Annotated in this window: 60 protein-coding genes (2 of these 60 cut by a window edge); 59 read left to right on the top strand and 1 reads right to left on the bottom strand. The window is 40.8% G+C overall.

Going from position 1 to position 57,671, the window contains the following annotated elements; genetic code table 11:
• The 30 genes from argC to G601_RS0106310 form a co-directional block, all read left to right on the top strand.
• On the top strand, positions 1-775 hold the 3' portion of the coding sequence (argC, locus tag G601_RS0106455) for an N-acetyl-gamma-glutamyl-phosphate reductase (RefSeq protein ID WP_026664877.1). 281 nt of this gene lie to the left of the window's left edge; 775 of the gene's 1,056 nt are visible here — the last part of the coding sequence; the start codon falls outside the window, past its left edge; it ends in the stop codon at positions 773-775.
• Between the two features lie 26 nt (positions 776-801).
• Positions 802-1,251 carry a GNAT family N-acetyltransferase gene (locus G601_RS0106450; protein ID WP_026493340.1) on the top strand — a complete coding sequence of 150 codons (450 nt, stop codon included), beginning with the start codon at positions 802-804 and terminating at the stop codon, positions 1,249-1,251.
• A 38-nt stretch (positions 1,252-1,289) separates the two neighbouring features.
• Complete coding sequence (gene argJ, locus G601_RS0106445) at positions 1,290-2,513, top strand: bifunctional ornithine acetyltransferase/N-acetylglutamate synthase (RefSeq protein WP_035790416.1); 1,224 nt, start codon at positions 1,290-1,292, stop codon at positions 2,511-2,513.
• A 102-nt stretch (positions 2,514-2,615) separates the two neighbouring features.
• Positions 2,616-3,506: an acetylglutamate kinase gene (argB, locus tag G601_RS0106440; protein ID WP_026493342.1), complete on the top strand. Its 891-nt coding sequence runs from the start codon at positions 2,616-2,618 to the stop codon at positions 3,504-3,506.
• 58 nt (positions 3,507-3,564) lie between these two features.
• A complete protein-coding gene (locus G601_RS0106435; RefSeq protein ID WP_155834482.1) occupies positions 3,565-4,749 on the top strand; it encodes an aspartate aminotransferase family protein in 1,185 nt (394 codons plus the stop codon).
• 17 nt (positions 4,750-4,766) lie between these two features.
• Positions 4,767-6,296: a sugar ABC transporter substrate-binding protein gene (locus G601_RS22225; RefSeq protein WP_051201137.1), complete on the top strand. Its 1,530-nt coding sequence runs from the start codon at positions 4,767-4,769 to the stop codon at positions 6,294-6,296.
• Positions 6,297-6,453: 157 nt separating this feature from the next.
• Positions 6,454-7,200 (top strand): helix-hairpin-helix domain-containing protein, encoded by a 747-nt coding sequence (locus G601_RS22220; RefSeq protein ID WP_051205647.1) that lies wholly within the window; start codon positions 6,454-6,456, stop codon positions 7,198-7,200.
• Between the two features lie 21 nt (positions 7,201-7,221).
• Positions 7,222-7,902: a response regulator transcription factor gene (locus tag G601_RS0106420; protein WP_026493344.1), complete on the top strand. Its 681-nt coding sequence runs from the start codon at positions 7,222-7,224 to the stop codon at positions 7,900-7,902.
• A 15-nt stretch (positions 7,903-7,917) separates the two neighbouring features.
• Positions 7,918-9,390, top strand: coding sequence for a sensor histidine kinase (locus G601_RS0106415; RefSeq protein ID WP_026493345.1), 1,473 nt, complete (start codon positions 7,918-7,920; stop codon positions 9,388-9,390).
• Between the two features lie 31 nt (positions 9,391-9,421).
• Positions 9,422-10,360: a GerMN domain-containing protein gene (locus G601_RS0106410; protein WP_051205646.1), complete on the top strand. Its 939-nt coding sequence runs from the start codon at positions 9,422-9,424 to the stop codon at positions 10,358-10,360.
• Between the two features lie 34 nt (positions 10,361-10,394).
• Positions 10,395-11,861, top strand: a complete 1,467-nt coding sequence (locus G601_RS0106405) for a ComEC/Rec2 family competence protein (protein ID WP_026664873.1) — start codon at positions 10,395-10,397, stop codon at positions 11,859-11,861.
• Between the two features lie 272 nt (positions 11,862-12,133).
• A complete protein-coding gene (locus G601_RS24810) occupies positions 12,134-16,546 on the top strand; it encodes a BspA family leucine-rich repeat surface protein (RefSeq protein WP_026664872.1) in 4,413 nt (1,470 codons plus the stop codon).
• A gap of 220 nt (positions 16,547-16,766) precedes the next feature.
• Entirely contained in the window at positions 16,767-18,227 is a 1,461-nt protein-coding gene (locus G601_RS0106395) for a hypothetical protein (RefSeq protein WP_026664871.1), read from the top strand.
• Positions 18,228-18,564: 337 nt separating this feature from the next.
• Entirely contained in the window at positions 18,565-19,038 is a 474-nt protein-coding gene (locus G601_RS0106390) for a LuxR C-terminal-related transcriptional regulator (protein ID WP_081673411.1), read from the top strand.
• Between the two features lie 30 nt (positions 19,039-19,068).
• Positions 19,069-20,079, top strand: a complete 1,011-nt coding sequence (locus G601_RS24805) for a DUF3427 domain-containing protein (RefSeq protein WP_026664869.1) — start codon at positions 19,069-19,071, stop codon at positions 20,077-20,079.
• 180 nt (positions 20,080-20,259) lie between these two features.
• Entirely contained in the window at positions 20,260-21,126 is an 867-nt protein-coding gene (locus tag G601_RS0106380) for a hypothetical protein (protein WP_026664868.1), read from the top strand.
• 36 nt (positions 21,127-21,162) lie between these two features.
• Positions 21,163-22,875, top strand: coding sequence for a hypothetical protein (locus tag G601_RS0106375; protein ID WP_026664867.1), 1,713 nt, complete (start codon positions 21,163-21,165; stop codon positions 22,873-22,875).
• Positions 22,876-22,999: 124 nt separating this feature from the next.
• Positions 23,000-23,911 carry a helix-turn-helix domain-containing protein gene (locus G601_RS0106370; protein ID WP_207638026.1) on the top strand — a complete coding sequence of 304 codons (912 nt, stop codon included), beginning with the start codon at positions 23,000-23,002 and terminating at the stop codon, positions 23,909-23,911.
• Between the two features lie 19 nt (positions 23,912-23,930).
• A complete protein-coding gene (locus tag G601_RS26045) occupies positions 23,931-24,068 on the top strand; it encodes a hypothetical protein (RefSeq protein ID WP_155834476.1) in 138 nt (45 codons plus the stop codon).
• Between the two features lie 235 nt (positions 24,069-24,303).
• The gene (locus tag G601_RS26040) at positions 24,304-24,465 is read left to right on the top strand and encodes a hypothetical protein (protein ID WP_155834475.1); all 162 of its coding nucleotides are present in this window, start codon (positions 24,304-24,306) and stop codon (positions 24,463-24,465) included.
• A gap of 310 nt (positions 24,466-24,775) precedes the next feature.
• Positions 24,776-25,102 (top strand): HTH domain-containing protein, encoded by a 327-nt coding sequence (locus G601_RS0106355; protein ID WP_026664865.1) that lies wholly within the window; start codon positions 24,776-24,778, stop codon positions 25,100-25,102.
• A 35-nt stretch (positions 25,103-25,137) separates the two neighbouring features.
• Positions 25,138-25,470, top strand: a complete 333-nt coding sequence (locus tag G601_RS0106350; protein ID WP_026664864.1) for a hypothetical protein — start codon at positions 25,138-25,140, stop codon at positions 25,468-25,470.
• A gap of 11 nt (positions 25,471-25,481) precedes the next feature.
• Positions 25,482-26,615 carry a DUF2800 domain-containing protein gene (locus G601_RS0106345; RefSeq protein WP_026664863.1) on the top strand — a complete coding sequence of 378 codons (1,134 nt, stop codon included), beginning with the start codon at positions 25,482-25,484 and terminating at the stop codon, positions 26,613-26,615.
• Positions 26,616-26,628: 13 nt separating this feature from the next.
• The gene (locus tag G601_RS0106340; RefSeq protein WP_026664862.1) at positions 26,629-27,177 is read left to right on the top strand and encodes a DUF2815 family protein; all 549 of its coding nucleotides are present in this window, start codon (positions 26,629-26,631) and stop codon (positions 27,175-27,177) included.
• 65 nt (positions 27,178-27,242) lie between these two features.
• Positions 27,243-29,150, top strand: coding sequence for a DNA polymerase (locus tag G601_RS0106335; protein WP_026664861.1), 1,908 nt, complete (start codon positions 27,243-27,245; stop codon positions 29,148-29,150).
• A gap of 15 nt (positions 29,151-29,165) precedes the next feature.
• Complete coding sequence (locus G601_RS0106330) at positions 29,166-31,553, top strand: virulence-associated E family protein (protein ID WP_026664860.1); 2,388 nt, start codon at positions 29,166-29,168, stop codon at positions 31,551-31,553.
• A gap of 227 nt (positions 31,554-31,780) precedes the next feature.
• Entirely contained in the window at positions 31,781-32,062 is a 282-nt protein-coding gene (locus G601_RS0106325; protein ID WP_026664859.1) for a VRR-NUC domain-containing protein, read from the top strand.
• Positions 32,043-33,377: an SNF2-related protein gene (locus G601_RS0106320; RefSeq protein ID WP_026664858.1), complete on the top strand. Its 1,335-nt coding sequence runs from the start codon at positions 32,043-32,045 to the stop codon at positions 33,375-33,377. The genes G601_RS0106325 and G601_RS0106320 overlap by 20 nt, the downstream gene beginning before the upstream one ends.
• Positions 33,378-33,398: 21 nt before the next feature.
• The gene (locus G601_RS0106315; protein ID WP_026664857.1) at positions 33,399-33,890 is read left to right on the top strand and encodes a hypothetical protein; all 492 of its coding nucleotides are present in this window, start codon (positions 33,399-33,401) and stop codon (positions 33,888-33,890) included.
• Between the two features lie 58 nt (positions 33,891-33,948).
• Complete coding sequence (locus G601_RS0106310; protein WP_155834474.1) at positions 33,949-35,118, top strand: hypothetical protein; 1,170 nt, start codon at positions 33,949-33,951, stop codon at positions 35,116-35,118.
• A gap of 46 nt (positions 35,119-35,164) precedes the next feature.
• On the opposite strand, the gene G601_RS0106305 is transcribed toward G601_RS0106310, so the two are convergent.
• Complete coding sequence (locus G601_RS0106305) at positions 35,165-35,383, bottom strand: hypothetical protein (RefSeq protein WP_026664855.1); 219 nt, start codon at positions 35,381-35,383, stop codon at positions 35,165-35,167.
• Positions 35,384-35,505: 122 nt separating this feature from the next.
• Here G601_RS0106305 and G601_RS0106300 point away from each other — a divergent pair, with 122 nt between their 5' ends.
• The 29 genes from G601_RS0106300 to G601_RS22195 form a co-directional block, all read left to right on the top strand.
• Positions 35,506-36,138, top strand: coding sequence for a helix-turn-helix domain-containing protein (locus tag G601_RS0106300; protein ID WP_026664854.1), 633 nt, complete (start codon positions 35,506-35,508; stop codon positions 36,136-36,138).
• Between the two features lie 227 nt (positions 36,139-36,365).
• A complete protein-coding gene (locus G601_RS0106295) occupies positions 36,366-36,719 on the top strand; it encodes an HNH endonuclease signature motif containing protein (RefSeq protein WP_026664853.1) in 354 nt (117 codons plus the stop codon).
• 208 nt (positions 36,720-36,927) lie between these two features.
• Positions 36,928-37,401 carry a helix-turn-helix domain-containing protein gene (locus G601_RS0106290; RefSeq protein WP_026664852.1) on the top strand — a complete coding sequence of 158 codons (474 nt, stop codon included), beginning with the start codon at positions 36,928-36,930 and terminating at the stop codon, positions 37,399-37,401.
• The gene (locus G601_RS0106285; RefSeq protein WP_026664851.1) at positions 37,385-38,641 is read left to right on the top strand and encodes a site-specific DNA-methyltransferase; all 1,257 of its coding nucleotides are present in this window, start codon (positions 37,385-37,387) and stop codon (positions 38,639-38,641) included. Before G601_RS0106290 ends, G601_RS0106285 begins: the two co-directional genes overlap by 17 nt.
• A 68-nt stretch (positions 38,642-38,709) precedes the next feature.
• On the top strand, positions 38,710-39,507 hold the full coding sequence (locus G601_RS0106280) for a hypothetical protein (protein ID WP_026664850.1): 798 nt from the start codon (positions 38,710-38,712) through the stop codon (positions 39,505-39,507).
• Positions 39,483-39,704: a DUF4314 domain-containing protein gene (locus tag G601_RS0106275; protein WP_026664849.1), complete on the top strand. Its 222-nt coding sequence runs from the start codon at positions 39,483-39,485 to the stop codon at positions 39,702-39,704. Before G601_RS0106280 ends, G601_RS0106275 begins: the two co-directional genes overlap by 25 nt.
• A gap of 106 nt (positions 39,705-39,810) precedes the next feature.
• Positions 39,811-40,089, top strand: coding sequence for a DUF7678 domain-containing protein (locus tag G601_RS0106270; RefSeq protein WP_035790413.1), 279 nt, complete (start codon positions 39,811-39,813; stop codon positions 40,087-40,089).
• Positions 40,090-40,177: 88 nt separating this feature from the next.
• A complete protein-coding gene (locus G601_RS0106265; protein WP_026664847.1) occupies positions 40,178-40,657 on the top strand; it encodes a phage terminase small subunit P27 family in 480 nt (159 codons plus the stop codon).
• A gap of 29 nt (positions 40,658-40,686) precedes the next feature.
• Positions 40,687-42,249: a terminase large subunit gene (locus tag G601_RS0106260; protein ID WP_026664846.1), complete on the top strand. Its 1,563-nt coding sequence runs from the start codon at positions 40,687-40,689 to the stop codon at positions 42,247-42,249.
• A 291-nt stretch (positions 42,250-42,540) separates the two neighbouring features.
• A complete protein-coding gene (locus G601_RS0106255) occupies positions 42,541-42,771 on the top strand; it encodes a hypothetical protein (protein ID WP_026664845.1) in 231 nt (76 codons plus the stop codon).
• A 58-nt stretch (positions 42,772-42,829) separates the two neighbouring features.
• Positions 42,830-44,092, top strand: a complete 1,263-nt coding sequence (locus G601_RS0106250) for a phage portal protein (protein ID WP_026664844.1) — start codon at positions 42,830-42,832, stop codon at positions 44,090-44,092.
• A complete protein-coding gene (locus G601_RS0106245) occupies positions 44,089-44,790 on the top strand; it encodes a head maturation protease, ClpP-related (RefSeq protein WP_026664843.1) in 702 nt (233 codons plus the stop codon). Before G601_RS0106250 ends, G601_RS0106245 begins: the two co-directional genes overlap by 4 nt.
• 18 nt (positions 44,791-44,808) lie before the next feature.
• Entirely contained in the window at positions 44,809-46,011 is a 1,203-nt protein-coding gene (locus G601_RS0106240) for a phage major capsid protein (protein WP_026664842.1), read from the top strand.
• An 11-nt stretch (positions 46,012-46,022) separates the two neighbouring features.
• The gene (locus tag G601_RS0106235; protein WP_026664841.1) at positions 46,023-46,295 is read left to right on the top strand and encodes a head-tail connector protein; all 273 of its coding nucleotides are present in this window, start codon (positions 46,023-46,025) and stop codon (positions 46,293-46,295) included.
• Positions 46,295-46,651: a phage head closure protein gene (locus G601_RS0106230; RefSeq protein ID WP_026664840.1), complete on the top strand. Its 357-nt coding sequence runs from the start codon at positions 46,295-46,297 to the stop codon at positions 46,649-46,651. Before G601_RS0106235 ends, G601_RS0106230 begins: the two co-directional genes overlap by 1 nt.
• On the top strand, positions 46,632-47,027 hold the full coding sequence (locus G601_RS0106225) for an HK97 gp10 family phage protein (protein ID WP_026664839.1): 396 nt from the start codon (positions 46,632-46,634) through the stop codon (positions 47,025-47,027). Before G601_RS0106230 ends, G601_RS0106225 begins: the two co-directional genes overlap by 20 nt.
• On the top strand, positions 47,024-47,350 hold the full coding sequence (locus G601_RS0106220; RefSeq protein WP_026664838.1) for a hypothetical protein: 327 nt from the start codon (positions 47,024-47,026) through the stop codon (positions 47,348-47,350). The genes G601_RS0106225 and G601_RS0106220 overlap by 4 nt, the downstream gene beginning before the upstream one ends.
• A 10-nt stretch (positions 47,351-47,360) precedes the next feature.
• Positions 47,361-47,957, top strand: a complete 597-nt coding sequence (locus G601_RS0106215; protein ID WP_026664837.1) for a major tail protein — start codon at positions 47,361-47,363, stop codon at positions 47,955-47,957.
• Positions 47,954-48,316 carry a hypothetical protein gene (locus tag G601_RS0106210; protein WP_026664836.1) on the top strand — a complete coding sequence of 121 codons (363 nt, stop codon included), beginning with the start codon at positions 47,954-47,956 and terminating at the stop codon, positions 48,314-48,316. The genes G601_RS0106215 and G601_RS0106210 overlap by 4 nt, the downstream gene beginning before the upstream one ends.
• The gene (locus G601_RS26410) at positions 48,313-48,477 is read left to right on the top strand and encodes a hypothetical protein (RefSeq protein ID WP_022761881.1); all 165 of its coding nucleotides are present in this window, start codon (positions 48,313-48,315) and stop codon (positions 48,475-48,477) included. Before G601_RS0106210 ends, G601_RS26410 begins: the two co-directional genes overlap by 4 nt.
• 155 nt (positions 48,478-48,632) lie before the next feature.
• Positions 48,633-49,691 carry a fibronectin type III domain-containing protein gene (locus tag G601_RS0106200; RefSeq protein ID WP_026664835.1) on the top strand — a complete coding sequence of 353 codons (1,059 nt, stop codon included), beginning with the start codon at positions 48,633-48,635 and terminating at the stop codon, positions 49,689-49,691.
• 72 nt (positions 49,692-49,763) lie between these two features.
• Positions 49,764-52,448, top strand: coding sequence for a phage tail tape measure protein (locus G601_RS24800; protein WP_051205645.1), 2,685 nt, complete (start codon positions 49,764-49,766; stop codon positions 52,446-52,448).
• A complete protein-coding gene (locus G601_RS24795) occupies positions 52,445-53,299 on the top strand; it encodes a hypothetical protein (protein WP_051205644.1) in 855 nt (284 codons plus the stop codon). The genes G601_RS24800 and G601_RS24795 overlap by 4 nt, the downstream gene beginning before the upstream one ends.
• A complete protein-coding gene (locus tag G601_RS0106185; RefSeq protein ID WP_026664834.1) occupies positions 53,290-55,401 on the top strand; it encodes a hypothetical protein in 2,112 nt (703 codons plus the stop codon). The genes G601_RS24795 and G601_RS0106185 overlap by 10 nt, the downstream gene beginning before the upstream one ends.
• Positions 55,402-55,412: 11 nt before the next feature.
• Positions 55,413-56,384 carry a hypothetical protein gene (locus tag G601_RS0106180; protein ID WP_155834473.1) on the top strand — a complete coding sequence of 324 codons (972 nt, stop codon included), beginning with the start codon at positions 55,413-55,415 and terminating at the stop codon, positions 56,382-56,384.
• 12 nt (positions 56,385-56,396) lie between these two features.
• A complete protein-coding gene (locus G601_RS0106175) occupies positions 56,397-56,777 on the top strand; it encodes a hypothetical protein (RefSeq protein ID WP_026664832.1) in 381 nt (126 codons plus the stop codon).
• Positions 56,758-57,006 carry a hypothetical protein gene (locus G601_RS0106170; RefSeq protein WP_026664831.1) on the top strand — a complete coding sequence of 83 codons (249 nt, stop codon included), beginning with the start codon at positions 56,758-56,760 and terminating at the stop codon, positions 57,004-57,006. Before G601_RS0106175 ends, G601_RS0106170 begins: the two co-directional genes overlap by 20 nt.
• Positions 57,003-57,209 carry a hypothetical protein gene (locus G601_RS0106165; protein ID WP_026664830.1) on the top strand — a complete coding sequence of 69 codons (207 nt, stop codon included), beginning with the start codon at positions 57,003-57,005 and terminating at the stop codon, positions 57,207-57,209. The genes G601_RS0106170 and G601_RS0106165 overlap by 4 nt, the downstream gene beginning before the upstream one ends.
• On the top strand, positions 57,206-57,671 hold the 5' portion of the coding sequence (locus G601_RS22195) for a glucosaminidase domain-containing protein (RefSeq protein ID WP_051205643.1). The gene runs 224 nt beyond the window's last position; the window shows 466 of its 690 coding nt (coding positions 1-466); it begins with the start codon at positions 57,206-57,208; its stop codon lies beyond the right edge, outside the window. Before G601_RS0106165 ends, G601_RS22195 begins: the two co-directional genes overlap by 4 nt.

Below are 57,671 nucleotides of genomic sequence, written 5' to 3'. Positions count from 1 at the left end.
GATAATTGATCTTTCCGCAGATTTCAGATTAAAGGATGTTGGAATTTACGAGAAATGGTACGGCATTGAGCATAAAGCTCCCCAGTACATTGATGAAGCGGTGTACGGACTTTGCGAGATCAACAGGCATAAGATAAAGGGTGCGAGAATTATTGCCAATCCCGGATGCTATACAACCTGCTCGATCCTTACAGCATATCCTCTTGTTAAGGAAAAGCTGATAGATCCAAACACACTTATTGTAGATGCTCTTAGCGGAACATCAGGTGCAGGAAGAGGTGCTAAAACAGCCAATCTTTTCTGCGAGGTTAATGAGAGTGTTAAGCCCTACGGCGTTACAAATCACAGACACACACCGGAGATCGAGGAACAGCTTGGATACGCAGCCGGTGAGGATATCACCATAAACTTCACACCTCACCTCATTCCGATGAACAGAGGCATTCTGGCTACAGAGTATGCATCTCTTGTGAAAAAAGCAGACGGAACGCTTCCTACAGCGGCAGACATTAGAGCAGCCTACGAGAAATATTATAAGGATGAGAAGTTCATAAGACTTCTTCCTGACGGAGCTTATCCCGAGACGAGATGGGTTGAGACCAGCAATTATGTGGATATCGGATTTAAGATTGATGAGAGAACAGGCCGCATAATCATGATGGGCGCCATAGATAATCTTGTGAAAGGCGCAGCAGGACAGGCTGTACAGAATATGAATATTTTATTTGGACTTGATGAGGATATGGGACTTGATTTTGTTCCTGCATTCCCGTGATGTCGTGATACGAGGAGGAATGAGTCATGGTACGTGCGATGACTATTGACGATTATGAAGAGGTTTATGCACTTTGGAACTCAATCGAGGGCTTTGGCATAAGAACAATGGATGATTCCTTTGAAGGGATCGAGATGTTTTTAAAACGTAATCCCACTACCAGCGCAGTGGATGTGGAGGATGGAAAAATAGTTGGAGCTATTCTTTGCGGACACGACGGAAGACGCGGATGCCTTTACCATGTTTGTGTTAACAAGAACTACAGACGACATGGAATAGGAAAAAAGATGGTTGAGTTTTGCTTAGAGCGTCTTAAGGAAGAGAAGATAAACAAGGTTTCACTTAACGCATTTGTTACTAATAAAATCGGAAACGCATTCTGGCAGAGAATGAACTGGACACTTCGTTCGGATATGAATTATTACGATTACACATTAAATGAAAACAATCTGACAGAGTTTGTAAAGTTCGATTAAGACTTGGAATTTTTATCTATCTTAAAAGGAGAAAGACTATGAAAAAAATATCAGGTGGCGTTACAGCAGCTAAGGGCTTTAAGGCTGCAAGTACAGAAGCAAATATAAAATATAAAAACCGCAAGGACATGATGCTTATCTACAGTGAATCAGCATGTACGGCAGCAGGTGTTTTCACAAGCAATGTGGTAAAGGCAGCACCTGTTATGTGGGACAAGGAGATATGCAGCAGTATTCATCCGGTTCACGCGATCGTTGCTAATTCCGGAATCGCAAATGCATGCACAGGCGAGGAAGGAAAGCGACTTTGTGCAGAGACTGCCGGCGAGGTTGAATCACTTCTTTCACTTCCCAAGAACTCAGTTCTCGTAGCTTCCACCGGTGTTATCGGAATGCAGATGAACATGGAGGCTGTAAAAAGGGGAATAGCCCAGATGGTACCTGAGCTTTCAGATTCTGAGGAGGCCGCTACAGGCGCAGCTGAAGCCATCATGACAACTGATACACATTCCAAGCAGATGGCTATGGAGTTCGAGATCAGCGGAACCACCTGTAAGATGGGAGCACTTGCCAAGGGCTCAGGAATGATCCACCCCAACATGTGCACAATGCTTTCCTTTGTTACAACAGACGTTTCAATATCTCACGACCTTCTTCAGAAGGCGCTTAAGACCGTTGTTGTAGACACCTTTAACATGATCTCTGTAGACGGAGACATGTCAACCAACGACTCCCTTATGGTTCTTGCAAACGGCGAAGCCGGAAACAAGGAGATCACCGAGGAGGGCGATGATTACAACACCTTTGTGGAGGCTCTTAATTCTATATGTAAAGAGATGGCTAGGATGCTGGCCGGTGACGGCGAGGGTGCAACCGCACTTTTCACAGCACATGTAATAAATGCAGACACCAAGGAGAATGCAAGGACTCTTGCAAAATCAGTAATCTGCTCATCACTTACAAAGGCAATGATCTATGGACATGATGCCAACTTTGGCCGCGTGCTCTGCGCACTTGGATATTCGGGAGTCCTCTTTGATCCTGAAAAGGTGACACTTTCAATAGAAAGTGAAGCAGGAAGTGTTCTCATGTTTAAAGAGGGTGAGCCTCAGACCTTTGATGAAGAATACGCAACCAAGGTTCTCTCTGCTGAGGAGGTCATCGCTGTTATAGATATGCACATCGGAACTGAAGAGGCTACTGCGTGGGGATGTGACCTCACCTATGATTACGTTAAGATTAATGCAGACTATCGTAGCTAAGCTGAGAGGACTTGGCGAGGTTTTAGCGAACCTGGTTCGAACGTGTTCTGACGAGCGTAGGCGAGAGCAGAACTTCATTGTGAATTTGGAAGGAGAGGAAAAATGGACAAGGATATGCAGGAAGTTTTAAAGAAGGCTGAAGTGCTCATCGAGGCACTTCCTTACATTCAGAAATACAATCGCAAGATCATCGTTGTTAAGTACGGCGGAAGTGCCATGGAAAGTGAAGAGTTCCAGAAAAACGTCATCAAGGACGTTACACTTCTTAAGCTTGTCGGCTTTAAGCCTATCATAGTTCATGGCGGCGGAAAGGCTATCAGCAAATGGGTCGGCAAGGTCGGAAAAGAAGCCGAATTTGTAAACGGTCTTCGTGTTACTGATGCTGAGACCATGGAGATCGCTGAGATGGTTCTCAACAAGGTGAATAAGTGTCTTGTCAGAATGGTTCAGGAGCTGGGCGTTAAGGCAATCGGTATCAGCGGCAAGGATTCAGGTCTTTTAAGAGCAAAGAAGAAGCTCTCCGGCGGCCAGGATATCGGCTATGTTGGCGACGTTGATGTGGTTGATCCCAAGATCCTTTATGACCTTATGGATAACGACTACCTGCCTATCGTTGCACCTGTCGGAATGAATGAGAATTTCGAAACCTTCAATATAAATGCTGATGATGCTGCATGCGCAATTGCAAAGGCGGTTGGCGCTGAAAAACTCGCTTTCCTTACAGATATCGAAGGTGTTTACAAGGATATCAACGATCCTTCCACCTTTATCTCAAGACTTACAGTATCTCAGGCAGACGAGCTCATCGCTAGCGGTAACATCGGAGGCGGAATGCTTCCCAAGCTTGAAAACTGCACAAGCGCAGTAAAAGAGGGTGTTAAGAGAGTCCATATCCTTGACGGAAGAATTCCTCACTGCCTGCTGCTTGAGTTCTTCACCAACAAGGGTGTCGGAACCATGTTTACTCCGGACGCTGACGAGAATCAGGAGTGATTTTTCATAAAAAGACTTAAAGACTATGCATACTCGGGAGGGTAAAACCATGAGCACAATGAAAGAATATATAGATGAGGCGGAGCGCGACCTTTTACATACCTATAACAGATATCAGGTAGTTCTCGATAAGGGCGAGGGTGTGCACCTCTATGACCTGGACGGCAAAAGCTATCTCGATTTTGTCTCCGGAATAGGCGTGTTTGCGCTTGGCTACGGCAATAAGGAGTACAACGATGCTCTGAAAAATCAGATCGATAAGGTAATCCATACCTCCAATTATTACTACAATGTACCGGCTATCGAAGCAGCCCGTAAGCTCAAGGAAGTATCCGGAATGGACAGGGTATTTTTCACAAACAGCGGAGCTGAGGCTGTTGAGGGTGCCCTTAAGGCTGCAAGAAAATATGGATTTTTGAAGGATGGAAGAACAGATCATGAGATTATCGCCATGAATCACTCCTTCCACGGAAGAACCTTCGGAGCCCTTTCTGTTACCGGCAATGCCCACTACAGAGACGCTTTCCAGCCTATGATCGGCAACATCCGCTTTGCGACCTTCAATGATTTTGAAAGTGTTAAGAAGCAGGTTACTGACAAGACTGTTGCGATCATCATGGAGACAGTTCAGGGAGAGGGCGGAATTTATCCCGCTTCCGAGGAATTCCTTAAGAGTGTGAGAGCACTTTGCGATGAAAAGGATATCCTTCTTATTCTTGATGAAATTCAGTGTGGCATGGGAAGAACCGGCTACATGTATGCATGGCAGAAATACAGTGTTAAGCCTGACATCATGACAACGGCCAAGGCTCTTGGCTGCGGAGTGCCGGTTGGAGCATTCCTTATGACTGAAAAAGTAGGCCAGAATTCACTCGTTGCAGGTGACCACGGAACAACCTACGGAGGCAACCCTCTTGCAGGCGCAACCATTAACAAAGTCCTTGATTTATTCGAGACTCAACATATAATAGATAACGTGAGAGAGGTTTCGGCTTATCTGGAGGAGAAGCTCGAAGGATTGAAATCCCGTTATGACTGCATTGTAGACCGCAGAGGTAGTGGACTGCTTCAGGGACTGGAGTTTGACCGCCCTGTCGGTGATATTATAAATAAAGCTCTTGAAAACGGACTTATCCTGATAAATGCAGGAGCAAATGTAATTCGTTTTATACCTCCGCTTGTCATCACCAGGAAGGATGTTGATGACATGATCAGCATTTTGGAGCCTCTTCTTCCGAACTAATTATTAGCGAGGTTATTATGAAGATAAGATTCAGGCTGCTGGGAGCAGTTCTTATTATAGCGCTGCTTTCAGCAGCTTTCTATTATTCAAAATCAGGTATGGGGCTTCACGAGGAGCGCACGATTTTCGGATCTAATGACAAGACCACCATCAGATTATGGTACACGGATGATGCTCTGACGGATTATCTTACTGCCAAGGTTGTTGAGTACAACAAAAAGAGTAAGAAGGCCAGAGTGGAGATAGAGTGCGTGTCAGGTCTTGAATATCTTGAGGAGATCAGCAAGGCTTCCGTTGCCGGAGACAACTATCCCGATGTTTTCATAATGACTCATGACGGACTTGAAAAGGCTTATCTTGCAGGGCTTGCAAGGGAAATTAAGAATCCGGAGTTTCTTGACGATGAAGCTCTTGGATTTAGTGACTCTGCAAAAAATGCTGTAACCTATAACGGCAAGATAATTGCATATCCCTACTATTTCGAGACAAGCTCACTTTTATATAACAGAACATATCTTGAGGATGAGGTGAGAGCCCGCAAGCAGGCTGAGATTGATGCCGCTGAGGGCGAGGCTGCCCAGGCGGCTGCGGATGCAGGCGAGATCGAGGGTGAGGATATTACCCAGAGCGATGGCACTGAGCAGGTTCCCGCAGAGGGAGATGTTGAGGGTGAAGCAGTGGAAGAGGTTACTGTCAGTCCTGAGGAGGTTCAGCAGGGAGTGCAGGAGATGCTTCCTTCAACTATCGAGGATATCCTTCTTTTTGCTGATAACTATAACGCTCCGGAGTCGGTAGAATCTGTATTCCAGTGGGATGTTACGGATATTTTTTACAATTATTTCTTTGTTGGTAATTATATGAATCTTGGCGGTGAGTCAGGTGATGATATAAGTGCAATAAATGTTTATAACGAAGACACCATCAACTGCATGAGCTTTTATCAGCAGCTGAACCAGTTTTTCGCTATTGATGAGAGCGCTGTTAATTATGACAAGGTGCTTCAGGATTTCATAGATGGAAAAACTGTTTTCACAGTGGCTACCTCTGATGCTGTGGCTAAGATAGAGGCAGCAAAGGCTGAGGGTAACTGCAGCTTTGAATATGGCGTTGCTACAATGCCTGCCCTTAACGAGAATTACAAGACCAGAACAATGTCTGTAACAAACTGTCTTGCGATCAACGGATATTCCGAGCATCAGGACATGGCTAATGAATTCGCAGAGTTTTTATGCAGTGAGAATACTGATGCCTGCTATACAATGAGCGGTAAGCTTATCGCCCATGAGGGAATTCCTTACAGTAACGCATCTCTTGTGTCATTTGTAAGTGTTTACGGCAACTCTGTTCCTATGCCGAAGCTCATGGCTACAAGCAATTTCTGGGTTCAGCTTGAGATTGCTTTTGCTGATATCTGGGATGGGGCAGATGTTAATGATACGTTAAAGACTCTGTCTGAAAATGTAAAGCTGCAGATAAACGGCACAGCAGTAGAGGAAGAGCGACTTCCTGATGCAACGGTTGTTATTACCGAAGGACAGGAAGAATAAAAAATATACAAAAGAATAGTCCTAAAGCGCCATTTTTTTGTAATTGTTACGAAAATGTTACAGACATCTTGTGTTTGTATTATATTTCCGATATTATGATTGTTGGACTATCTTAAGTCGATGCGTGGTGGGGCCTCCTGATTTTTTTGGAGGATACATGCATAAACATATTACGAAAAATTTTATAACGTTATTACTTGTAGGCGTATTACTGACTGGATGTGACAGGAAGGACGCCGATATTGTGCTGACTGAGCCTGAAACGGCGGTTGCAGATTCAGGTGCTCCGGCTCTTGAGGATAATACCGAGGAGATGAAGAACAGCTCAGATACAGGTTCTTCGGAAGCGGATAAATCAGATGAAAAATCTGATAACAAGTCAGAAGAAGCTTCCAAGGCTCCCGAGTCCAAGGCTCCCGAGACCATTATGGTTCATGTTTGCGGAGCAGTGCTCTGTGAGGGAGTGTATGAGCTTCCCACAGGCAGCAGAGTTGTGGATGCCATCAAGGCAGCAGGCGGATTTTTACAGGATGCCGACAGCGACTTTGTGAACCAGGCGACTATCCTTGAGGATGGAGTTAAGATCAAGATTCCGACTGTAGAGGAGAGTATGGCAGCAGGAGATGGCGCAGATGACACAGCTTCAGCAGGAAGTGATGATGCAGGTATTACCGGAGCTGTTACAGCAGAGGCAGAGAGTTCTTCAGAGGGCGGTAAAGTCAATATCAATACTGCTTCGGAGTCAGAGCTTTGCGATATACCCGGGATTGGACCCAGCAGAGCAAAGAACATCATTGCTTACAGAGAAGAGAATGGGAAATTCGGAACTATCGAAGATATCATGAAGGTAACAGGTATCAAGGATAAGTTCTTTTCAAAAATAAAGGATCATATAAAAGTTTAAATTTTTAATGGAGTAGGAAAGATGGCAAAAAAGGTATTAGTCGTTGATGATGAAAAGACAATTGTAAAAGGTATTCGTTACAGCCTCGAACAGGATGGAATGCATGTTGATACCGCATACGACGGTGAGCAGGCACTTGAGATGGCTCGTACCTATAATTATGACATCATACTACTCGATGTTATGCTTCCTAAGATGGATGGATTTGAGGTTTGTCAGCAGATCAGAGAGTTCTCAAATGTCCCCGTTGTAATGCTTACAGCTAAGGGCGATGACATGGACAAGATTCTTGGACTTGAGTACGGTGCTGACGATTATATTACAAAGCCGTTTAATATTCTTGAGGTTAAGGCCAGAATCAAGGCCATCATCAGAAGAACAAGCAAGCCTGAGGAGCCTGCAAGAGTTCTTACCTTCGGAGATCTTACAGTTAATGAGGAGTACAGAAGAGTGTATGTTGGTGACAAAGAGATCAACATCACCAGCAGGGAATTCGACGTTCTTGAGTTCCTTGTGGCTGCACCCGGTAAGATTTACAGCAGAAGTGAGCTTCTTCATGCTATTTGGGGAGAGGACTTCCCGGGAGATGAGAGAACAGTTGATGTTCATGTGAGGAGACTCAGAGAGAAGCTCGAGGTTAACCCTAGCGAGCCAAGGTATGTTAGAACAAAGTGGGGTTCAGGTTATTACTTCCAGGCATAATTAAACGGAGCTGAGATGATTTACAACCCATTTAAAAGTCTTAGATTCAGAATATTTTCAATCGTATTTTTCACGGGGCTTATTTCATGCCTCGTGATTCATTCTGCGATTCTTGAAAGCTACGAAGACCGTGCTGTCAACGTGAGAGAGTCAGAGGTCTCGACACAGCTGAAGATTCTCGCAAATCACCTGATAAATTACAGCTATTTTTCAGATACCACCTCGGAGGTTATTAACGCCGAGCTGGATCTTTTGGCCAATCTTTACGACGGACGAGTTATGGTTATCGATGATAACCTGACTATTCGTAAGGATACCTATGGCATTAGTGAGGGCAAGACCATTATTTCAGAGGAAGTTGTGGGCTGTCTTAAAAATGGTGCCACCGGTTCTACAGCTGTATATGACAGGAACAACAGATATATCGAGATGACAGCGCCCATCATAGAGACAAAGACCTATGAGAGCGGCGACGTGGCAGCTGAGACCAAGCAGGAGGATGTTGTTACCGGAGTTCTTCTTATCAGTGTTTCCACGGATTATATAACTACGACCATGGACATCCTCACAAGAAGAGCTGTTACCATTGAGGTTATCGCGGTAATTCTTATTCTTGTTCTTGCTGTCTTTATGTCAGGAAGACTCCTTAAGCCCTTCGACAGGATTACAACAGCCATCAATGATGTTAAGCTGGGCTTTACAAACGAGCCAATCGCAGGATCTGATTATTACGAGACAGAGCATATCATCAATGCATTTAACCAGCTTCTTGGCCGAATGAATGCACTTGATGCCTCAAGACAGGAATTCGTATCCAACGTGTCCCATGAGCTTAAGACACCTATTACATCCATGAAGGTTCTTGCTGATTCACTTATCATGCAGGAGGATGTTCCCAATGAGGTGTACAGAGACTTTATGGAGGATATCGCTGCTGAGGTTGACAGAGAGAACAAGATAATCAATGACCTCTTAGAGCTCGTCAGAATGGATAAAAAGGCAACACCTTTAAATATCACTTCTGTTGATGTGGTTCAGATGATGGAAGTCATCATGAAGAGAATGAAACCCATCGCGGACAAGCGTAACATAGAACTGACACTGGAAACCACAAGAGAAATTACAGCTGAGATAGATGAAGTCAAGCTTTCACTTGCACTTATGAATCTTGTTGAGAACGCTGTGAAATACAATAAGGACGATGGATTCGTAAAGGTTAAGCTTGATGCGGATCATCAGTATTTCACCTGTGAAGTAAGTGACTCAGGAATTGGTATTCCTGAAGAGAGCATAGACAGAATCTATGAGAGGTTCTACAGAGTTGATAAATCCAGGTCCAGAGAGATTGGCGGAACAGGCCTTGGACTTGCGATAACACACAATGCAATACTTATGCACAGAGGAACTATAGAAGTTAAGAGTGAAGAGAATGTTGGAACCACATTTACGGTTCGCATACCTCTTATTTACATGCAGTCTCTGGAATAACTTATTAACAGTTTCAGGAATAACACAGGATATGAACAACACTTTGAAAAAACTGATCAACTTAATATTGTGTCTGATGCTTATTCCCTGCTGTATGGTGGGCTGCTCAGGTGATAAAAGTGCCGATAACGAGAAGCTTGTTAAGGTTTATTATCTGAACTCCGCAGAGACAGGCCTGATCTTCCAGGATTATGAGATCAAGGCAGATATGAGCGAAACAGATTCGGTTATATCCGAGCTTCTTGAACAGATGAAGACACAGCCGCCCAAGCTTGAGTATGAAGCTCCTATTTACGGACCGGTTAATCTTCTTTCTTATTCACTTAATGGTGGTGTGCTCACCCTTGATTTTGCCAGCACTTACCTTGGTACAGAGAAGACCACGGAGATTCTCGACAGGGCTGCTATGGTAAGAACACTTACCCAGATACCTGAGATCGAGTACGTGACCTTTACAGTGGATAAAGCTCCACTTCTTGATGATGATGGGAATATTATCGGTAATATGTCAGCCGATGATTTTGTATATAACGCAGGTAACGAGATCAATGCCTATGAAAAGGCTGAGCTTATCCTCTATTTTGCTTCAGAGGACGGCCAGGAGCTCATTCCTGTGTACAGAAGCGTTGTCTACAACAGTAATATTCTCATGCAGAGACTGGTAGTTGAGCAGCTTCTTGCAGGTCCTAACACAGATCTTGCATGTGCATCCTTGAACCCTCAGGCTAAGATCAATTCCGTATCAGTAAGAGACGGTGTTTGCTACGTCGATTTTGATGGTGGGATTCTTACCAGAATGGGTGACATAGATCCTAAAATAGCGCTGTATTCTCTTGTTAACACTATCTGTGAAACTGCTGATGTTAACAAGGTACAAATATCAGTCAACGGTTCTTCAGAGGGATATTTTATGGAGAAAATAGCTCTCAGTACAGTTTTTGAGAGGAACCTTGATGTAGTTAGACAGTAAGTATTTTCACAGTTATAACGACTGGAAAATAATAATGAAAAGACCGTTATGTGTAGCTTCTGGACTTTTCGCAGCAGCTGTCTTCTTTCTTCTGCAATTTCTACCAGCAGAAGAGTTTTCTACTCCCACGGATCGGGAAAGCATTACAGTAAATGGAATTATTAGTGGTAAAGAGGAGAGGATAAGCCCTCTATCGGGAGATAAGCAGCTTATTCTTTATCTCAAAACGGCAAATGACAGGAAAATCCTTTTATACCTGGATGACATGCGGTACAGGCTGCCTATGGACTGTTACCTTAAGGTCAGGGGAAAGGTACGGAATTTCACGGAGAGCCGCAATCCCGGCGAGTTTGACAGCCGGAATTACTACCGAATTTTGAAAACTGAATATAGTCTTACAGATGTGGAAATACTGGGAATCGGAGGCCGTGAGGATTATTTTTCCGAAGGCCTGTATCAGGCAAAGATATATTTTGAGCATGTCCTTGACGGGATACTGTCAGATGAGGATGCAGGAGTTATGAAGGCTATCCTCCTTGGTGATAAGTCGGGACTTTCAGATGATATAAAGGAAGATTTCAAGAGGAATGGGATTATACATATAATGGCTGTTTCCGGCCTGCACATTTCGATCATCGGAATGACCTTGTATAAGCTCATGAGGAAGCTTGGCGCGCGGATCATAGTAGCAGCTGCTGTTTCGACTGCTATCATGTATTCCTATGGTGTGATGTGCGGGATGAGCACATCGGCATTTAGAGCAATTGTCATGTTTGCTGTAAACCTCGGCGCAGATATTATTGGCCGGAGCTATGATATGCTATCTGCACTTTCATTATCGGGAGTGCTGATCCTTGTTTCTGAGCCGCTTTATATTAAACATAGCGGTTTTCTGATGTCCTTTGGGGCAGTCCTTGCAATTGGCTACGTTCTCCCTGCTATGCCTGTGGTAGTAAGAGAAGGAAGGCTTAAGCTTATCTCGGTAAGCCTGTCCATAATGCTTGTTACATTACCCGTGAGCATGAGCTTTTACTACACATATCCTGTATATTCCATAGTGCTTAATATCTTTATTTTGCCGCTGATGTCCATGCTTATGCTCCTTGGAATCATGAGCATAGCGCTGGGATCGCTGTTTTTATCTGCGGGCGCAGTTACAGGCCTGGGATGCCATTTTATTATCAGGTGGTTTCTTATCTGCTGCAATGTGGGAAAAGCGCTTCCGTCAAATACCTGGTATGCAGGCCATGCTGACGTATGGCAGGTTGTTATATACCTGATGCTTCTTGGCTTTTTTGTATTTCTCGGAGGAAGAACAGTAAGAATCAGGCTTTGCACAGGGAAGGATAAAGAGCACAGGAAAAGAATTCTTGATTATATCAGATACTTTCTGCTTTTGACGGGGCTTATCGTACTCTGCATAAGAATAAGACCGGAGCTTAGGATAACCGCCCTTGATGTAGGGCAGGGTGTCATATTGCTCACAGGAACAATTCAATAATGGCTTAAACACGTGGGTTACAAGACTATATTCACATAAAGTTCATTCCAAATTCTGGAAAAATTCAAATTAAAAAGTTGTGCGAAAATGTTAATATTGAACAATTAGAACTTCATTATATAACCTCTGCGCGATATACCCTGTGTATGATATGCGATCTTTTTGGCTATAGAAGCGGCTTCTATAGCTTTGGTTATTATGTCAATTTAAAAGTGTAACTCTGTGTGATACTCTATTAACGTACGTTTTAATTTTTATGGGAGGTTGGAATAATGAAGAAAAGGTTTTTGGCTGTGCTGATGGCTCTGTCATTGGTTTCTACGAGTGCGCTCGGAAACACTGGCAGTATCACGGTACATGCAGAAGAGGTGACAGAACCTCTTACCAGTGAAGATCCTGCCGAAGGGGTATCTGATGAGACACCTGCCGAAGGGGTATCTGATGAGACACCATCAGAAGGGCAGGAGCAGTCTACTCCGGAAAGTGGGGCTTCCGGGCAGACACAGGAGAGTGAAGAAAGTGATAGTGGGGCTTCATCATCTGCCGCATCAACGGCATCTTCCGAGGATTCTACTGAGGAAGAAAAATCAAATGAAGAAACAAACGAAGAGAGTTCTGACGATAGCGGTAACGGGGAAAGTGCGCCCGAGGATACTGTATCGCAGGAACAGACAGAGGTTCCTTCTGATGACAGTCAGAATACGGACGATCTCTTTAATTTCGATGTTCCTGATGACGGGGGCGATGATGCAGAGCCTTCAGCTGAGGATATGCTGAGGGAATCTAAGTCAGATGACGTGCAGAAACGCGAGTCTGATGGCATGGTGTACTGGCTTGAGGATGGTACTCTTTATATTACCGGAACTAATATTCGGCAGTTGAATTTTGCAAATGTTTATGGCGTGGAGAACATCAAGTCTGTAAATATAGATGGTAAGATGGCAAGTGATGCGAAGCAATTATTTCGTGATTTATCTTATGTAGAGAGCATTGTTTTTGGTGAACATACGGATACATCAAGTGTAAAAAATATGTCCTGTATGTTTGTGGGCTGTAAGGCGCTTAAAGAAATAGATTTGAGTAGGTTTGATACTTCCAGGGTAACTAGCATGTATGGTATGTTTTCCGGATGTAACAAGCTTAAGAAAGTAGATTTAAGAGGACTTGATATATCAAGCGTAACTAGTATGCGTCAAATGTTTGTGGGGTGTTCGCTTGAAGAAATAGATTTAAGTGGGCTTGATATGTCAGGTGTAACTGACATGTATCAAATGTTTGTGGGGTGTACAGCACTTAAGAAAATAGATTTAAGAGAACTTGATATATCAAGCGTGGCTTACATGACACAAATGTTTATGGGCTGTAAGGCTCTTGAGGAAGTTGATTTAAATGGACTCAAAATGTCAAATGCAATTTCTACGGCAAGAATGTTTGAGGGGTGTACAGCACTTAAGAAAATAGATTTGAGTGGGGTTGATATGTCAGGTGTAAAAAGATCAAAAACCATGGAATACATGTTTTATGGTTGTAGTGCACTTGAAGAGATAAATTTAAATGGGCTCAATTTGACAAATGTTACTAAGGTGGACTGTATGTTTTTTGACTGCAGCTCTCTTAAGAAAGTAGGTTTAAAAGAAACCAATATGTCAAGTGTGCTAAACATGGATGATATGTTTCTTGATTGTAGTTCACTTGAAGAAATAGATTTAAGCAAGGTTGAAGCACAGAGTGTACGAAGCATGGAACATATGTTTTATCGTTGTAGTGCGCTTAAGAAAGTAGATTTGAGTGGAGTTGATGCGTCAGATGCAATATCACGAAGTATGGAGAATGTGTTTGGCGAATGTACATCATTGAAGGAGATAAAGACGCCTAAAAACTTAAAGGTGAAAATGGTTTTTCCGGAACAATATGGTATTGATGACGACTATGATTATGAGTGTGACAATCAAGTCGGTGGGATAGTCGTTGCGGATAATTATGCTGAGCCTAGCAGTGAGTCTCATCATTATATAAAACCTGGGTATACTATTGTATATCCTAGTTCCACCTATAGAGCAACGCTTTATCATAAGCCTGATGAGGGAGGTACGGGTACTGTCGAGCTTAATCTTAAGAGAAATTGGTTTTATAAATCTTCAACCAAGTATAATCATGAACTTGCTAGGCTTGCCTGCGGTCTTTCTTTGATGGCGTATTCAGAGGAGGAAGTAGATTATGGTACGGCTATAAAGAAGTGTTTAAACGGCTTGAACTTTCATGATTTTGATGAAGATGTTGTGACAGGCCCTTTGTATCAAACTTCGGATTATGAATGGTATACTCCTCATGCGCGTGGTGGATTTTTCTATAAGGACAAGCGTGATAAGGAAAACGGTACAGGCGGTGACAAGAATACTTTTTGGATTGGTTATACTGATATAGATCCGAATACTGTGCTTGTTGCTGTGGTACTCCGCGGAACTGATGGATGGGAATGGTATGATGATTTCTTGTCAGGTGATGGGCAGGACCCGGAGACGGGCGCGCCGGTGGATGAGCATATCGGCTTCAGGAGAGGTGCTGATACTGTTGAAGGTAAATCCCCGGAGGGAATTTACGGTTTGAAGCAGTATATGAAGGCGTATGAGAATATTTTCGAGGGTAAGGAAGTAAAGATCCTTGTCACAGGCCATAGCAGAGGTGCTGCTGTTGCGAACCTTATAGGGCATGACATAAATAGTGACCCTTCTACATATGGTGTAAAGGGTAAGGATGATGTTTATGTGTATGCATTTGCATGTCCGAATGTATCAAAAGATGGGCATGAATCTGGTCATGAGAATATATTCAATTTTGTAAATCCAGAAGATTTTGTTACTAAAGTTATGCCTGCTCTCTGGGGCTATCATAGATATGGGAAGACCTATATCTTACCGTCTCAGCATGCGACGAACCCTCGGTGGAAGTATAATGAGATTTTGGAAAAGGCCCGTGGATTATGGCAGGGGTATGTAGGCAGTACAAAGAAGACATATGAACCGTATGGAATGGGTATGGGGCCTGTTACGGAGTATGTATTGTATATAAATTCAGAGGTAACTAGTGCGTTCGAATATTATCATAAGAATTTGCTTTCCTTGACAGGCCATGAAACAGATAAGGTGTTAAGGGACGTCTTCTATGATTTTCTGGCTTCTAATGCTATCAAGGAAAAGAGTCTGCGTGAGATGGAGCCTCCTAATGGAGACCTATTATCATTTAAATATGGGTTCTTGGGATTTATTACTGCTGGTTATTTTGGTTATAATGAAGGGCGTAAAATACCTTTTTTGGGATGGGCTTTTAACTTGAAAGAATATTTTTCTAATGCTCATATGTGTGAAACATATTTAGCATGGATGAACACGCTTGAAGGTGAGGAGGATTTCCCTAAAGAAACGTATTATACTTGTTTTGCTAATTGTCCTGTTGATGTTAGAATTACAAATGAATCCGGTGAAGTTGTCGGTAAGATAATAAATGATGTACCGGATGATACTGATGGTGTTTCAACTGACGGCGTTGTAACTGGTGTTAATGGAGAGTCCAAGGTGTTTGTGATCCCTGGAACAGGCAACTATCATATTGAGCTTATTGGCAATGATACAGGCTTTATGGACTATTCGGTTAATCAGTACAACTGCGACACACTTGCGGGTCCAAGAATTTACTATCATCAGCTTCCTCTTGAAAAGGGTAAGACCTATGAGATGGATATTGTTGATGGTGCGACCATAAATAATTTAGACCTTTTGGATGAGAAGGGTGCTGTTATTGAAAAGACTCTGATCTCTGAGGAGGACACCGGAAAGCTTACCGTCGAGGTTTCTGTTGATGGTAATGGTGCTGCCGGAAAGGATTATTATAACCTTACGCAGGGTGATTATGTTTCACTTGCGGCTGCACCTGACGAAGGCGCAGGATTCATCGGATGGTATGACGAAAATCATAAGCTCCTTTCTATAGATGCTGAGTATGGTTTCTCAATCGCAAAGAGTGAGAAGTTAACCGCACGGTTTAGCGGATCTACTGGCGAGTATTCACAGGTGGATGAGCCTCAAAATGGTGAAGAGCCTCAGAATAATGAGGAGCCGGGCGGTAATGGGCAGCAGGGCGGAGACAATGGAAACGGTAATGCTGATAATGGCAATGCCCAGAACGTTCAGTCCGATGATAACCAGCCCGCTCAGAACAATGGTGCTGCCAATAATCAGAACACAGCAGGTACTGAGAAGAAAGTTCTTCCTGTAGGTACTGAGTTTACAAGCGCAGGTAAGGTATACCGCGTAACGGGTGACGATACCCTTGCGGTAGTAAAGCTTGAGAATAAGAAGGCTAAGACCTGTTCTATTCCTTCATCCATTGTCCATGAGGGTCTTACCTATTCCGTAACGGAAGTCGGCTCAAAGGCATTCAAGGGGATGAAGAAACTTAAGTCTGCTACGATACCTTCTACAGTTACAAAGATAGGTGGTAAGGCATTTTATAACTGTCCTAATCTTAAGAAGGTAACAGTAAAGGCAAATTCTGATCTGACTGTTGGAAAGTCCGCGTTTAAGAAAGTAAATAAGGGCTGTACCATCAAGGTAAAGGGCTTAAAGAAAAATGAAAAGAAAGCCATGGTCGATAAGATAAAGAAACAGACCAATGGAAAAGTTAAATAAGTGATTGTTAAGAAATTCCCTGGGTGGTTTATGACTGCTCAGGGGATTTCTAATGTAAAAAATCGTAGAAGAAAATATATGAATTTGATGCAGAAAGAGAAATTTATATAATTGTATATTGTTCAAGGTATGCTGGAAACTCATAAGAATAAAACATCTCAAATAATAGGAGTATAAATGAATTATAGGATTACAACTGAAGAGTTCAAAAAACGCTTATATGATAAGTGGGGGGGATGAATACATACTTGTAGGTGATTATTTGGGGAGCAAAGAAAAATTAAAAATACTGCATACTAAATGTGGTAAAGAAATTGATATTCTTCCGGATAATGCTTTGCGACAGAGAGTTCCATGTAAGTATTGTAATCCGGCTTCATATAAGGACTCTGAAGTGTTTATGTATCATCTTGAAAAAAAATACCCAGGAGAATATAGATTAATAGGTGAGTACAAAGGGGCTAACAAGCCAATAACACTTATACATACGAAGTGTGGACGGGAGAATACATATAAGCTAGCGGAAGGGGTTTTAAGAGGGATTGTAAATTGCCCTTTTTGCCATAAAGGTAGTCATCAAAACACGGAAAGTTTTATAGAAAGAATTACAAATTTATATGCAGGTGAATATACAGTAATTGGAGAATATACAGCATCTCGAGAAAGAGTTGAGATGAGGCATAATACTTGCGGATTTGTATATTCACCTCGTGCGAATGAAATTCTTCGTGGAAGAGAAAAGTGTCCTGTTTGTAATAAAAATACCAGAATAAATACTACTGAATCAGTTAGAGAAAAGCTAAAAAGAGCAGGGAGTAATTTTTTACTAGCAGAGGAATATGTGGTAGGTAAGGAATCGCATAAAGTTAAGTGCAAGGAATGCGGGGGGATATCTGAATTAAGGATATCTGATATTTTATCCGGGAATATAAAATGCCCAATTTGTGGTGATGGAACTTCATATCCAGAAAAATTTTTTGAAGCATTTTTGGATTTTTTAGGCGAAAAATATATAAGACAATATTCATCAAAATATGCTAAGTGGTGTTGCGGTTATAAATATGATTTTTATTTGCCTAATAGAAATTGGATAATTGAGGTTAATGGTGCCCAGCATTATGAGGATGCCTGGAATTCATATGAAGATACGCATTCAAATGATTTAAAAAAACAAAAGACTGCTATGAAAAATGGAATTGATAAATACATAGTCATTGATTGTAGATATTCAGTAATGGAATATATACGCGATAAGATAGAAAAATCAGAGTTATCCGTATTAGGATTAGATAGCGTATCTTGGAAAAAGTGTGACTTGGAAGCAAAAAAGTCCAGGCATATGAAAATTATCAAGGCATTTAATGATGGGGCAGATTATTATGAAATATTAGAGCGTTTTGGCATTTCAAGTGCGTGCTACTATAAAATTATGATACCTGCAAGCAAAAGCGGGCTTTTAAATCGAGACTATAAAAGAGGAAAAAGCAAAGTAAGTGCTTCTATCACAAAAAGAAATTGTAAGAAAGTAATGTGTATTGAGACTAAGGAGGTATTCTCTTCAATAATGGAGGCAGAGGAGTCCATACATCATGATGGGGTAAGACATAAAGCTATATCGCATTGCGCTAATGGAGATAGGAAGACAGCTTATGGCTATCACTGGCAATTTATTGATCGATGATTGGAGGCGGTGAATAGAATCATAGTTTAGTCAATAGAGAAGAGCATCTAAATACATGTGGGAATATGCTAAGCAGCTTAGTGATAATGTAGTTGAGTAAAAGGGGAAACTATAATGGGATTGTACGATTGGATTTATTCATCAGATGGGATATTTTATTCATTCAGTGTGTTTATGGAAAACTTATTTGCTTTGGCGAGCATGAGTTGGACCTTTTTTTGACATTAACAGAAACGTTTGTAATAGGATCCTTTTTGGTCCATATTATTGAGTTCAGACTTGAATTGAGAAAGGCAAAGCCCCAAATACCATTTATACAGACAAATATATAACTGTTATGAATAATAAAGAGGAATATTATTTAATAATAAATGGTACAAATGTCCCATGTTCACATGAAGTGTACCTTGCGTATAAGCGTCCAGTAAGAAAGGAGGCTATGCGAGAATACCGTGGGCAAAGGCCCTTTATAAACGGTAGACGCTGCCATGAAGATTGTAGTATTTGTATTAATTACTCTGGAGGGAAATGCAAACTTGCAAGTGAAATAAGTCTTGATAAAGAATTTGAAAATTCAGCTTTTGAACCCAGTAATTCTGCAAATACAGAAGCTGAAGCAGAACTCAAGATATTAATAGCAAGCATGTTTCACGAATTTGATGATGAAAATAAAAGATATAGGGATATTCTTGCCCTCATGATTCAAGAACTCACGCAGCGTGAAATAGCTGAAAAACTTAATATATCTAATGGCACAGTTACCCATTACATAAAAAAAATACGAACAAAACTTGAAAAATATCACTTTTGAAATTTAATACTCAAATCACGGAGAAAAATAATGAAATTAGATAAATATAATAGATATTCAAGAGAAGAAGTGCATGACATATTTGAGCCTGGGACAGTGTTTACACCTCAAGCTGGAACATGGGGGCTTAGAGGTATAGTTGAAATAAAAAACTCACCGGGAGATTATGTTTTATTTGTAACTATAGGTAAAAAAGTATCGGGGCATGAATTTGTTGAAGAGGTATTCGAAGATGGGAGCTTTACATGGCAATCACAACCAAGTAATGGCTTTGATCATAAGTATATTAAAGCTCTCACAAGGCATAATCCTGATGTGAACGATGTTTATCTTTTCTTAAGGACATCAGGCTCTGACCCATATACATATTTAGGTACGTTGGAATATGTTACTCATGATAAGGATAAGGAAAAACCAGTTTACTTTATGTGGCATATTTTGGATTTTGGGTTAGAGGATACTATGAAAGTATTGCCAGATTTGATAATTAAATCCAGAAACGGCAGTATTGTTAAAGGAAACGCTACTCATAACAAATCTAAAATAAAACCGCAAGGAGAGCTGAGGCTCGATATAAAGCCAGTACAAAGAAGTGCACCTAAGCCAGTGAGCACAAAAGATTTCAGTGGAAAGGATGTTGATTTTCAAGGAGAAGCTAAGAAGAATTCAGCTATTGGAAAGTCTGGTGAGGATGCTGTTGTAGAATACGAAAAGAGACGCCTTACGGATGCTGGAAGGCAGGATTTAGCAGATAGAGTTATAGCTACGAGAGAAACGATTGGTAACTCAGCTAAATATGATGTACAGTCATTTGAGGTGGACGGTAAAGAAAGATATATCGAAGTAAAGACCACTACAGGGGCCAAGAGCAACAGATTCCATATATCTGAAAGAGAAGTGTTTTTTTCAGAATGCCATCCGGATGAATACTATTTATATAGGGTTTATAATTTTGATAAGGACACGCATAGCGGGGATGTATATATTGAGAAAGGTAAGATTGATAGAGCACTATTATCACCAACTGCATACCTGATGTAAAGGTCTGTGAATGATTATTGATTGCACTGAATTAATATGTTTTTGGCTAGAGGGAGATAAGCTGTAGCAAAAAAACAAAAATGCTCTATTAGTTAATGATATGCTAGTAGAGCATTTTCTATTTCAACTGCATTTTATGCTATCATTATTATATCGGCGTATTCATGAGGGGGATACCATATGAATTTTGTATTTGTGCAGTATAAGAATTATACTTATCCATCTGGTCTTAAACCTGAACTAACTGAAATAGCAGGCCATTTTGACATTACAGGGATACGTGATGTTGAGAAGTATTCATTGCATACTGAGTACAGTTTTGCCAGTAGAAAGCTCAATTCTGATCTTTTGCGGAGGCTTCCAACTATAATGGAGTCCCACCGCAATAAGGTTCCACAGCTATGGAAATCTGAGAAGTGGGCTAACGAATTTGCGCAATTCGTTATAGCAATTACTGATGGTCATGCAGCGCCTACAGTTATTGAAGTACATCCGCCTTTTTCGGATTATTGCACATTACAGGAATTTGTTGATCGTTACCAAGTATTTGAAGATGCGATTCATGACAGATATCCTGATACCAAAATCGTAATTGAGAACCGTTCTGGTTCCAGATATTCCGGTGGAAAATTTATAGTAAGTAAATCGGAGGATATCATTGCATTATGCGATGCAATTAGGCAGCAGAATACTAATCTTGGGGTGGTGCTGGACTTTCCTCAGTTGCTTACAGCAGAGCATATTAATACTGAGCCATTTGAAAAGGTTAAGTACCATACGGCGCTTAATCCATTGATGGAATATAGGAATGAGATTAAGGGGGTTCATATCTGGGGGAAGAAAAAGAATGAGAGTGGTAGACTCATTGCTCATACCGGTGATCTGAATACTTACTTCCCTAACCCTGGCGATAAGAGGTATTTTCTTGAGGGAATTGCTGCGTTATGCAAGGATAATGAGCCGAGATTCTTTGTGCCAGAGATCAACTCGTGCCAGGCTGACTTTGAGTCTGTTGTTATGGATGTTGTTGAATATATGGAGAAATGATGCACTGTACGTATGAATTAAGGGAAGGATAGGAAAATGTTTAATTCTGAAGTGTTTTTATATTCTTATAAGCAGGTAGAAAGAACAGTAATAGACGCATGGAAGGAACAATTAAAATCAGTTGAAGAAAAGAAAATTACAGAAATAGAAGCTGATAAGAGAAAAAAGCTGGAAGAAGCTGTTGCTCAAGGTGCTTTGAGTGAGGCCCAGGAAGCGGATATTCTACGTGAATATGATTTGATGAAACGAAAAGTATTCGAAAAAGAATGCTTAAAACCTACAGGCTATAAATATTCAGAAAAGGAAGTATTTGCGTATATATATGAAGATAGACAATATGCTACATACAATGACCGAAATAGGGAATATCATATATCTTTGCTTACACCAGGAATGGCATATGTTCTATACGAGTATTTCAAATCTGATAAAAATGAAAAAACTATGCCGTGGTGGGATGCTCTTTACAAACCGTTTTCATATGAATTTAGTGCCACTTTACTAAATGATGATCCAGTATCTAATTTATTAGATAGGAGAGGGGTGAACCGCTGGCTTTTAGCTTCAATATCAAAACCAAATGAATCAATAGATGTTCCGGAAAACACAATAGCAGTTAGAGGAATTCTAAGTTATAATGGCGCTTCATCTTTTTATGACGAAGTAATTTTGAATATCTATGAAGAAACTGAGAAGGAATCTGTTTTAGATAGGTCAGAAGAGAGTTATGTAGAAAGTGGACTTGAGTCCATTTTTACAGATGTTGAGGGCGGACCTATTGAGGACATGAGAAATTTTATAAATACTTCTATAGATGGAGCAAGCGAGTATAATGTGAAAGTCTTTAATGTGGGGCAAGCTAATGCCGTGTATATTTCAATGAATAATGGAAAGGCATTCTTCTTTGATATGGGCGCTCCAAATAAAACATATTCGGTTTATAATCGTAGCAAAAAGAAGAGAATATATTATTCTAATAGAGATTACAATTTACTAAATGGTTCTACAAAATATAGTTATATAAGTGAAAAAAATGGACAGCTTAACAATACAATAAATCCTGATTTTGTTATTATATCGCATTGGCATACAGACCATTTTGACGGATATGAAAATTATATATCGGATGCGAGTGATTGTGTATGGATTGCACCAGAGCTTACGAACCATTGTAGTAAATCATGTTTTCAATTGGCAAAGAAATTAGCTTTAAAAAAACGCTTATATTTATTTCCAGATCATTATAATAAATTGTTATATAACAACCTATTTGGAGATATAGAAATATGGGGTGGGAAAGATTTTTTGGTTAATGGACAAAGAGAGGATAATATAAATAATCATGGTATTTCAATACGAATAAAGAATGCGTTGTTTTCAGGAGATAGCCAATATCGTTGTTGGAATGATAATCTTAAACTCGATTTGGATGATTTGGCAATTATTGTTGCTCCACATCACGGCTCTTATGTCTACCAATCTGATCGGACTGTTTTACCGCTTATAAAAGGAAAATACACTGGGAGTCTAATTATTAATGGAAAAGTGATACAAATTACATCTAAGAAAATTGCTATAATAAGCTTTGGGGCTAATGGATGGAAGCATCCTGATCAAGAGCATATCAATGAATTAAAAAAGAATGATTTTGTTGTATATGGAACGGGAGGAAGTAAACAAAATAGTAGTTGGTTTAGGAAACTTAAAAATATAGAGATTACATACAACTCTATCGAATTTAATATTTAAAAATAATATGTAAGCGCTAAGATGCAGGTATGTATTTTGGCGCTTTTTGATATGCAGAGGCTAGGTACATGTACTAATTATAGTTGAACCATTGACATGAATGGTACATGGTGATAATATAATTATGACCGATGGAGGTGATTATATATCTATGGTACAACAGAATGATATTGAGATTCATGACACAAAGAGTCTTGTGGATGCTTTAAATATTCTTAGTGCATTAGAAAAAGAGCAGGAAGCATTTTTTTTTAATGACAAAGATGCTAAACCAGATAAAGATTGGGAGGTATCTTATAATAAGACTAAAGATGTAATAAATAAGTATATTGATGAAAAGACTAATTATAATCAGACTTTACTTGGCAAGAATATAGATTATATTTTGAACAAATATAATTTGAAAATATCGCAGCTAGAATATATGCTGGGTCTGAGTGCTGGATACATATCAAGAGCTGTTGGCGAGAATTCGAAAAAGCGGCTATCAATAAATATAGTCGTAAAACTTTCAAGATTGTTTAATATAGATATTGATGATTTGGTATGTAAAGACTTATCTATCCCCAGTGAGAATATTATGGCGCTTGAAAGATTTTTGGATAAATTGATGGCTGATACAAAGCATAAAAGCATTAAGTGGGAGATACTTAAAACCAGGACTTCTGATAAAGCCGAATTGATAGCTATTCAAGATACATATAAAGATCCAGTGCTGCTGGGAAAGACAATAGATGATTCTTTGGAAAATGCACTAATTGCTGAAAAATTTTGCTGTGCTAATACTAGTATAGGTGAACTTTATATTTTGCCAGTATGTGACGACTTTTTGGCTGGGTATATTATTATTTCCAGAAAAAACCAAGGAAAAGAAAGTAAATGCACACTTATATGTGATACTCGTAATATAAATGATTTTCATGTGCTCCAAGGAGCTCAGGATTTATTTGAGTACATCATAGAGCATAGTGATGATTACTGTTTATCTCAAGAGGCTGAGGATTTAATTAATGAATTTTTGGGTGAGCAAGCCTAGATAAAGAAGGATAGTTTATATGACAAGAGCAGATGAAAAACTAGTTGAAAAATTGAAGTTTATTACGAGTAAAGGCTGTAATGCTGAAGTGAAAAAAGAGAAAAATGGTAATTGGGTAGTATATGAAGTGAATAAAAAGAAAAGTATAGTCAGCTAAATTGGTAGCTGATAATGATCAATAGGGATCAGGAAGTGATGATAGTTATTACTTCCTGATTTTTTTGTCTTTGGTGGACCTCTGTGTCAAGAATTTTGATGCAGCTCAATACTCTGTATTGGAGAAGGCTGTGGAATTTTATAGCTTGTTATTGAGTTCTCCGAATTTGGTTAATTTTCTGACTAAAAGTTACAATATCCATATAAATAATATTCAAAGAAAGGAGATATGAGACATGCAAACAATTTTATCAGACAAGGGCCACAAACGTGGTGTATGGGATGCCCAAAAGAAGGAGCTGACCATAAAAGATGGTGCCAGAGTAACGGTGTTCCATTTTAATGATGATGGTTCAGTAATAGCAATGGACTCCTGGGTGTCAAAGAAAACTGCATAGTTGATATGAAATAACCATCGAGCTGCAAGACGGCCGGTTATATCCATAGGACTTATAGGTCCGAGGGTATGCCGGCCGTTTTTTAATACTCAAAAAACTTACCAGAGTGTCATCGGTATCGTACATGCTTTGTGCTAAAACTACTGATACTCAGAAATTTTACTTTTGAGACCGCGCCAAGTTCATAGAGCTTTTCAGTGGATTTGGCGGAGTTCCATAAGGATTTCAAAAAAGTTTTTTAAACCGGAAACCTAATTTCCGGTTTAGGAAATAAACTTCAAACATCGAAACGGGAAGGAGGTGAGAGCACATGACAGCCAGTGAACGGCGTAGAGAAATATATGACGCGCTGCTTGTTAGACGCAAAGACACTGCGGCTAACCTGGCTGCCGAGTTCGGAGTATCGGAACGTACTATTCGTAGCGATATCACTGAACTAAGTCGCTCTTATCCCTTTACTACAAAGCAGGGTAGATATGGTGGTGGGATTGAGGTAGAGAATTGGTTCCGCCCAGAAAGAAAGACCTTGGCACCGGAGCAATTAGCTTTCCTGAAAAAGCTGGCGCCGACTTTAGAAGGAGAGGACCTAAAAATCCTTAATAGCATAATTGCTCAGTTTGCCCTGCAGCCGTTTTGATATCTATCACACCATTTTAAAGAAAGGATAAGTCTATGAATAATTCCATGTTAGTCAAAAAGACCACTCTTGGTGAGCTGGCCAAAGCACTTTCAAAAGCTGCTGAAATGCTCTTGGAAATTGAGAAGCAGATCAGTGAAGCTCCTGTAGAAGAGATAAAGCCTTCAAAGGAAAAGAAGGAGTTTAAGGAACCTGAGCTTCAGGAAGTAACGATTGAGCAGGTAAGAACACTTCTTGCTGAGAAGTCTCAGGCAGGTCTTACATCAAAAGTTAAGGAGCTCCTTGGAAGATTTGGAGCTGAGAAATTATCAGCAGTAAAGCCTGAGGATTACGGTTCATTGTATCGTGCTGCTCAGGAACTTAAGTAAGGAGGTACAGTATGCCACCTACATTACACAGTATTCTGGGCGGCAGCAGTGCTGAGAGGTGGATACAGTGTCCGCCTTCAGCAATGCTCACAGCTCAGATGGAAGACGTGGAAAGTGAGTTTGCAGCAGAAGGAACAGCAGCCCATGCCCTTGCTGAGTGGAAGGTAAGGAAAGCTTCTAAGCAGTGTGCAGGGAGAAGACCTTCATCAGATTATTGGACAGATGAGATGGAAGAGACTACAGATGATTACCGTGATTACATCATGGATAAGGTATCTGATCTCAAAGAAAGCTGCAAAGATGTGCAGATCCTTGTTGAGCAGCACTTGGATTTTTCAAGATATGTTCCGCAGGGATATGGCACAGCAGATTGCATCCTTATATCTGATAAGCACCTGTTTGTAATTGATTTCAAGTACGGACGTGGAGTACAAGTGGATGCTACCGAGAATTCTCAGATGAAGGTTTATGCTATCGGAGCATTAGAAATTTTCGATTGCCTTTATGAAATCGAAGATATCACGATGGTTATATTCCAGCCAAGGCTCCATCACATCGATGAATGGACTGTTTCTAAGGATGATCTTATTTCCTGGGCGGAGAATACACTTAAGCCTCGTGCAGAACTTGCCTTTAAGGGTGAGGGCGAGTTCAAAGCGGGAGCATGGTGCAGATTCTGTAAGGCTCGTGAGACCTGCAGAGCAAGAGCAGAGTACTTTTTGGAGCTCGCAAGGCTCGAATTTACAAAGCCAGCACTTCTTTCCAATGAAGAGCTTTCAGAAGTAATGCTTAAAGCAGATGAGCTTTCCAAGTGGGTATCTGATGTTATGGCCTATGCTACGGCAGCAGCTATTGAAGAGGGTAGGCACTTTGCCGGATTCAAGGTTGTTGAAGGAAGAAGCAACAGAAGGTTCTCTGATGAGAAGAAGGTTGAAGAGGCAGCTCTGGCAGCAGGCTATAGTGACATCTACAATAAGACACTAATTAACCTAACTGCTTTTGAAAAGCTTATGGGAAAGGATGAATTCCAGGATGTTCTTGGATCCTTAGTAATTAAGCCCAAAGGTAAACTCACACTTGTTCCGGAGAGTGACAAGCGTCCGGAAGTAATTATATCAAACGTAAACGACGAATTTTGTGATTAAGGAGAGAACTATTATGTCAAAGATTATTAATGGTATCAGAGTAGTAACAAACGTAGTACGAGCATCTTATGCTCACGTAGCAACACCGCAGTCCATCAACGGAAGCGATCCTAAGTATAGTGTATCTATAATCATTGATAAGGATGATAAGGAAACTCTGGATAACATCAACAAGGCTATCGATAACGCAATTGAGGCTGGTATTTCTAAGTTTGGTGGAAAGAAGCCTAATAAGGCTGCTCTTAAGCTCCCTCTTCGTGATGGTGACGTGGAGCGTGATGATCCTGCATATGAGAATGCATTTTTCATCAACTGCAACAACAAAACTCAGCCGCAGGTGGTTGATGCTAACCGTAATCCACTTGCACCGGAGGCAATATACTCTGGATGCTATGTGAAGGTATCAATTCAGTTTTATGCCTTTAACACTAATGGCAACAAGGGTATCGCCGCTTCACTTGGAAACATCCAGTTCATCAGAGATGGTGAAAGTCTTGGAGGAGGACACATCACAGCAGATGATGACTTCGACGATGAGGAAGGCGAGTCACTTCTTGACTAACATTTAACTTTATATGGGGATAGGCCGGTTCTTCCGGCCTTTTCTCTTATACAGAAAGGATACAAATGGACTCTTTACATATAGATATTGAGACTTATAGCTCTGTTGACCTTACTAAAGCTGGTGTCCACAGGTATGTCGAGGCTCCCGATTTTGATATAGCACTTTTTGGATATGCTTTCGATGATGATGAAGTTACCTGTATTGATTTAGCCTCAGGTGAAAAGCTGCCAGATAAAGTTTTAAAGGCACTTAAGGATCCGAAGATTAAAAAAGTAGCATTCAATGCAATGTTTGAGCGAGTGTGCCTTACAAAGTATCTGGGGCAATATATGACACCAGAGCAATGGCACTGCAATATGGTCCACTCACTTTATTTAGCTCTTCCTGGCTCACTTGCAGCTGTAGGAGCAGTTCTTGGACTTGACAGACAAAAGCTTGAAGAAGGCAAGAAACTGATAAAGCTCTTTGCGATGCCTGATAAAAACGGTAATAGGGTATGGCCACAGGATCGTCCTGAGGAATGGAAGTTATATAAAAAATACAATATTCGTGACGTTGAAACGGAAATGGATATTGGGAAAAAGTTCATGAGGTTTCCTGTACCGGATGAAGTTTGGCAGGAATATGCCCTTGATCAGCGTATCAATGATCTCGGAGTAAGGCTTGATAGCACACTTGTTAAAAATGCAATCAAGATGGATGAAGAAAGCAAAGATAGGTATTATGCGAGAGCCCAGGCACTTACTGGACTTGAAAATCCAAACAGCCCAATACAGATAAAGGAATGGTTGCAGGAGAAGGGTATAGAAATTGATTCACTTTCAAAAGAGGCAGTAGCAGACCTGGTTACAAAGACAGAAGGTGATGTGAAGGAAGTTTTGGAACTCCGGCTCCTATTATCCAAGTCATCAGTAAAAAAGTATCAGGCCATGGAGGTTTGCAGATGTAGTGATGAAAGAGCTCACGGTCTTTTGCAGTTTGCAGGAACAAGGACGCTTAGGTGGGCTGGAAGACTTATACAGGTGCAAAACCTCCCTGCTGCAAGTGGAGATGAGGCAAAACGTTCTCTTGTAAAAACAGGTAATACGGAAGCTGTAGAGCTCTTGTATGACTCTCTTCCGGAGGTTTTATCACAGTGTATTCGTACTGCTTTTATTCCAGCAGAGGGAAAGAAATTTGTAGTAGCCGACTACGCTCAAATCGAAGCTCGTACACTTGCCTGGCTCGCAGGTGAAAAATGGCGTCAGGAGCTTTTTAAGGAGAATGGAGATATCTACTGCGGATCAGCTTCTCAGATGTTTCATGTACCGGTTGTAAAGAACGGTGAGAATGGACATCTAAGGAAGTCCGGTAAAATAGCTGAGCTTGCTCTAGGTTATGGTGGCAGTGTGGGCGCAATGGTTTCAATGGGCGCCATAAAGATGGGGCTTGAGGAAGATAGCCTTCAGGAAATTGTAAACAAGTGGCGCGGAGCTAATAAGAATATTGTTAAGTTATGGTGGGACGTAGATAAGGCAGTTATTACAGCTATTAAGGAAAAGAAGCCAGTTACTTTAAAAGGTATTACATTTTATACCGCATCAGGATTTCTTGTAATCAAGCTCCCCTCTGGCAGATCAATGTTTTATGCAAGACCGAGAATAACACTTAATACTTATGGCCGAGAATCAGTTAGCTATGAAGGTGTTGCAGCTAACCATAAATGGGAAAGGATAGAGTCCTATGGACCGAAGTTCGTCGAGAACATCACGCAGGCCATCGCAAGAGATATTCTTGCAGCAGCACTTATGAGACTTTGGAATGCTGGGTATCCAGTAGTAATGCATGTGCATGACGAAGCTATTTGTGAAGTGCCGGAATCAGTAACTGTAGATGAAGTCTGCAGTTTAATGTCAGAAATACCTTCCTGGGCAAAAGGGCTGATACTTAATGCCGCAGGATTTGAATGTAAGTTTTATCAGAAGGATTAAGGAGGAGATGAAAAAATGCGTATATCAGTAGGCAATAGCCGAATGGACAAGAAATGGAAGGCTAAGGATATATCCTGGGATGACTTCTTACAAAAGTGCAGTACCACAATCCGTACAACAGAGACTGTGGATGAATACAGGAAGCTTAGCAAAGCCAAGCAGGATGATATCAAGGATGTAGGTGGATTCGTAGCAGGACATCTTAAGAACGGAAGACGTAAGAATGGATGCGTCGAAGCACGTAGCATGCTTACATTGGACCTCGATCATGCGGTAAAGGATATCTGGGATGAAGTTACGATGTTTTTTGATTTTAAGTGCCTTATGTATTCAACACATAAGCATACGCCGGATGAGCCGAGAGTAAGACTTATCATTCCGCTTTCAAGGGAAGTATCTGCTGATGAGTACACACCTATTTCCAGGATGATTGCGAGCGACATCGGTATGGATATGGTGGATGATACTTGCTATGAACCGGCTCGCCTTATGTACTGGCCGAGTACATCTGCAGATGGCGACTTCCTCTTTGAATCTCAGAATGGTCCTCTTCTTAATCCGGATATGGTTCTTGCCCGTTATAAGGACTGGCGTGACACAACAGAATGGCCTATGTCATCAAGGCAGTCTGAAATCGTTAAGCGCTCCATCGCAAAGCAGGCGGATCCTCTTGAGAAGAAAGGCCCGCTCGGAGCTTTCTGCAGAGCATATACCATTCAGGAAGCCTTCGATACTTTTATTCCTGATATCTATAAGCCTGCTGCAATGGAAGGCCGTTATGATTATGTTCCTGCAGATTCTGCAGCCGGAGTAGTTATTTATGATGATAAGTTCGCATACAGCCATCATGCAACGGACCCTTGTTGCGGACAGCTCCTTAATGCATTTGATGCCATAAGACTTCATAAGTTCGGAGGCCTTGATGATAAAGCAAAGCTTGATACAGCTCCTTCAAAGCTCCCTAGCTATAAGGCTATGGTAGATCTTGTGCTTTCAGACGATAAGGTGAAGATGCAGCTTGCAAAAGAGAGAATGGCGAGCGCAGATGAGGATTTCGATCCGGAGGATGAGAATTGGGTTACAAAGCTTGAGCTTGATAAGGAGGGCAATCCTAAAGCAACGCTTACGAATTTTGCAATTATCCTTAAATGCGATCCAAGGCTTCAGGAGATATGCTACAACGCTCACAGATGTGGAATTGATATCAGAGGAACTGAGTATCTTCCTTGGGAGCCTCTTAAGGGTGGGTGGTCAGATAATGACATGGCTGCGCTTCAGGCATATTTTGATCGTACCTATCATATGTTCTCTGCAACAAAGCTTAAGCCGGCACTTTTATCTATAACACAGGAAAGAGCATATCATCCCATACGGGAATATTTGGAAAAACTCCCTGCTTGGGATGGTATTAAGAGAGTTGAGAACCTTCTTATAGATTACCTTGGTGCAACTGACACACCATATACCAAAGCTATTATGGTGAAAACTCTTGTAGCAGCAGTGGCGCGTGTTTATGAACCTGGTACTAAGTTTGACTATGTGCTTGTACTCTCAGGCCCGCAGGGGATAGGGAAGTCCACCTTCTTTAGTAAGCTCGGAGGCAGGTGGTTTTCAGATTCTCTTTCTATCGCAGATATGCGTGATAAGACAGGACCTGAAAAGCTTCAGGGCTTTTGGATTCTTGAAATCTCAGAGATGGCAGGACTTAAAAAGGTTGATGTTGAAACAGTAAAGTCCTTTGCTTCCCGCCAGGATGATAAGTACCGCGTAGCTTATGGAAGTGTAGTGGAGAGCCATCCTCGCCAGTGCATCATGGTTGGAACCACAAACGCAGCAAACGGATTCCTTCGTGACATTACAGGTAATAGAAGATTCTGGCCCTGCAATGTTACAGGCGAGTGTGACAAGCACCCATGGGAGATGAAGAAAGAAACCATAGATCAGATATGGGCGGAAGCTCTCCATCTCTATAACGAAGGCGAGGAGCTTACTCTTAAGGGAGATGAAGCCATGCAGGCTTATGAGGAACAGAAGGAAGCTATGGAGCAGGACGACAGAGAAGGCCTTGTTCAAAAGTTCCTCGAGATGCCGCTTCCGAAGAATTGGTATTCACGCAGCACGTCAGAAAGGCGCATGTACTTTAATGATGATGAATTTGAATCATTAGATGAGAACGATACTATCCAGAGAGAAAAGGTATGCAATATGGAAATCTGGACTGAGTGCTATGGAAAGGATCCGGCTTCAATTAAGAAGAGTGATTCATATGAAATACAGTCCATCATGAACAAAATGAGCAACTGGAAAAGGTACGAAGGCAATAAAAATGGAAAGCTTTCTTTCCAAGGATATGGATCGCAGGTTGCGTATGTTCGCGAGGGCGGCGCCGAGGATAAGGAGTGAGCTATTGCCGAAGGGTATTTTTATAGCCCATAAAGGTAGTTTGGCAATGAAGTAGGAAATGATTCAAATTCAGTAGTAGCAAGGGCTTAGAGGACTTCATTGCCTGTATTGCTCATTACTATATTAATAATTATTTATTTATATATAGTAATGAGCGCATGTACATACGCGTATATATACACGCGTAAGGGATTTTTTACCCTTCAGCAATATGGATGAGCAACGATATGGATGAGAAGCAAATTGAAAGAAATTTAGTTAAAAAAGCAGAAAAGATGGGAGGCAGAGCGCTAAAGTTTGTAAGTCCAGGTTTGTCTGGGGTGCCAGATAGACTTGTGCTTCTTCCAGGAGGACATATAGGTTTTGTTGAACTGAAAAGGCCTGGTGAAAAGATGCGTAACCTCCAAGAAAAGAGAAAAGCTCAGTTAGAATCACTTGGCTTTTTGGTATTCTGCTTGGATTCAATAGATGGAGCGGAGGAGATTCTTAATGAAATACAAACCTCATGAGTATCAAAGATATGCGACAGAGTTTATAGTAACGCATCTGGTGTGTGGGCTTTTGCTTGATTGCGGACTTGGTAAAACAGTAATTACGCTATCAGCCTTGTATGATCTGCTACTTGATTATTTTGATGTTGGAAGGGTACTGATCATAGCACCTATAAGAGTAGCAAAGGATACTTGGCCCGCGGAGATTAGTAAATGGGACCATTTAAAAGGTCTGACGTATTCTGTGGTGGTAGGTACGGCAGCGGAAAGACGGATGGCGCTTCAGAGGAGAGCCTTTATTTATATCATCAACAGAGAAAATGTGTCCTGGCTTATAGATAATGGGATGTTCGACTTCGATATGATTGTTATAGATGAACTTTCGAGCTTCAAAAATCATAAGGCTAAGAGATTTAAGAGTCTTCGGAAAGCAAGAAGCACTGTAAAGAGAGTGGTTGGCCTTACTGGAACACCGGCTTCAAATGGCCTTATGGATTTATGGGCTGAGATAGGCCTCCTAGATAAAGGTGAGAGGCTTGGAAGGTTTATTGGGGCCTTCAGAGATAAGTACTTTGATCCTGATAAAAGAAGTAGAGACATCATTTTTTCTTATAAGCCAAAGGAAGGAGCAGAGCAACAGATCTATGAAAAGGTATCTGATATCTGTATTTCCATGAAGGCGGGTGATCATATAAAAATGCCAGATAGGATTGACTCAGTTGTAGAGGTACAGATGGATGAAGCGGAAAAAGATATGTATGAAAAGCTAAAGGCTGAACTGATATTAAGTTTTCCAGATGGAGACATTGATGCAAAGAGTGCAGTAGGACTTTCTAATAAGCTTCTGCAGATGGCAAACGGAGCTGCCTATGATGAGAATGGAAAAACGAAAGTAATTCATGAAAAAAAGCTCGATGCATTGGAGGATATCATAGAAGCTGCTAATGGTAAGAGTGTGCTGGTGGCATATTGGTATCAGCATGATAAGGAAAGACTTATGAAGCGTTTCAACTGCAGGTGCATTGATACTGAGGATGATATCAGAGATTGGAATGCAGGGAAGATACCGGTAGCTCTTATCCATCCTGCGTCAGCGGGACATGGGCTGAACCTTCAAAATGGTGGCAGCCACCTCGTATGGTTTTCTATTACCTGGTCGCTTGAATTATACCAGCAATGTAATGCAAGGATATATCGTCAGGGCCAGGAAAACACAGTAACTGTTCAGCATTTGATTACAAAAGACACACTTGATGAGGATGTAATGAAGGCTTTGGAAAACAAGGATGCGACGCAAGAATCACTTCTTACAGCAGTTAAGGCCAGAATCTAAGAAAGGGAAAGGAACGCAAAGATGAGAGAATTCGTGGAAGAACTTATAAGGAACTATCCAAAGCTTATAGAGAGAAGAGATTACCTTAGAAAACAGATAGATAGTTATGAGCCGGTACCTGCTGAGGATATCATCATATCCATGTGCTATTCCCATCCGGAGGGGGATCAGGTTCAGAGTAGTGAGACATCTGATAAGACAGCAAAAACAGCTATGATCTTCAGGCAGAAAACTAACATGATGAACGAGCAGGCGCTTGCTGGCTGGACAAAGGATTACATGATAGTTGATGAAGAGATATCATTCTTGGAGGAGTGTATAACAAAACTCCCGTTTGAACTTGCGCCCTTCATGCAGGCTATGGTGTTGGAAGGACTTACCTGGGATGCTATGGAAAGCACATATGGAATGAGCCGGAAACTGATAGCAAAGTATAGAAGTCAGGCACTCGATGAACTTAGCCGGATGTACCAGATCAGAGAGAGCCAGGTTGCGATGGAGATGCTTGCGTGAGGGTGATATAATCGATGTTGCGGGCCACGAGTCCAGCGAAGTTTGGAGGAAGAAAGTAATGAAAAATGGTTTAGGTAGCGGATGCTTAGTGATATTAGGCATTTTTACATTTCTCTTATTCCTTGCTAGTGATATCATGGCAGCGATCATTGAGGCTTTGTCTGATGGTACTTGGATTCTAGTTTTGGGTGCTATTATAGTTGCAATATTTCTTATTGTGCTAATAAGTGATGTCAAAGGGCAAAGGAAAAAAATAGAACAATTTCTTGATAATATAAGCGAGTATTATTCTGTGCCTGAGCCACTTTTCGCTTTAGGCGGCGGAAAAAGGAATAATAATGGAAATGAAATATACAAGGCTTTTATCGACAAAAATGAGTTAGATCAACGTATTTGGTTTTTAAAGAAAGAAATAGAAAAAATACCTGATGATCTTGAACAGATAGATGAAATCAGAAGAACGAGTGATTTGGCGCGTCTAGTAGATTGGCTCAATAAACATCATATACGAATTAGTTTCAAAAAAATTGACAAAATTGGTTTTGCAAGAGCCGCTTTGGAGAGAAAACAAGAAAAACTTAGCGAGGATATCATTGACTGTGAGAAGCGAATAGAAACAATAAATAATATGTTTAAAAAAGATCGAGAGGCATCACTTGATAAGTTAGTTGATTCATTTGAAGTATTAAAATCATCTAAATACTTTGATATTACTGACAAAGTATGTACGCTGGATACGATCCAAAGAGAGATTATCTCTATGGATTTACGATACAAAGAAGATAATGAACCCTTTTTTGGTAGAATAATTGGTGATTGTCGAATATATTTTTTCCCATATTATGTTTGGGTTTTTAAGAGCGACAAAAGAAATCAAAGCGTGTTCGTGGGGGCTTGTTTACCAGATGAGATAACAGCGGTATTGACGACACAAGAACTAAGAGCATATAGTGAACAATTATCTGAAAGATATGCAGATGCTACCTTTTTTGAAAAGTCAGAGGAGCATGGGTATTGGCAGCATTCAAATATGGATGGAGGACGTGACCATAGATACAAAAATAATGAATATATCACTTATACAGAGAATAAAAGGTATTATTATAAATGTATAGTGTCTTTTGGAGTGGCTCCAAGTATTTCCAATATGGAAGTTAGTTCATATGATAATTGCGTTTCATTTGTAAATGCAGTATCGGAATATGGCATGCGTGAGCAGATGGCATAAAAAATAAGAGCGCGGACAAGTAGAATAGTTTGTCCACGCTCTTTTATTATTCATCATTGTCACCAGGAAGACGTTTTGCATCATGGTGCGGAAGCTGATTTTTGATTGATCGAGCACCAGAATTTATGGAGTCTTTAATATAAATCTTCATTTGCGGTCTACTTTCGTTTAGTGTTTCAAACACAGTTTCTTTAAAAAGGTCCCAGAAGAACCATTTAAGTTCGGTTACAAATGCATTTACTTCAGATTTCGTTTCATTACTCATTACTAATTCCTTTCAATTGATGTTGCTAAATTGATATTACAGGAATAAAATAGCATTAATAAAATTACCGCACAAGTCCCTGGTTTATAATAAATTTACCGCAGTAATGGAGGTACACTAATATGGCACGAACAAAAGGCGCAAAAAACAAAGGAAAAGTAAAATTTAGTAGTCTTATGCTTAAACAGGCTATGTCCTATAAAGGAAAGAGTATTAGAAAATTAGGAGATGATTCGGCGATCAAAGCAACAGAAAAGACGTTAAGAACATATATAAAAAATCAAGAGATGCCAGAGGAAACCTTGGACAAGATATGCGAAATATTGGATGTTGATATCAATTTAGTAAAAGGAAAATATAATAGGGATTTTTCTAAAATGTCTGCCAATGAGAGGTATTTATTTTTTTTGGCACATAATCCTAAACGCCTTCCATATATGAAGCAAAAAGAAAGAGAAAATAAAAACGGAGCTTATTTAGAAAGTGTTCTTACTGGTCATGGAATATCAATGAAACAATATGAAGCTTTAAACGACTATGATCAATTGTGTATGGAAATAGCGTTAGAAGATCGTATAGGAAGTGTTTTAGAAAAATACTTTGATGAATTGGCCAATGGAGATGATATTCAGGAAATCTATAGCTGGTGGATGCAATTGGTCACATATAGAGATAATAATTATGATTCTGAGGGGAATAAAATACCTCCTATAGCTGATGAAGATATAGACTTCGAGTATTGGGATGAGGAGTAGGTTATTGCCCATTGCTTATATTGCTCATGGTTCCAACACTTTATACGAGCAAGTTCAAAAAAATGGAAACTGACAAAGCCTAAAAGGACATGATATTATTAAGATGCGAAGAAAGGACAGAGGTCTTGCAGATTACTGCAGGGCCTTTTTCTTTGCGTTCCTATTGGTGTGTGGAGGTGCGGATTTCTTTCTCCTTTCTTACGCACCTCCTGTATAGGAGGTATGTTATGCCAATGAAACCTAAGAAGCCGTGCAAGCACCCAGGGTGCCCGAGGCTTACGGATGGAAAGTACTGCGAAGAACATGCAAAGCTTCATGCGGGTGATAGAAGGAGTGCAGCGTCAAGAGGGTACGACAGTGCTTGGCGAAGAGAAAGTAAGAAGTTCCTTGCCGAGCATCCTTTGTGTGTTAAGTGCTTTGATGAAAAGAAAATAGTAAAAGCAACGGTTGTTGATCATATAAAACCACACCGGGGTGACAGGAATTTATTTTGGGATCGCTCGAATTGGCAACCCTTATGTAAGCACCACCACGATGTGAAGACAATGACTGAAGATAGAAATATTTTGTACCCGCTTTAGCGCACTTGGTGGGTGCACCAGGGGGAGGTCAAATCTCTAGTCCGCATCAGCACTGGGACCGCCGCCCCCTCTCGCGTGGATTTTCGCGAATTTAACATAGGGGTATTAGAGCCTTGTACCAGAAATGGCAAAAAGCCGCTTCTGGGCAGGGCTTTTTTAGTGTTAAAAAGCATATTTCTTTTGCAGAAAAGTTGTCAGGAGAAACATTATGACAGATGAAGAGAAAATGAGAATACGGACCTTGCGCCAACAGGGGGTAGGGTATCAAGCTATAGCGAACATGCTAAACATGAACCGCGATACTGTAAGGGCTTATTGCAAGAGACATGGTCTGAACGGTATTCAGGTTTCAGTAAAAATGAATACCAGAGAACGGATTAAAAATGGTGAGGCCTGTGGTTTTTGTGCTGGCCCTATACAAAAGAGAGCAACAGGTAGGCCTGCAAGATTCTGCAGCGAAGTCTGCCGTAGGAATTACTGGAAGCTACACAGAGAAGAAAGTCAGCATAGTGAAAAGGCTACATACATTATGGAGTGTGCTTATTGTCATACGGTGTTTAAGTCCTATGGCAATAAAAAGCGTAAGTATTGTTGTCACGAACACTATGTTCTTGATAGATATGGAGATTTGATTGGAGGAGAAGTAAGTGCAAACAGCGAAACAAATGACACTGAAAATTGAGTGTCTTAAAGCAGCAGATTATAACCCTAGGAAAGAGCTTAAACCTGGGGATAAAGAATACGAGAAAATTAAGAACTCGATTCAGGAGTTTGGTTTTGTTGATCCGGTGGTTGTAAATGAACGGACAAGTGAAGAAGGGACATATATTATAGTAGGTGGTCACCAGAGAGTAACCGTTGCAAAGGCTCTAGGTTATACTGAGGTTCCTTGCGCAGTGGTCGATCTGGATCCTGAACATGAAAGAGCACTTAATATTGCTCTCAATAAGATTACAGGTGAATGGAATAAGGAACTTTTAGCAGACCTTATTGAAGAACTGCAGGAAGCAGACTTTGATACTGCTTTTACAGGCTTCGAGCCTCCAGAAATAGAACAGCTTATGAATTCTGTTCATGATAAGAAGATCACAGAAGATGACTTCGACGTTGATGCAGAACTTGAAAAACCTGCAGTATCGCAGGAAGGTGACTTATGGCTCCTTGGACCGCATAGGCTTGTGTGTGGAGATAGTACTTTGCCGGAAACCTACGATAAGCTTATGGAAGGTAAGAAAGCCGGACTTGTAGTAACTGATCCGCCTTACAACGTAGATTACGAAGGAGGCGCTGGCAAGATAAAAAATGATTCCATGGCAGAGGAGCAGTTTGAGAAGTTCTTGTTTGCAGCATATGTAAATATGGAACAGAACATGGCGGACGATGCTTCAATATATGTATTTCATAGTGACTCACACGGACTGGCGTTTCGGAAGGCTTTCGAAGACGCTGGTTTTTATTTATCCGGATGTTGCATTTGGAAAAAGCAGTCACTTGTGCTCGGACGGAGTCCATACCAGTGGATTCATGAGCCTTGTCTCTTTGGGTGGAAGAAAAATGGCAAACATCAGTGGTACGCTGGGAGATCAGAGACAACAGTCTGGGAGTACGATAAGCCAAAGAAAAATGATGTTCACCCTACTATGAAGCCGGTGAACCTTATAGCATATCCGATTAAGAATTCATCCATGAGTAGCAGCATTGTTCTGGACCCGTTTGGTGGTTCAGGTAGTACACTTATCGCTTGCGAACAGATGGATCGCATATGCCATGCCATAGAACTTGATCCTAAGTTCTGCGACGTTATTGTAAACAGATATGCCGAGCGGGTTGGCAGTTTTGAAAACATAAAACTTATCCGTAATGGCAAGGAATATATGTACAAAGATATCGCTGATTTTTCTACAGATAATACAGATATATAACTTGCTATAACTCCCGTGGTGATCAATATATGTACTAACAAAAAAGCACACCATAGGAGGTAAAAAGAATGAGGATACAGACACATACGGAAGACAGAAAGCAGCTTGTGAAAAAGCTTTCAGAAGCAATTTCACAGGAAGCAAAATACCAGGGTGCACCAAGCTTTGCATACAGAGTTGGTGATTACCTGATCGACAGGGAAGGGAACATTGAGGTAGATGATGATAAAGCCAATATAGACATTTTAAGAGACATCGGAGCTTATCAAGAGCTTGATGAATCGGAGGATGCGACAGAGCTTATCATTTCTCTTCCAACAAAGGAACATACAGAAAAGACGCTAGTGAACCTTCTTAGCATTTTTCAGAATAAAGAAGACCTTATAAACAAATCACTTGGAGGAAGGTATTTTCTCATAAACAAAAAGCTAATGAAATCTTTTCAGGATAAGACTCCGGAAACAAAGGAAGCTTTTTTTGAAAGACTTTCAGAGTTTGGAGGAGAGGCAGCAAACCGAGGAATCCAGATTACAGAGGATGAGATCAAGATAACTTTTCCGTTCACAAAAGACCCTGCGAGAGTTACGGCATACACCCAGTTCAGCTCGCTGATAAATCAGGTAGCCTTAAGTAGGAAAAGGATAAAGAGCAGGAAGGTAAAGTTCGAAAATGAAAAATACTCTTTCAGAGTTTGGCTGGTAGTAACCCTTGGGATGATTGGCAAAGAATATAGCCAGACAAGAAAAATACTGCTAAAGAATATACCTGGCAATACAGCCTTCAGAACAGAGGAACAAAGAGAAAATGCAAAAGAAAAGCAGAAAAAGATAAGGGAGGCCAAATGTCAGGAATACAAAGAGCTGTAATTGAAAGATTAAAAAGAGAATACTCTCCGGGGACCAGAGTTGAGCTGGTTTTTATGGATGATCCTTATGTAAAGCTCCCTGAAGGAGCCCAGGGTACCGTCTGCTTCGTAGATGATATTGGAACGATTCATGTGAACTGGGATTGTGGAAGCAGCTTGGGAATTGCATACGGAATAGATGTTTGTAAGAAGATCTAATATACACATAAGTGCTCCGGTATCTTTGGTACATGTATCTGTTGATGTATATGCAGTATAGAGCGAATATACAATCAACAAAACCAAAGAAACGGAGGTAAACACCATGACAAAGAGAGAACAGGAAGAATACAAAAGGCTTTTCAAAGAAGGAACCATCGGATTTCCAAAAGGAAAGAACAAGGGCAAGGTTGCACACTGGTGGGCAAAGGTCTATGACGAAGGCTCAGAATACGGAATAAACGGAGGTAGGATTTCAAAGCTTTCAATTAAGATAGGCGGAAAGACAACACTTTCCTACGACAGAGGCTGGGACATTGAGCCTGACGAAAACGACGAAGCAACCATGATAGCCTACAGCATTATTTTACAAGAATATAACTAAAGAGAATTTTTCCATTAGCCCTCCGGGGCTTTTGGTTGTATACGGACCGAAAGGTCCTTTTATTTTGCACAAAAGGAGGAGTTTAAATTTGGCTACAAGAGGAAGAAAGCCAAAGCCTACAGAGCTTAAGATTCTGGAAGGCAATCCCGGCAAGAGGCCTCTTAATTATAAAGAGCCTCATCCTGAAAAGAAGATGCCGGAATGTCCAGACTGGCTTGAGGAAGAGGCAAAAAATGAATGGAATAGACTGGCTGTTCCTATGTATAATCTGGGACTTTTGACAGAACTTGATATGGCTGCATTTGCATCATATTGCCAGGCTTATGCGAGATGGAAAGAGGCTGAGGAGTTTATATCTCAGCATGGTTCAATTGTAAAAACAAAGAGCGGCTATTGGCAGCAAGTGCCTCAGATATCTATATCAAGAGCAAACCAATCAATGATGATTAAGGCAGCTGCAGAGTTCGGACTTACGCCATCTGCAAGAAGCAGAATTATTGCAGGTGAGAGTATTGGCAAGGATGGCCAGGTTGATGAGATGGAAATGATTCTTGGAGGTGTGATGTGAGTAATTATAAATATGTACCAACACAACTTATGCTTCCAACATCTCATTATGATAAGAAAAAAGCTGATCATGCGGTCAACTTTATTCAGCAGCTATCGCATACTAAGGGCAAATGGGCAGGACAAAAGATTAAGCTTCTCCCATGGGAGGAGCAGATAATACGAGATATATTTGGGATTATTGGTGTTGATGGATATAGGCAGTTTAGAAATGCTTATATCACTGTAAGTAAAAAAAACGGAAAAAGTACTATCTGTAGCGCCATCTGTTTGTATCTTTTATATGCCGATGGGGAGCCTTCTCCTGAGGTTTATAGTGCTGCCTGTGACCGAAATCAGGCATCTATTGTATATAACGAGGCAGAAAAGATGGTAGCAGCTTGTCCAGCGCTTCTTAAACGGTCCAAGGTTATGAAAGCTACAAAGAGGATCGTCTCATATAATCCTGATGGCTTTTATCAGGTGCTCTCAGCAGAGACGGGCAGTAAGCACGGTTTAAATATTTCAGGACTGATTTTTGACGAACTTCACGCTCAAAAGACAAGAGACCTATATGATACGCTTACAAAGTATTCAGGCTCAGCCAGGACCCAGCCACTTTTTATAAGCATAACGACTGCAGGTAATAATAAAGAATCTATTTGTTATGAACTGCATACAAAAGCGTTAGATATTTTGAATGGTAAAAGGCATGATCCTTCGTTCTATCCAGCAGTATTTTGTTTAGAAGACGGGGATGATTGGGAATTGGAAGCTAACTGGTATAAAGCAAATCCTTCACTTGGATATACACTAACAATTGAGAGATTCAGAGAAGATTATATCAATGCCATAGAGAATCCAGCAGAGCTTAACGTGTTCAAGCAGCTAAGGTTAAATATGTGGGTATCTTCTTCAGTGCAATGGATACCAGAGCATATATTTGACCTTGGAAATGAACCTGTCGATGAAGAGACACTTAGATATAGAGACTGCTACGCTGGTCTTGATCTATCAAGCACATCAGATATAACTGCTTTTGTACTGGTGTTTCCACCAAGAACAGAAGACGAGAAATATATAGTTATACCTTATTTCTGGCTTCCAGAGGATACGTTAGAACTACGCTGTAAAAGAGATCATGTTATGTATGATGTCTGGGAGCAGCAAGGCTATATAAACGTGACTTCCGGTAATGTTATTGATTATAGATTTGTTCAGGATTTTATTGAAAAGACCTGCGAGAAATATCATGTGCTGGAAATAGCATATGACAGATGGAATGCAACAATGCTTGTTCAGAATCTGATAGATGAGGGGCTTACAATGGTTCCCTACGGACAGGGATATAAGGATATGTCACCTGCAGCAAAAGAATTGTATAAGCTACTTATGGAAGGGAAAGTGATTCATGGTGGCAATCCGGTACTTAAGTGGATGGCTTCTAACGTAGTTATGGAACAGGATCCTGCGGGAAATATTAAACCTACAAAAGCAAAATCTATAGAAAAAATCGATGGTATTGTAGCACTAATTATGGCTATGGGAAGAGCAGTAGTTAATGAAGGCTCAAAGGAATCTGTGTATGATACCCGTAACCTTATTGTTTTCTAAAATATATAAAGCCGCATAAAGCGGCATTGTTTTTTGAGGGGCGCCATCCAGAAATAAATCTGAATGGCCGTATATGAAGAAAAGTTTAAAAATGTCTCAAGAGATGTGTTTCTCTTGATGTATTTATAATAGCTGCTTTGCCTTAATTCAACATTAAAGACGTGTGAAGATAATGTGAAAAAATACATGAAATAACATAAAATATTTGTCGATAATATATCAATAATATACTGGCTTTATCCTCCAGGTAGAGCGAATATGTACATACCAAAAGACAAGGAGGAAACAAGAATGAAGCCTACAACACAAAGCGCACTCGAAGCTTGGGAGGAACTTGCATTTAAAAACATGCGTACAGATTCAGCAGTAAACGACCTGCTTGAGGAGATCGCAGGAAGCAAATACCTAACAAGCGAAGAAGATGATGATCCTATTTGGACCACGATAAGGAACCTTACAAACTCAGAACGAAGGAGATTCCTTAAAGGCTGCGAGAGGATAAGAACAGCAGAAACAAAGTAAAGCAAAGAAGAGCATCGCTACGGCGGTGCTTTTTTCATGCCTTGAAATGGGAGGATTTATGGGAATAAAAAGTTTATTTGGTTTTACAAAAACAAGAGATGAGCCCAGAAATGTTGCGGCAGGAAGCAGCTTGTCGTTTTTCTTTGGAAATAGTACAGCCGGAAAAAGGGTAAATGAAAAGACTGCGATGCAAACGACAGCAGTGTATGCATGTGTAAGAGTTCTTGCTGAGACAATAGCATCGCTTCCACTACATGTTTATAGATATACAGCTGATGGTAAAGAAATGGTTACTGATCATCCGCTGTATTTTTTATTACATGATAGCCCTAATGATGAGATGACAAGCTTTGTGTTTAGAGAAACACTTATGAGCCACCTTCTCATATGGGGTAACGCTTATGCACAGATTATAAGAAATGGCCGGGGAGAGGTTATTGCATTGTATCCCCTTCTTCCGGACAAGATGGAAGTTAACCGTAATGATCGCGGTGAAATCTATTACATCTACAGGCGAGATACAGAGGAGAATCCGACCTTTAAAGAGCATGGCGAAATCATTCTTACAAAGGATGAAGTATTGCATATTCCGGGGCTTGGGTTTGATGGCCTTATAGGGTATTCGCCAATAGCTATGGCAAGAAATGCTGTTGGTATGAGCCTTGCCTGTGAGGAGTACGGTGCGAGCTTTTTTGCAAATGGTGCGACACCTGGAGGCGTACTTGAGCACCCTGGGGTATTAAAGGATCCTGGTCGCGTAAGAGAAAGTTGGCATTCAACTTACGGAGGTAGTGCAAATGCGGGAAGAGTAGCTGTTCTTGAGGAAGGAATGAAATATCAGCAGATAGGAATTCCTCCGGAAGAAGCTCAGTTTCTTGAGACAAGGAAATATGAGCTTGAGGATATAGCGCGTTGTTACAGAATTCCACCACATTTGGTTGGAGATCTAGACAAGGCTACTTTCTCAAATATTGAACAGGAAGCGCTTAGTTTCTTGATGTATACCATAACCCCGTGGGTTACTCGCTGGGAGCAGGCTCTTATGATGGCGCTGTTGTTACCACAAGAAAAGCGAGAGTATTTCATTAAGTTTAACGTGGACGGACTTCTTCGCGGTGATTATGAAAGTCGCATGAATGGATATGCTACAGCTCGTCAGAATGGTTGGATGAGCGCAAATGATATAAGGCGCTTAGAAAATTTAAATCCTATATCTGCCGAAGAAGGCGGCGATCTGTATCTTGTAAACGGAAATATGATGAAGCTCGAAGATGCCGGAATGATGTATCAAAAACAAACGCAGCCAAAGGAGGATGAATGAAAAAATTTTGGAACTGGATAAAGGATGAAACAGCAGAGAGTCCAAGTAGGACTCTTTTTTTGTGCGGTGAAATCTCTGAAGAGACTTGGTATGGGGATGAAGTAACACCAAAGGTCTTTAAGGATGAACTTATGGATGGTGATGGAGATATAACCGTGTGGATCAATTCACCGGGTGGAGATGTTTTTGCGGCTGCCCAGATCTACAACATGCTAATGGAATATCCCCACAACGTAACAGTAAAGATCGACGGACTTGCTGCATCAGCAGCATCGGTTATTGCGATGGCAGGTACTGAGGTGCAGATGAGTCCTGTTGCGATGATGATGATTCACAACCCTGCGACAGTTGCTATCGGGGATAGCAGGGAGATGGAGAAAGCAATAGAAATGCTTTCAGAAGTCAAAGAGTCCATTATCAATGCCTATGAAATAAAGACAGGTATTGGAAGAACAAAGATAGCAAATCTTATGGATGCTGAGAGCTGGTTTAACGCTAAGAAGGCAGTTGAGCTTGGCTTTGCAGATAAAATCCTGTTTTCGGAAGGAGAAGAGAGTACTGTTCAGGACGCCATGATCTTTAGCAGACGTGCCGTAACAAACTCTCTCATGAATAAGCTCATCCCGAAGCAGGAAGAGAAAAAGGAAGGAATAAGAATTGATGACCTGGAGAAGAGACTTAATCTTCTCCGCCACTAATTTTGGGAGGAATTTTATATGAGCGAAGTAATGAAGCTTATGGAGAAAAGAGCTAAGGCTTGGGAAGCAGCTAAGGCATTTCTCGACAGTAAAAGAGGAGAGGACGGTATCCTCTCAGCAGAGGATTCTGCTACATACGACAAGATGGAAGCGGATGTAATTAATCTTGGAAAGGAAATTGATAGGCTGACAAGACAGGCAGAGATTGATGCGATGCTCGCCAAGCCTACATCAAAGCCTATCACAAACGATCCGAAAGCGGATCAGACAATTGAAGAGAAGACCGGTAGAGCGTCAGATACCTATAACAGAGCATTCTGGAATCAGATGAGAAACAAAATCACACCTGAGATCACGAATGCTCTTTCTATTGGTACAGATTCTGAGGGTGGATTTCTCGTTCCTGATGAGTACGAGAAGAAGCTGATTGAAGCTCTGGGGGATGAGGTGTTCTTCAGAAACCTTGCTACAGTAATCAGAACATCAAGCGGCGATAGAAAGATTCCTATCGTAACAAGTAAGGGTGAAGCTGCTTGGATTGATGAGGGTGGCCAGTTCCCCGAGTCAGATGATAGCTTTGGACAGACATCTATAGGAGCACACAAGCTCGCTACCATGATCAAGGTGTCTGATGAGCTCCTTAATGATTCTGTATTCAATATCGAGTCTTATATCTCTAAGGAGTTTGCAAGAAGAATCGGTACCAAGGAAGAGGAAGCATTCTTTATTGGTGATGGCAAGGGTAAGCCCATCGGTATTCTTAATAAGACCGGTGGAGCAGAGACAGGTGTAACTGCTGCATCAATGGCGATTACCTTTGACGATATCATGGACCTTTACTACAGCCTTAGAGCTCCTTATAGAAATAAGGCATCTTGGCTTCTTAACGATTCTACTGTTAAGGCCATCAGAAAGCTCAAGGACGGTAATGGCAATTATATCTGGCAGCCTTCTGTAAGAGAAGGAGAGCCCGACAGAATCCTTAATCGTCCTTACAGAACATCAATCTTCATTCCGGAGATTGCAGCCGGTAACCGCGTGCTTTCATTTGGTGACTATTCATATTACTGGATCGCAGATAGACAGGGCAGAAGCTTTAAGAGACTCAATGAGCTCTTTGCTACAACCGGCCAGGTTGGATTCCTTGCTTCTGAGAGAGTTGATGGTAAGCTCATTCTTTCTGAGGCAGTAAAGACCCTGGATATCAAGACAAAAGCCTGAGGTAGAAACCTATGGTAACGCTTGAGGAAGCTAAAACGTACCTCCGCGTTGATACGAGTGATGATGATGAGCTCATAACAGGGCTCATCGATTCAGCGCGTGAAATAGTAAAAGATACGGGAAGGCTTTCTGATGAAGAACTTGATGGATTGGGAGCAAAGGTAAGGCTAGCAATGCTTTATACAGTTGCTTACCTGTATGAGCATAGGGAAGATGCAGATCATAGTAACCTTATGTTGACACTCAGAGCACTTCTTGGCGGAGTACGGAAGGCGGAGTTCTAATGAAGATTTCAAGATTATCAGAAAAGGTCATATTCCAGAAAGGAAGTGCACACGAAGATGAATATGGTAACCATGTTATGGGCTACGATGACTATTTTTCTTGTAGTTGCACAGTATCGTCCCAGGTAGGAGATGAAAAGGAAGATGCTGTAACTATGGATGAAGAAATCATATCCTTTACAGTCAGATATTCATCTGAAACTGAGTGCATAAGTGGTAAAGAGTATAGGATCATTTTCCGGGGAAAGTACTACAACATAGTATCTGTTGACTACCAGGGATACCGGAAAAAAAGCATAAAGTTTAAGTGTAAACACTGGTCATTGGAGGACTCTCATGCAGAAAGTTCAAGTTAATGGTCTTGCAAATGCTATAGCAGAGGACCTTAAGGAATATGAAAAGCTTGCCACGCAGGAAGTGAAAAAGGATGTGAAGGATACGGCCAAGTTTGTAAAAAAGCGTATCCAAGATAAAGCTCCGGTAAGAGCTGATGGTAAGGGAAAGCCCGGTAGCTATAAAAAGAGCTGGCGTACAAAAACCACGAAGGAGGATTCGACTTCTATCGAAGTGACTGTATATTCTCCAAGCCAATATATGCTAACTCACCTTTTGGAAAACGGCCATGCAAAAGTAAATGGTGGAAGGACCAGAGCTTTTCCGCATATTAAACCTGCAGAGGCTGAAGGAGAAAAGGATATCATGGCAAGGATAAATAGGAGCTTATCACAATGACAGAAAAAGACCTAAAAAAGCTGATTAAGAAGATAGGTATTCCAAGTGCTTATGATCACTTTGCTGAAGGGGAGTCACCAGGGCTTCCATTTATTACCTATAGGTATACATCATCTGATAACTTCTCGGCGGATGATACCGTATACTTCCCCATCAGCAATATTGAAATCGAATTATATACAGAAAAGAAAGACCCAGTATCTGAAAAGAAGGTTAGTAAAAACCTTTCGGATGCTGGGATTTTTTATGAGAAATACGAGAGCTACATAAGTAGCGAAAAGATGTACCAGATAATATTTGCCTTTTCAGAAGGCACAAACTAAGGAGGCGTGTATGGGAAACAAAGTAAAGTTCGGATTAAAGAACGTGTTTTACGCTCTAGCCACAATAGCAGATGATAATTCTGCTACATATTCTGCTCCGGTCAGATGGCCTGGAGCGGTTAGCCTTTCAATGGATCCTGCAGGTGAGCAGACAAAGTTCTTTGCAGATGATGTCAGCTTTTATACCACAGTAGGTAATGCAGGATATACCGGATCATTTGAAAGTGCACTTGTTCCTGATTCATTCAGGAAAGATGTCCTTGGCGAAGTGGAAGACGGTAACGGAGTTCTTATTGAGGATTCTGATGCAACACCGGTTCACTTCGCTCTTATTTTTGAATTTACAGGGGATGCATCTCAGGTGAAGCATGTGCTTTATAACTGTACTGCGGCAAGACCTTCTGTTGGTTCAAAGACAAGAGAAGAGTCAGTTGATGTGCAGACTGAGTCGATCAATCTCACATCATCTGCAATCTATGATAAGACTCTTCAGAAAAACATCATCAAAGCAAAATGCGGTGATAAGGCTTCGAAGGCATATGCAGGCTGGAATACGGATGTATATCTCCCTGCAGCAATTACTGAGGGAGGTAAGGGTAAGTCATGAGAAAAACAGTAAAGGTAGGAGATATGGTAGTGGAGTTTTGCGCTAATGGTGCGACTCCACTTAGATATAAGCAGGTCTTTCATAAAGACCTTTTAAAGTTTTTTGATAATGCTTCAAAGGAAGGTGTTGATGATGCCTTTGCCACAGAGACAGTAATGGAGCTCTCATTTATTATGGCGATGCAGGCAAAAGGTGGTGACCTTTCAAAGCTTACAGAAGAGGAGTATTACGAGTGGCTTTCGATGTTTGATGCAAATGATATTCCTCAGAATGCATCGGATATTATTGATGTATATATGGGTAATACCAAGACAGACTCAGAACTAAAAAAAGAGAGCGCCCCACAAGCAGATGCATGAACACTGCAATCTACCTCCTTAGGGTAGTACAGATGGGGCTTTCTCTATCTGAGCTTGATAACCTCGATATTGGTATGGTGTTTGACATGATAACTGAGAACGCAAACGATCATGAAGAATATGACCTCCTTCCTACGCAGGAGGACTTCGATAGATTTTGAAACTATAAATAAGCTATGTGATTTATGAATCATAATTATTTTATTTTGCGAATTTAATAAAAATTTTATAGTACACTCAAAATGAGAATTGCTATAATATAACTGTGTTTGTTGCTTTTTTATGTCGCGTTTTAATTTTACTCAAGGGGGATTAAATGAGAATACGATTTGTATCAATGGTTACTGCATTAGCGATGTCGGTAGTTTTAGCTATTCCATCCAATCACATAGTGGTTAAAGCTGCTCAATCATTAACAAACCACCAGGAGCGTGTATGGTATCCGGATGGAGCATGTTATACTCACTCTGAAAATGCTACGGGTGGCTGGACCTATCCAGAGGGTAGTTCACGTAATCATAATATTGTGGCATTATGGCTCTTTCCTGATGGGGGGATAGATACAAGAACAACATTTACATATGATGATATAAAAATCGTGCCTTCTGAGAAGAAAATATATATTTCAAATCTTGTTGGTTATCCTACTACTAACAGTTATGGAACTCTGATATATCCCACAGTTACATTAGGTTATTCATATGATCAAAGTTCTTCAAATTGGACATATGTTTTTAGCGGAACTAATAAGGACATAGATGTGGAGGCTTGGTCTGATTGTACTATCGAGCTTAAAGAAGGTGCGTCGATTTCTGGAGTTTTTTCGTTATATGGTGTACAGGCAGCTAATCCTGATGTGAAAATGCATGCAACACTTAAAAATTGCAAATTTACTAATTCAGAAGGCAAAGTATATCGAGGAGATGAAACGGTATCTTCTGGTAGAAGAGAGAGTGGTGTTATTACATATGAAAAAGAAGCTCCTTCGCAAGATAAAAAAAAGCCAGATGATAAGCAAGATAATGCTTCAAATAAACAGAATGTTAAAGAAAATAGTGAGATTCAGGATCTTCCGTCTCTAAAGCTTTCTTCAGTTAAGGCTAAGGATAAAACTGCTACAGTTAAATGGAAAAAAATTTCTTCAAAAAATCGGAAAAAGATTTCAAAGGTGGAGATACAGTATTCTACCGATAAGTCTTTTGAATCCGGCAAAAAGACAAAATATGTAAAAAAATCTGCAACAAGTAAAAAGATTAAAGGACTGAAAAAAGGAAAAACTTATTATTTCAGAATCCGCACATATAAAGCAGGGGATGATGGAATACATGTTTCAAAATGGTCTAAAGTAAAGAAAGTTAAGATAAAAAAAGGATAATGGAATGAATATAATGAGCTATCAATGGTCAATCTTTGATAGCTCATTTTTTATACATTAAATGGAGTGTGTATGGCAGACAGAATAAAGGGTATTACTGTCGAGATTGGTGGTGATACCACAAAGCTCTCAAAAGCACTTGAGAGTGTAAACAAAAGCATAAAGACTACCCAGGGGTGCCTTACGGATGTCAATAAGCTCCTTAAGATGGACCCTGGGAATTTGGAGCTTCTGTCACAGAAGCAGTCGTATCTGTCAAAGGCAATAGCAGATACAGAAGAAAAGCTGAAGGCTGAAAAAGAAGCCTACGAGCAGCTTAAAAATACAGATGGCTTTGATAAGAATTCTGATCAGGCAAAGAACCTGAGAAGAGAAATTGAAGCTACTACAATAAAGCTCAATGAACTAAAGGATGCTGTGGGATCACTTGATTCCTCGGCATCCTCTTTTAGTGCTATGGGTGAAAAAATGAAGGCCCTTGGGGATAGCCTCAAGGATTCCGGTGAAAAGATAAAAGCAACTGGCGACAAGATAAAAGATGTTGGCGGAGATCTTACAAAGAAGGTAACTACACCGATACTTGGACTTGGAGCAGCTGCAGCAAAAAGCGCTATTGATTTTGAGGATGCTTTCACCGGAGTAAAAAAGACAGTAGATGAAACAGCAACTACATCTTATGAAGATTTGTCTAGAGCTATTCAGGAGATGGCAACGGTTACAGCTTCTTCTCAGGCAGAGATTGCAGGAGTAATGGAGGCAGCAGGGCAGCTCGGTGTAGGTGCTGATAACATCGTAGATTTTACAAAAACGATGATTATGCTGGGCGATACAACAAACTTGTCAGCTGATGAAGCTGCAACAGCACTCGCCCGGTTTGCAAATATAACAGGAACATCACTTGATGATGTTGATAGGCTTGGTTCTGTAATTGTTGATCTTGGTAACAACTATGCAACTACTGAGTCTGAAATAGTAAATATGGCAACAAGGCTTGCTTCTGCGGGAACAATTGCGGGCCTTTCTGAAACTGAAATCCTTGGACTATCTGCTGCTATGACTTCTGTAGGTATAAATGCTGAAGCCGGTGGTACAGCAATGAGCCAGACACTTACAACAATATCAAAGGCGGTTGAACTTGCAGGTACTGCTGGAGATGAAAATGGTAAGTGGGCAGCTTCACTTCAGACTATTGCGGATATTACTGGATATACGGCAGAAGGATTTCAGGAACTTTGGAAGCAGGAAGGTGGTGCTGGAGAACTTACTGAAGAGTTCATAAGAGCACTTGGTGTTATGGGTGAAAACGGTGAGTCAGCTCTTGTAGCATTAGACGATCTTGGTATGACAGGTATCAGACAGTCAAACATGTTGCAGTCACTTGCTCTTGCCTATGACATGACAGGTCAGGCAGTTAATACAGCAAACACGGCTTTTCAGGAAAACAGTGCTTTATCAGCAGAAGCTGAGAAAAGATATGGAACAACAGCATCACAGATTGAGCAGCTAAAAAGCGGCTTTGTAAATGTGGGTATTAGCTTTGGACAGATTCTTCTTCCGTACCTGCAGCAGGGAATTGGATTCTTGCAAGACCTTGCAGCGAAGATGGCAGCACTTTCACCTGAGCAGCAGAGCATGATCGTGCATATTGCAGCGATTGCAGCTGCGGTAGGTCCGATCCTTGTTGTTATAGGAACTGTGATATCGAGTATTGGTGGTATTGTTTCAGCTATAGGAACTGTCATCTCAGTAGGTGGAACACTTATTGGTGCTATTGGAATGCTCTCTCCGCCAATGCTTATAGTAGGGGCTGTAATAGCAGCTCTTGTGGCAGCTGGCATAGCACTCTATATGAACTGGGATACGATAAAGGCTAAGGCACAGGAGCTTGGAGCAAAGCTTTCTGAAAAGTGGAATGCTATTAAGAACGCTACAAAGCAGGCATTTGACCATGTGAAGGAGAGCGTATCTGGTGCTATGAATAGCGTAAAGGAGAAATGTTCAAATGCCTGGGAGAATGTGAAGAGTGCAACTTCAACAGCACAGAACCTTATCGTTGGTGTTGTGAAGGGAAAACTAAATGAAGTAAAAAACGCTTATGAGTCACATGGTGGAGGTATTAAAGGAACAGCCGCTGCTATCTGGACAGTTATGACTGAAAAGTATAGGACTGGCTTTCAAATAGTAAATACACTTACACACGGAAAGCTTCAGGAAATGACAAATAAGTTTAGGGATCAGCTTAGCCAGATACCACAGAAAGCTCAGGAGGCACTTGAGAGTTTAAGACAGAAGTTTAATGAAAAGCTGGAGGCAGTAAAGAATCTTGTCAGTACCGCCCTAAATGCGGTCAGCGGATTCTTTAAGAATCTCCACCTGGAGCTTCCTCAGATAAAGACACCTCATTTTAAGTTTACTAACTGGTCTCCAAATCCTGTTGACTGGGTAAAGAACGGTATGCCGGGAATAGAGATTGAATGGTACAAGAAGGCTATGGGGAATGGAATGATCTTAAATAGTCCCACAATCTTTGGATATGCCGGAGGGAAGTTCCTTGGTGCAGGAGAAGCAGGAAGTGAAACAGTAGTTGGAACAGCTTCTTTGATGTCCATGATAGAAAAAGCTGCGGGAGGTGGCATTAATCCAGCTATGATGTATGAAGCTGTAAGGGAAGGCGCTTCAAATGCTGAGATTATTATCAACCTTGATAGCAGGGAGATGGGAAGAAGTCTTAGAAAGATGGGAGTGGCGTTTGTATGACAGAAGTAAAGTACATCAATTCTGAAGGAAAGACATTTATGCTTTCTAATACAGATAGCGTGGTACGTCTTAAAAAGGGGAATTTCCATAAGTATTCTTGGACTCCTGAAACTGTTGAATATAAGTATGGTGATCAGGTACAGGATTTTACAAAGAGTGCGATCTCATATGAGCTCACATTTGCAGTTAAAGGTAATCCCATCGAGCGTAAGCAGAGAATCCAGGATCTGCACAATGCAGCCGAGCACGACATAATGGTTAATAAAAGAGGAAAGCTGATGTTTGGTGAGTATGCTATAGAATGTTTTCTCATTTCTTCAGATACTCAGCCAGATGATGAGAAGGATACGGAAACAGTAAATACCGTTACGGCATACTGTCCGTATCCTTTTTGGATGCGAGAAACAATGTACTCCTTTCAGAGTCATGGAATGGCAGGACTTATAGATGCATATGATTATCCGTTTGATTATGGAAGCGTTGATTATGGTATTGCGGGATACAGAGCTAATACTGGGATGGATGCAACAGTACCTCTTGAGTTCAGGCTTGTTATTTATGGCCCTATTAAGGATCCGTGCATAAGGATAAATGGACATAAATATGAGGTGTTGGTGGATGTAGCTGAGAATTGTATCCTTACAATTTCTTCCCTCGAAAAATCAGATCAGGAAAAGTCATGTATACTCACTTATCCTTCGGGAAAGAGTATGAGTGTACTTCATGCGAGGAACAGGGACAGTTATATCTTCCAGCCGATAACAAGTGGTGATGTGGTGGTCTATTCTGAACAGGAGGTGAGTTTTGACCTTATCATCATTGAAAGGAGGAGTGAGCCACTATGGATCTGATATATGCAGATGTAAAAGATGGCACCATCAAGGATTTAGGAATCCTCTCCAATTATTTCTTTGATCTTTCCTTTGGTAAGAGTGAGAACGACTTCTCTTTAACCTGTCCTGATGGAGCGACAAGACTCTATGAAGATCAGGTCATATACATAGAAGGTACAGAGTTTGGAGGAATAATAGATCATATCGAAGTTGATACTGCAAGCAGAAAGCTTGTATATAGCGGAAGAACGTGGCACGGAGTTCTTGAGAATAAGGTGCTATATCCATTTGCAAATGATGATTACCTTTATTACAGCGGAGAGGCAAATAAGGTTATAGCAGCAATGCTTGAGCGTATGAATCTAACTCCGGGAAATGGGAATGAACTTGTAAGGCGTCCAGATGCTGGTGTGATAAAGGCATCTACGGAAGATTCTGGCATAATCATTAGTGGCTATCGTGTGAGCTCAGAAGGTGGAAATTATGCAAAGGGTTATTCACTTATAAGGGATATGCTCTATCAGTATGATGCTAAGCCTGTGATCATTGATGGGGTAATAAAGGCCGTGCCACTTGTAGATTATTCTAATGATTATGACTTCCTTGCACAGACAGATCAGTTCAGGGCAAAGAGAAAATATAATTCTCTTAATCATCTGCACTGTATGGGCGGAGGAGAACTTTCATCAAGATATACAATAGATATTTATCTTGATGAGGGCGGAGGAGTTCTTCCGTATGCCAGGGAAAATCCTATCTATGACAGTGATTACTATTCTGATATAGGAAAGCTTAAGGAATCAAGTAATGCTGAGGATAAAGAAAACTATAAGACCATAACAGAAAATATGGTGACTGGAGTAAATGAGATAGCAGATATTTATGATTACAAGAGCGCCGGAGTCACAGATCATTATGTTATTCAGATGGAAAAACCGTCTGATTGGGAGACTTACTATCCTGATGAGAAGCTATATGGTTTCATGAAGTATTTTGTTATCAATGAAGATAAAACAGATCAGAATGAAGCGGCATATAAGGAGACAGATGATCCAGGAACTGCAGTAAGATATGATCTTCTTCTTTCGTCGCCACAGGACTGGGCTCATGTCTTTACTGATTATTATCAGATTGAAAATGGTAAATATGAGAAGCTCACAAAAGGCGATGTGTATCATACGCTTACAGCAATACCTTCGGACTGGAATGTGAACTTCAAGAAATATTATGAAAAGAGCGGATCGAGCTATGTGCATCCTGAACTTGTGGATACTTTTACACAGTTAGGATCTGTCCCTGGTGACTGGGAGAAGTGCTATGGCAATTACTATTATGCTAACGGTAACAGAGTACAGGGAGTATGGCAGGGAGAACAGTATTTCTATACGCAGACACAGCCACCGGATTGGGGAATAAATTTTAGTAATTACTACTATGATTATTCTACTGGAACGGCTATTGAGAAAAGGTCAGTTTCAGGTAATCCAAGAGATGACTATGTGAAGATGACAATAAAGCCATCTGACTGGAAGGATAACTGGAAATCCTATTATAAGAATAAGACAGTAAATAAAAAGACCAAAAAATATCCGCTATCAGAACTGTATAAGAAAAGACCTAAGTGGAAGGCAAATACATTTTATAGAAAAGATACCGTCTATGATGCTCCAGCGTGGGCACCAAATAAATACTACTGGAAAAAGAGCGCAGGTACATATGCTCCGGCATTTGTATCGGGCTCTTTTTATTATGCGACAAAGGCTGTTCCTAAATGGACTAGTGGGAAGTACTACGAAAAAGGTGAGTATCCATATTTTGAAGTCGGAAAGTTCTATGAGGCAGTTACTTATCAGTTATTTCCGACTTGGACTTCAGGAGCATTTTATACCAAGGTTGAGGATCATTATGCAGCCCTTGTTGAAGGGGCGCTTAAGAAGATAGCAGAGTACCAGGAGAAAGATGAGCTTGGTATAGAACTATCGGATGGAAGAGAATATGACATCAATGATGTTGTCGGGGCTTCTGATGAAGTAACAGGGCTTTCAGCGAAGGCGAGAGTAGTACAGAAAACAGTGAAGATAAAACGAGGTATTACTACGATTTCCTACGATGTGGGATGAAGGGAGGATGGATGTTTGATTTGATAACAGCCCATAAGGCAAGAGCACATGTAACTAGTGAAGATGAAGCTGCAAGGATCAGAGGCCTTATGGGGGCAGATAACGATTTTGTTGTTTTTGGTAATGGAATGGATATAACCTTTGATTCCATGAAGATAACAATAGGTACCGGAGAAGGCTTCATGAATGGTAGGTATTTTAGACTAACGGAACCAGTCGAGCTTCAACTTGGAGAATTTGAAAAAGCCAATACATACAGAAGGGACAGCATAGTTCTTGAACTCTTGGAGAATGTTGAAACGGGTGAAGAACATGCAGAATTTGTGGTGGTTAAAGGTGCGGAGTATAGCAGTAAGAGTGCATGCATAAAAAATGAAATGCCTACCGAATCCGGTAATGATAAAGAAAAGTTACTGGGATGTTTTTTGTTTTATGACGCGGTTTTTTCATCAACAACGTTATACTCTGGAACAGCAAATATTGTGTTTATAAAAGGAGTTGTCTGGGCGGAAGATAGCATACTTAAACTGCAGATGAAAACGAATGTGACAGATGGTATGGTTAGCAATTTACAAAAGTCTTTTCAGGATGGCTGTAAGAAAATAGCGAAAGCATGCACGGATAAGGGCGTTTCTACAGCCGATAACGCAAGCCCTGATACTATAGCTACAAATATAGGAAAGGTTTTTCAGAAAGGAAAGGAGTCATTTCATACTACTTATGGAGGTTCGGGATATGAATTTGATACAAATGGTACTATCACGATTCCAGTAAAATATTGCTCTTATTTCAAGATTACGCTTAATGAAATAGGAGCTTCGTTCTGCACCATAGAATGTGGAGCAATGAAAAAGACACTGTCAAAGGCGGGGGAATCATTCTCTTTTGCACCTGTAGACTTTAACTCCAGTTATCTAAAGATAGCAGCTGGAGGAGCTTCAGGAAAAGTAAAGGGAAAATATGACGTACAGTATAGCATCTAAGGGGAGGAAAGTATGAATTTTACAACTGAACAGGCAATTCTTATTATATGCGGTCTCATTGGGGCCGCTATTACATTTATTACGCTAATAGAAAAAATAACATCAATAATAACTCTGGCGAAGGGGCCTATATCCGAACTTGATAAGAGAGTAGCAGCACTCGAACACAAAGCAGATCATTATGATCACTACCTAAACAATGATAAGCGTAGGATCGAGTATCTTGAAAGAACTATGGCTGTAACGATTAGAGCCCAGTTTGCACTCGTCCGGCACGCTATTAATGGCAATGACATAGACCAGTGTAGGGCAGTAGAAAAAGAACTGCAGGAATTTTTATCAAATCAGGGACAGGAGAGAGGGTGGACACCTTATGGAGAAAAAACTGAATAAGAAACGTTGGCTGTGGGAGTTTTCAAAGAGAGTGGTGCTTATATGCACTGCTCTTTTTGTTATTGGGGATTTTTATTCAATGGCAGTAATGCTCGTGTATGAAAATTTTGATAGTTTATCAGCTTTTATTGAATGTAATACGCAGGTTCTTCGGGACTGCGTTTTTGCATATATGGTCAAGAGTGGCCTTGAGAACATTTTTAAGATCAGAGGAGGATTTGAAGAATGAGAGAGTTTGTGGAGAGAGTAACATCAAGAAAGTTTTTGCTGTGTTTTGCAGCATTCCTTGCGTCTATTGGAGCAAGCGCTGCAGGTATCCAATCGGGTAATAATACTGTTACTGCAATCGGAACTGTGTGCACAGTCCTTTCCGCTGCCATTTATGCAGCATGTGAAGCTTATGTTGATGCTTCCGGGAAGGAGGGAAAATGAGTTATACAGCAGAAGAGTTTCTGCAGAAGATAAAGCCCTTTGTAATTGCTGATGCAAAAAGTACCGGTATACTGGCTTCTCTTACTGCGGCGCAGGCTTTCATTGAGAGTAACAGGGGAAACAGCGGGCTGACCGTTAAGGCAAACAATTTATTTGGAATTAAAGGCAACTACAACGGCCAGAGTATTACCATGAATACAAAGGAGTATGTGAACGGTAAGTACATTACTATAGCAGCCCCGTTCAGGAAATATCCTTCATGGAAAGAATCAATAGCTGATCATTCAGCGCTGTTCCGTCGATCTAAGAGATACAGTAATCTCGTTGGATGCCGGGATTACAGAACCGCTTGCCAGAATGTATACAAAGACGGATATGCTACTGGTAAGGATTACGATAAGACACTTATAAAAACAATCGAAAAATATGGGCTTTTTGCATGGGATAGTGAGACAGGAGATG

The sequence above is a fragment of the Butyrivibrio sp. FC2001 genome (genome assembly GCF_000424125.1).
In the GTDB taxonomy this organism is placed as follows: domain Bacteria; phylum Bacillota; class Clostridia; order Lachnospirales; family Lachnospiraceae; genus Butyrivibrio.
Note: the sequence above shows the minus strand (reverse complement) of the source record. Positions and strands in the feature narration are given on the sequence as shown.

Excerpts from the sequence above, each read along its gene's own strand:
- G601_RS0106450 (WP_026493340.1), top strand. The coding sequence starts at position 802 with ATGGTACGTGCGATGACTATTGACGATTATGAAGAGGTTTATGCACTT.
- argJ (WP_035790416.1), top strand. The coding sequence starts at position 1,290 with ATGAAAAAAATATCAGGTGGCGTTACAGCAGCTAAGGGCTTTAAGGCT.
- argB (WP_026493342.1), top strand. The coding sequence starts at position 2,616 with ATGGACAAGGATATGCAGGAAGTTTTAAAGAAGGCTGAAGTGCTCATC.
- G601_RS0106435 (WP_155834482.1), top strand. The coding sequence starts at position 3,565 with ATGAAAGAATATATAGATGAGGCGGAGCGCGACCTTTTACATACCTAT.
- G601_RS22225 (WP_051201137.1), top strand. The coding sequence starts at position 4,767 with ATGAAGATAAGATTCAGGCTGCTGGGAGCAGTTCTTATTATAGCGCTG.
- G601_RS22220 (WP_051205647.1), top strand. The coding sequence starts at position 6,454 with ATGCATAAACATATTACGAAAAATTTTATAACGTTATTACTTGTAGGC.
- G601_RS0106420 (WP_026493344.1), top strand. The coding sequence starts at position 7,222 with ATGGCAAAAAAGGTATTAGTCGTTGATGATGAAAAGACAATTGTAAAA.
- G601_RS0106415 (WP_026493345.1), top strand. The coding sequence starts at position 7,918 with ATGATTTACAACCCATTTAAAAGTCTTAGATTCAGAATATTTTCAATC.
- G601_RS0106410 (WP_051205646.1), top strand. The coding sequence starts at position 9,422 with ATGAACAACACTTTGAAAAAACTGATCAACTTAATATTGTGTCTGATG.
- G601_RS0106405 (WP_026664873.1), top strand. The coding sequence starts at position 10,395 with ATGAAAAGACCGTTATGTGTAGCTTCTGGACTTTTCGCAGCAGCTGTC.
- G601_RS24810 (WP_026664872.1), top strand. The coding sequence starts at position 12,134 with ATGAAGAAAAGGTTTTTGGCTGTGCTGATGGCTCTGTCATTGGTTTCT.
- G601_RS0106395 (WP_026664871.1), top strand. The coding sequence starts at position 16,767 with ATGATAAGTGGGGGGGATGAATACATACTTGTAGGTGATTATTTGGGG.
- G601_RS0106390 (WP_081673411.1), top strand. The coding sequence starts at position 18,565 with ATGAATAATAAAGAGGAATATTATTTAATAATAAATGGTACAAATGTC.
- G601_RS24805 (WP_026664869.1), top strand. The coding sequence starts at position 19,069 with ATGAAATTAGATAAATATAATAGATATTCAAGAGAAGAAGTGCATGAC.
- G601_RS0106380 (WP_026664868.1), top strand. The coding sequence starts at position 20,260 with ATGAATTTTGTATTTGTGCAGTATAAGAATTATACTTATCCATCTGGT.
- G601_RS0106375 (WP_026664867.1), top strand. The coding sequence starts at position 21,163 with ATGTTTAATTCTGAAGTGTTTTTATATTCTTATAAGCAGGTAGAAAGA.
- G601_RS0106370 (WP_207638026.1), top strand. The coding sequence starts at position 23,000 with ATGACCGATGGAGGTGATTATATATCTATGGTACAACAGAATGATATT.
- G601_RS26045 (WP_155834476.1), top strand. The coding sequence starts at position 23,931 with ATGACAAGAGCAGATGAAAAACTAGTTGAAAAATTGAAGTTTATTACG.
- G601_RS26040 (WP_155834475.1), top strand. The coding sequence starts at position 24,304 with ATGCAAACAATTTTATCAGACAAGGGCCACAAACGTGGTGTATGGGAT.
- G601_RS0106355 (WP_026664865.1), top strand. The coding sequence starts at position 24,776 with ATGACAGCCAGTGAACGGCGTAGAGAAATATATGACGCGCTGCTTGTT.
- G601_RS0106350 (WP_026664864.1), top strand. The coding sequence starts at position 25,138 with ATGAATAATTCCATGTTAGTCAAAAAGACCACTCTTGGTGAGCTGGCC.
- G601_RS0106345 (WP_026664863.1), top strand. The coding sequence starts at position 25,482 with ATGCCACCTACATTACACAGTATTCTGGGCGGCAGCAGTGCTGAGAGG.
- G601_RS0106340 (WP_026664862.1), top strand. The coding sequence starts at position 26,629 with ATGTCAAAGATTATTAATGGTATCAGAGTAGTAACAAACGTAGTACGA.
- G601_RS0106335 (WP_026664861.1), top strand. The coding sequence starts at position 27,243 with ATGGACTCTTTACATATAGATATTGAGACTTATAGCTCTGTTGACCTT.
- G601_RS0106330 (WP_026664860.1), top strand. The coding sequence starts at position 29,166 with ATGCGTATATCAGTAGGCAATAGCCGAATGGACAAGAAATGGAAGGCT.
- G601_RS0106325 (WP_026664859.1), top strand. The coding sequence starts at position 31,781 with ATGGATGAGAAGCAAATTGAAAGAAATTTAGTTAAAAAAGCAGAAAAG.
- G601_RS0106320 (WP_026664858.1), top strand. The coding sequence starts at position 32,043 with ATGAAATACAAACCTCATGAGTATCAAAGATATGCGACAGAGTTTATA.
- G601_RS0106315 (WP_026664857.1), top strand. The coding sequence starts at position 33,399 with ATGAGAGAATTCGTGGAAGAACTTATAAGGAACTATCCAAAGCTTATA.
- G601_RS0106310 (WP_155834474.1), top strand. The coding sequence starts at position 33,949 with ATGAAAAATGGTTTAGGTAGCGGATGCTTAGTGATATTAGGCATTTTT.
- G601_RS0106305 (WP_026664855.1), bottom strand. The coding sequence starts at position 35,383 with ATGAGTAATGAAACGAAATCTGAAGTAAATGCATTTGTAACCGAACTT.
- G601_RS0106300 (WP_026664854.1), top strand. The coding sequence starts at position 35,506 with ATGGCACGAACAAAAGGCGCAAAAAACAAAGGAAAAGTAAAATTTAGT.
- G601_RS0106295 (WP_026664853.1), top strand. The coding sequence starts at position 36,366 with ATGCCAATGAAACCTAAGAAGCCGTGCAAGCACCCAGGGTGCCCGAGG.
- G601_RS0106290 (WP_026664852.1), top strand. The coding sequence starts at position 36,928 with ATGACAGATGAAGAGAAAATGAGAATACGGACCTTGCGCCAACAGGGG.
- G601_RS0106285 (WP_026664851.1), top strand. The coding sequence starts at position 37,385 with ATGACACTGAAAATTGAGTGTCTTAAAGCAGCAGATTATAACCCTAGG.
- G601_RS0106280 (WP_026664850.1), top strand. The coding sequence starts at position 38,710 with ATGAGGATACAGACACATACGGAAGACAGAAAGCAGCTTGTGAAAAAG.
- G601_RS0106275 (WP_026664849.1), top strand. The coding sequence starts at position 39,483 with ATGTCAGGAATACAAAGAGCTGTAATTGAAAGATTAAAAAGAGAATAC.
- G601_RS0106270 (WP_035790413.1), top strand. The coding sequence starts at position 39,811 with ATGACAAAGAGAGAACAGGAAGAATACAAAAGGCTTTTCAAAGAAGGA.
- G601_RS0106260 (WP_026664846.1), top strand. The coding sequence starts at position 40,687 with ATGCTTCCAACATCTCATTATGATAAGAAAAAAGCTGATCATGCGGTC.
- G601_RS0106255 (WP_026664845.1), top strand. The coding sequence starts at position 42,541 with ATGAAGCCTACAACACAAAGCGCACTCGAAGCTTGGGAGGAACTTGCA.
- G601_RS0106250 (WP_026664844.1), top strand. The coding sequence starts at position 42,830 with ATGGGAATAAAAAGTTTATTTGGTTTTACAAAAACAAGAGATGAGCCC.
- G601_RS0106245 (WP_026664843.1), top strand. The coding sequence starts at position 44,089 with ATGAAAAAATTTTGGAACTGGATAAAGGATGAAACAGCAGAGAGTCCA.
- G601_RS0106240 (WP_026664842.1), top strand. The coding sequence starts at position 44,809 with ATGAGCGAAGTAATGAAGCTTATGGAGAAAAGAGCTAAGGCTTGGGAA.
- G601_RS0106235 (WP_026664841.1), top strand. The coding sequence starts at position 46,023 with ATGGTAACGCTTGAGGAAGCTAAAACGTACCTCCGCGTTGATACGAGT.
- G601_RS0106230 (WP_026664840.1), top strand. The coding sequence starts at position 46,295 with ATGAAGATTTCAAGATTATCAGAAAAGGTCATATTCCAGAAAGGAAGT.
- G601_RS0106225 (WP_026664839.1), top strand. The coding sequence starts at position 46,632 with ATGCAGAAAGTTCAAGTTAATGGTCTTGCAAATGCTATAGCAGAGGAC.
- G601_RS0106220 (WP_026664838.1), top strand. The coding sequence starts at position 47,024 with ATGACAGAAAAAGACCTAAAAAAGCTGATTAAGAAGATAGGTATTCCA.
- G601_RS0106215 (WP_026664837.1), top strand. The coding sequence starts at position 47,361 with ATGGGAAACAAAGTAAAGTTCGGATTAAAGAACGTGTTTTACGCTCTA.
- G601_RS0106210 (WP_026664836.1), top strand. The coding sequence starts at position 47,954 with ATGAGAAAAACAGTAAAGGTAGGAGATATGGTAGTGGAGTTTTGCGCT.
- G601_RS26410 (WP_022761881.1), top strand. The coding sequence starts at position 48,313 with ATGAACACTGCAATCTACCTCCTTAGGGTAGTACAGATGGGGCTTTCT.
- G601_RS0106200 (WP_026664835.1), top strand. The coding sequence starts at position 48,633 with ATGAGAATACGATTTGTATCAATGGTTACTGCATTAGCGATGTCGGTA.
- G601_RS24800 (WP_051205645.1), top strand. The coding sequence starts at position 49,764 with ATGGCAGACAGAATAAAGGGTATTACTGTCGAGATTGGTGGTGATACC.
- G601_RS24795 (WP_051205644.1), top strand. The coding sequence starts at position 52,445 with ATGACAGAAGTAAAGTACATCAATTCTGAAGGAAAGACATTTATGCTT.
- G601_RS0106185 (WP_026664834.1), top strand. The coding sequence starts at position 53,290 with ATGGATCTGATATATGCAGATGTAAAAGATGGCACCATCAAGGATTTA.
- G601_RS0106180 (WP_155834473.1), top strand. The coding sequence starts at position 55,413 with ATGTTTGATTTGATAACAGCCCATAAGGCAAGAGCACATGTAACTAGT.
- G601_RS0106175 (WP_026664832.1), top strand. The coding sequence starts at position 56,397 with ATGAATTTTACAACTGAACAGGCAATTCTTATTATATGCGGTCTCATT.
- G601_RS0106170 (WP_026664831.1), top strand. The coding sequence starts at position 56,758 with ATGGAGAAAAAACTGAATAAGAAACGTTGGCTGTGGGAGTTTTCAAAG.
- G601_RS0106165 (WP_026664830.1), top strand. The coding sequence starts at position 57,003 with ATGAGAGAGTTTGTGGAGAGAGTAACATCAAGAAAGTTTTTGCTGTGT.